Raw genomic sequence first — 55736 nt, 5'->3', positions numbered from 1 at the left:
CTCCTGGGACAGCTGTCGTCCGTTGGGGCGGACGTGAACGGCCCAGCGTGTTCCCGCACAGGCACCGATATGCGCCACTAGCGTGGCTGCCCGTGACCCCACACCGTTCCCCCGTCCCGGCCGGCAGACGTCCTCCTCCCACAGCTCCTCAGGAAAACGGGGTGCATCGCCCATGGCGGACTTGGTATTCATCGGCCTCACCGTCCTCGTGTTCGTCGTCCTGAACCTGGCCGTCAAGGCGGTCGAGCGACTGTGAGCGCGGAAAACGTCGTGGGTCTGACCGTGGCCGTGCTCCTGGTGCTCTACCTGGTGTTCTGTCTCCTCTTCCCGGAGAGGTTCTGATGAACGGAACTCTCGCGGGCTGGCTGCAGATCCTCGCCCTGGTCGTCGCACTCGCCCTGTCCTACCGGCCGCTGGGCGACCACATCGCCCGCTGCCTGACCACCTCGCGGCACCAGCGCCTCGAGCGGCTCGTCCACCGGGCGGGCGGCGTGAGCGCGGACGCCGACCAGACCTGGGCCGCCTATCTGCGCAGCGTCCTGGCGTTCTCGCTGGTGTCGGTGCTGTTCCTCTACGGATTCCAGCGGGTGCAGAACCACCTGGTGCTGTCGCTGGGCATGCAGCCGGTCGCCCCGGACCAGGCGTTCAATACCGCGGCCTCCTTCGTCACCAACACCAACTGGCAGTCGTACTCGGGCGAGTCGACGATGGGTCACCTGGTGCAGATGGCGGGGCTGGCGGTGCAGAACTTCGTCTCCGCCGCGGTGGGGATCGCCGTGGTCGCGACCCTGATCCGGGGATTCACCAGGAAGCAGACCGACCGGGTCGGGAACTTCTGGGTCGACCTGACCCGCATCGTGCTGCGCGTCCTGCTGCCGCTCTCGTTCGTCTTCGCGATCGCGCTGGTGGCCGGCGGGGTGATCCAGAACTTCCATGGAGTGCAGTCCGTCACCACGATCGTCGGCGATCACCAGAGCGTCACCGGCGGACCGGTCGCCTCGCAGGAGGCCATCAAGGAACTCGGCACCAACGGCGGCGGGTTCTACAACGCCAACTCCGCCCACCCCTTCGAGAACCCCACCGCGCTCACCAATCTCCTGGAGATCTACCTCCTGCTGGTGATCTCGGTTGCCCTCCCCCGCGCCTTCGGCACGATGGTCGGCGACCGGCGGCAAGGGTACGCGGTCCTGGCCGTCATGGGCCTGATCTGGGCCGCCTCGGTGGCCGTGGTCACCGCCAACGAGCTGCACAGCGTGAGCAGTTCGGCGGGGCACGCCGCGGGCGGCATGATGGAGGGCAAGGAACAGCGGTTCGGCGTGTGGGCCTCCGCCCTGTTCGCGGTCTCCACCACGCTCACCTCGTGCGGCGCGGTGAACTCCTTCCACGATTCGTTCTCGCCGGGCGGCGGCGGTCTGCTGATCTTCAACATGATGCTGGGCGAGATCGCCCCCGGCGGCACCGGCTCCGGCCTGTACGGCCTCCTCGTCCTGGCGATCGTCGCCGTGTTCGTGGCCGGGCTGATGGTGGGCCGTACGCCCGAGTACCTCGGGAAGAAGCTCGGCAGCAAGGAGATGAAGTTCGCTTCCCTCTACATCCTCACCACACCAGCCGTCGTCCTGGCGGGCGCGGGCATCGCCATGGCGCTCCCCGGGGAGCGGGCGGCGATGACCAACGCCGGGCCGCACGGATTCTCCGAGGTGCTCTACGCCTTCACCTCGGCGGCGAACAACAACGGCTCGGCCTTCGCCGGGCTCCGGGCCGACACCGTCTGGTACAACGCCGCGCTCGGCCTGGTGATGCTCCTGGGGCGCTTCCTGCCGATGGTGTTCGTCCTGGCGCTGGCCGGGAGGCTGGCCGGGCAGCGCCGGGTGCCCGTGACGGCGGGCACGCTGCCCACCCACCGGCCGCTGTTCGTCGGCCTGCTGACCGGCGTGATCCTCGTCGTCGTCGGTCTCACCTACTTCCCGGCGCTCGCGCTGGGGCCGCTCGCGGAAGGGCTGCACTGATGTCGGCCACCACGACACCGCACCAGCCGCACCGCAACTCCGGCGGCCTGCTGGACCCCGCGCAACTCCTCACGTCCTTCCCCGGCGCCCTGCGCAAGCTCGACCCACGGCTGATGGTGCACAACCCGGTCATGTTCGTGGTCGAGGTCGGGGCGGCCCTGACCACCCTGTCGGCGATCAAGGACCCGGGCGTCTTCCCCTGGGTGATCACCGTCTGGCTGTGGCTGACCACGCTGTTCGCCAACCTCGCCGAAGCCGTGGCCGAGGGGCGGGGCAAGGCGCAGGCGGAGGCCCTGCGCCGGACGCGGACGCAGACCACGGCGCGCCGCCTCGCGGACTGGCGGCCCGGGGCGACCGCCCTCCGGGAGGAGGAGGTGCCGGCCGCCGGACTGCGGCTGAACGATCACGTCCTGGTCGAGGCCGGGCAGATCATCCCCGGTGACGGAGATGTCGTCGAGGGCGTGGCGAGCGTGGACGAATCCGCCATCACGGGCGAGTCCGCGCCGGTCATCCGCGAGTCCGGCGGCGACCGCTCGGCGGTGACGGGCGGTACGAAGGTGCTGTCCGACCGCATCGTCGTCAGGATCACGTCCAAGCCGGGCGAGACCTTCATCGACCGGATGATCGCCCTGGTGGAGGGTGCGGCCCGGCAGAAGACGCCGAACGAGATCGCGCTGAACATCCTGCTGGCCTCGCTCACCACCGTCTTCCTGATCGCGGTCGTCACCCTCCAGCCGTTCGCGATCTTCGCCGGGGCCGAGCAGAGCATCGTGATCCTCGTCGCGCTCGTGGTCGCCCTGATCCCGACGACCATCGGGGCGCTGCTGTCGGCGATCGGCATCGCCGGGATGGACCGGCTCGTCCAGCGCAACGTCCTGGCCATGTCGGGCCGGGCCGTGGAAGCCGCCGGCGACGTCAACACCCTTCTCCTCGACAAGACGGGCACCATCACCCTGGGCAACCGCCAGGCCGCCGAGTTCCTCCCCGTGGGACGGGTGGACGCCGGGGAACTCGCGGACGCGGCCCAGCTGTCCTCCCTCGCCGACGAGACGCCCGAGGGCCGCTCGGTCGTCGTCCTGGCCAAGCAGCAGTACGCCCTGCGGGCCCGTACGGAGGGCGAGCTGGCGCAGGCCGCGTTCGTGCCGTTCACCGCGCAGACCCGGATGAGCGGGGTCGACGTGGACGGCCGCCGCATCCGCAAGGGGGCGGCCGGCGCCGTCACGGCGTGGGTGACCGGCGCGGGCGGCGCGGTGGACGAGGAAGTGCACGAGACCGTCGACCGGATCTCGGGGAGCGGCGGCACGCCCCTCGTCGTGGCCGTCCACGACGCGGACGGCGCACGGGTGCTGGGCGTGATCCACCTGAAGGACGTCGTCAAGAAAGGGATCCGGGAGCGCTTCGACGAGCTGCGTGCCATGGGCATCAAGACCGTCATGATCACGGGTGACAACCCGCTGACGGCCAGGGCGATCGCGGAGGAGGCGGGTGTCGACGACTTCCTCGCCGAGGCCACTCCCGAGGACAAGATGGCGCTCATCAAGCGCGAGCAGGCCGGCGGCAAGCTCGTCGCGATGACGGGCGACGGCACCAACGACGCCCCGGCGCTGGCCCAGGCGGACGTGGGCGTGGCCATGAACACCGGCACCTCGGCCGCCAAGGAGGCCGGGAACATGGTGGACCTGGACTCCAACCCCACCAAGCTCATCGAGATCGTCGAGATCGGCAAGCAGCTGCTCATCACCCGCGGCGCGCTCACCACCTTCTCGATCGCCAACGACGTCGCCAAGTACTTCGCGATCATCCCCGCGATGTTCGCGACCGCCTACCCCGGCCTCGGCAGGCTCAACATCATGAGCCTGCACAGCCCGACCTCGGCGATCTCCTCGGCGATCGTCTTCAACGCACTGATCATCATCGCCCTGATCCCGCTCGCGCTGCGCGGAGTGCGCTACCGGCCCGCGTCCGCTGCCGCGCTGCTCAGCCGGAACATCCGGGTGTACGGGCTCGGCGGGCTCGTGCTGCCGTTCCTCGGCATCAAACTCATCGACCTGGCCGTCCAGTTCGTCCCCGGCCTCCACTGACGTCGGAAGGTGACCCCGTGATCGTCCACCTGCCACCCGTGGTGCGGCAGCACCTGTCGGCCCTGCGCATGCTCCTGGTGTTCACCGTCGTCACGGGCATCGTCTATCCCCTGGCGGTCACCGGTGTGGCCCGGGCCTTCTTCGCGCACCGGGCCGACGGCTCCCTGGTCGAGGACCACGGGAAGCCCGTGGGGTCCGCCCTGCTGGGCCAGGCGTTCGCCCTGCCGAGGAAGAACCCCGGCGATCTCTCGGAACAGCCCCGCCCGGACCCCAGGTGGTTCCAGCCCCGCCCGTCCGCGGCCGACGGCGGCAAGGGCGCGGGCCCCTACGACCCGGCCTACTCCGGGGCCTCCAACCTCGGGCCCGACAACCCGGCACTCATCACGACGGTCGCCGAACGGCGGGCGGCCGTGGCCGCGTTCGACGGCGTCGACCCGGCGAGCGTGCCCGTGGACGCCCTGACGGCCAGTGGGTCGGGGCTCGATCCGGACATCTCGCCGCGCTCTGCGTACGAGCAGGCCGCGCGGGTGGCGAAGGCGCGCGGGCTGTCCGCGGGAGAGGTCCGGAAGCTGGTCGCCGCGCACGTACGGGGCAGGGAGCTGGGCTTCCTCGGGGAGGAGCGGGTCCACGTCGTCGAGCTGAACCGGGACCTGGCGCGGCTGGGGTGACGCGGGGGCCGGTGCCCGTCCGCGGCGACCGCTGCGACGGCCACGGCCAGGACGCTCGCCGGGCGCCCGCGCGGGTCACCTGCGGGCGACCGTCGGAAGGGTGAGCGTCACCGAGAAGCCCGGTCCGTCGGCGGTCGCGGGCTCCAGGGTGCCGCCCATGACCTCGGCGAGGTCCCGGGACAGCCGCAGGGCGAGGCTCCCGGCGCGGGCACCGCCTCCCCCGGCGGGGCCGTCCCCGCCGTCCGTCCCGTCGGCGATGCGGACGGCCAGCCGGCCGGGCAGCACCTCGGCGGTGAGAGTGGGCGAGTGGCCCGGCGGGCTGCTGCGCAGGGCGTCGGCTGCGACGGCGGTGAGGGCGCGGGTGAGGAGGGCCGCGTCGGCGATGACGTCGGGCAGGTCCTCGGGCAGGGACAGCAGGATGGTGTGCCCGCCGGGTCCGAGGTCGTCCAGGGCGGTGGTCAGCACCTCGCCGATGTCGACCGGGCGCAGGTAGAGGTCGAGGGCTCCGGCGTGCAGCCGGCCGAGGTCGTCGAGATCGGTGACCAGTTGCTCCGCCCGGCGCACCGACGCGTGGGCGGTGTCCAGGAGGCGGGTGAGGTCCCGGGGCAGCAGGTCCCCGGGCCGGTCACGCAGCCGGGCGAGCGCCCCGGCGGCGGTGCCGAGGACGGCCCGCAGGTCGCGGCCCGCCGTGACGAGCAGTGAGGCCCGGGTGCGTTCGGCCGCGGCGAGGGTGCCCGTCTCCGCGGCCTGCAGGGCGAGCCTGCCGTGGAGGTGGGCGATGCCCAGCTGCGCGGCGCAGGCGGCGAGGATGCCGCGGTCGTCCGCGCTCAGGCCGCGGCCGCGTGCGGCCAGGGTCAGATTGTCGTCGACGGGGCTCTCGACGTCGGCCTCGTAGGGGCGCTCGGGCGGCCGCTCCCCGGCGCTGGCGACGACGAACCAGCGTGGCCGGGTGCCGGAGTCCGGATCCCGTTCGAGGAGGCTGACGGCGACGAGGCCGAAGTTCTCGCGGATCTGCTCGACGAGCGCCGGGAGGCTCTCGCCGTGCATCATGGCCGTCGCCAGCCGGCTCAGCGCCCGCGCCTCCGAAGTGGCGCGGGCGGCCTGGTACGTGCGCCGGGCCACCGTGCCCGCGGCCGTGCCCACGAGGGCGGCCACGGCGACGAAGACCGCCAGGTCGAGGATGTCGTTGCCGTGTGCGATGTCGAAGGAGTGCCGGGGCGCGGTGAAGTAGTAGTCGGCGAGCAGCCCGGCGGCCACCGCGGCGGCCAGGGCGGGCCACAGTCCGCCGACCAGGGCGACCACCACCACGGCGAGGAGGTAGAGCACCAGGTCGCTGGCGAGGTCGAGGCGCCCGCGCAGCGCCGTGAGGACGAGCGTGAGGGCGGGCAGCAGCACAGCCGCGCCGGCTGCGGCCAGCCAGGAGCGCTTGCGGCCCGGTCCCCGGCCGGGGTGCGGCAGCCGGGCCAGGACCGCCGAGCCCGCCGCCGCCTCGTGCGTGACGATGTGCACGTCGACCGGGCCCGAGCCCTGGATCGTCCGCCGCCCCACGCCCGCCCGCAGCAGGGAGGAGACCCTGCCGCGCCGGCTCGCACCCAGGACGATCTGGGTGACGTTCTCGGCCCGGGCGAACTCCAGCAGTGCCTGGACGACGTCGTCGCCGGTGGTCTGGTGGTAGCTGCCGCCCAGCGACTCGACGAGCGAGCGCTGTCCGGCCAGGGCGGCGGGGTCGGCCCCGGCGAGGCCGTCCGCGGAGGCGACGTGGAGGGCGAGCAGCTCGCTGCCCGGGGTCCGCGCGGTGATGCGCGCGGCGCGGCGGACGAGGGTCTCGCCCTCCTTGCCGCCGGTCAGGCCGACGAGGATGCGTTCCCTCGTCTCCCAGGGGGCGGCGATGCCGTGCTCCAGCCGGTAGCGCTGGAGTCCCTCCTCCACCCGGTCGGCGAGCCAGAGGAGCGCCAGCTCCCGGAGGGCGGTGAGGTTGCCGACGCGGAAGTAGTGGGTCAGGGCGGCCTCGATGCGGTCCGCGGGGTAGATGTCGCCGTGCACCATGCGGCGGCGCAGGACCTCGGGCGGCAGATCGACCAGCTCGATCTGGTCGGCGCGCCGGGCCACTTCGTCCGGCAGCCTCTCGCGCTGCCTGACGCCCGTGATCTGCTCGACCACGTCGTTGAGGGACTCCAGGTGCTGGATGTTGAGGGTGGTGACGACGTCGGTTCCGGCATCCAGCAGCTCCTCCACGTCCTGCCAGCGCTTGGTGTTGCGGGAGCCGGGCACGTTGGTGTGCGCCAGCTCGTCCACCAGGGCGACCTGGGGGGCGCGGGCCAGGATCGCGTCCAGGTCCATCTCGGTGAAGGCCACGTCCCGGTGGACGAGCGGGCGCCGGGGCACGGTCTCCAGTCCCTCGGCCATGGCCGCGGTGGGCCGCCGACCGTGCGGCTCGGCGAAGCCGACGACCACGTCGGCGCCCTGGGCGCGCAGGCGCTGCCCCTCGCCGAGCATGGCGTAGGTCTTTCCCACCCCGGGCGCGGCCCCGAGGTAGATCCGCAGCTTTCCGCGCGCTGCCATCGGCGGGCTCCTGCCGGCTCGTCGTGCCTGGCTCCTTCCCTCTCCATGGTGCGCTGCGCGGCACCTCGCCGCCTTGGTGGCAGGGTCCGTCTCAGCGGGGCGGGGCGGCCGCGGCGGTGAGCCGGCGCGTGTCGCCCGCCGGGGCGCCGACGGCGTAGTGCACATACTCGCGCACCAGCCGGAATCCGGTCCTCGACGCCAGTCGGCGGCTGGGGTGATTGTCGCGGGAGCAGGTCCAGCTGGGGATGCGGCCGCGGACCGTGCTCAAGCCGCACACCGCCACCCGGTCAGGGGCTGGTGGCCGTCAGCTCTGGCCGGCCTTCTTGCCGTGGTTGGCCTTCTTCTTGCGGCGGGCCTTCTTCTTGCGGGCGCGCTTGGACACGTAGGTCCTTCTTTCGTTCTGTGGTAAGGGAGTTCGGGGTTTCAGGCGGACTTGCCGACCAGCTGGTCGGCGAGCTTGCACAGGCGGCGGACCGTGCGGTCCTCCATCGCGACCGGGGCGGCCGGGGCGAGGGCGGTGCGGTCGTAGTAGCCGCCCGGCTCCACCTCGGTCGCCGGGTCGCACAGGCGCACCACGCGGCGGGCGCCCTCGACGGCGGAGTCGCCCTCGTGGGCGTACAGCGGCAGCAGGGTGGTGTCGCAGATGCCGGGGTGCACGCTGACGGCGGTCCACTGCGCCCCGGCGGGGGCGGCGGCCCGGGCGAAGATCGTCAGGGCGAGCTGGGACTGGGCGTAGGCGGCCAGGCGGGAGTAACGGCGGGCGCGCTGGGGGTCGTTCCAGGAGATGGAGGCGGTGCGGTGGGTGGAGGAGGACACGTTCACCACGCGGCTGCCGGGGCGGGCGCCCAGCGGTCCGGCCAGCTCGTGGGTGAGGAGGTACGCGGCCAGGAAGTTGACCTGGAGCGAGAGCTCGTTGCCGTCCTCGGTCATGGTGCGGCGCTCGGGTGCGAGCACGGCCGCGTTGTTGACCAGGACGTCCAGCACGGGGTGCTCGTCGGCGACGCGCGCGGCCATGGCCCGTACCTCGTCGAGCCGGGAGAAGTCGGCGGCGGCGGCCTTGAGCCGTGCGCCGTCGATGCCGGCGGCCACCAACCGGGCGACGGCGTCCTCGGCGGACGCCCGGTCCGGGGCGTGCACGACGACCGTGTCGCCCCGCTCGGCGAGCAGCCGGGCGGTCTCCCAGCCGATGCCGGAGGTGGCGCCGGTGACCAGCACGGTCCTGGGGGTGGGCGGGACGACAGAAGACATGGTGATCCACTCCGGGAATCGGGAAAGGCGGCAGCGCACCTGCCCTCGGGCGGGGCTGCCGTGCGAACGAAAAGCCGCGCCGACGCCTCAACGGGCGTCGGCCGGCGGCTGTTTGGGCAGGGCGCGCCGCAATCGGGATGCGGTCGCGACCGAGGTTCCGGTGTGCTTACAGCACCGGAAGCGAACAGCGCGCAGGACTCGGCGACGCCGTATGAGGCGGCCGGTCGTCATGGCGCAGGGGGCTGTTCACGGGGTCCATGGAAGCCTGCGGCGAGCCGTCGTTCAAGCGACACGCCAGGTTCCTGACGGCGCCTTGACGACGGGCGCCGGAGACCGGGCGGGGACGGCGACCCGCCCGGTGTGCGCGGGGCGGCGGAGCCGTCAACCCCCGTACGTGGCCTCGGACTCGACGAGGACGGCCGCGAAGTCGGCGGCCAGCCGTTCCGCCTCGGCCGGGAGCAGGCCGGCGACGGTGATCCGTACGCCCGGGGCGCTGCCGATCCGGAAGCGCGCTCCGGCGGCGACCCACCAGCCGTGCGTCCGCAGCCCGTTGACCACGGCCGACTCGTCCCGCACCGGCACCCAGACGTTCATGCCGCTCACGCCGTGGGCGGTGATCCCGTGCCGCTCGAGCCCGGCGACCAGGGCCCGCCGCCGCTCCTCGTACACACCCAGGGCCCGCTCCACCAGGGCTGGCGTGCCGGGGTCGGCCATCAGTCCGAGGACGGTCTCCTGGAGCAGGTGGCTCACCCAGCCCGAGGTGAGCAGCAGCCGGCCGTCGTGCCGGGCCAGGGTGGTCGCGTCGCAGGCGGCGGCCGCCCAGCGCAGGTCGGTGCCCAGGTACTTCGTCACGGTCCGCACGTGTGCCCAGCGGGCGAGGCCGCCGTCACCGAGGGCGTGGAGGGGGGTGCCGGCGATGCCGGCGGCGTAGTCGTTCTCGACGACGAGCACGTCGGGTGCCCCGCGCAGGACTTCCGCGAGTGCGTCACGGCGGGCGGCCGAGAAGGATCCGGTGCGGGGGTTCTGGGCCCGGGGGCTGCACACGACGGCCCGCACCCCCGCGCGCAGCGCGGTGCGCAGGGCCTCGGGGCGCATGCCCTCGTCGTCCACGGCGACCGGGACGGTGCGGAGGCCCAGGGCGGTGACCAGGTCGAGCAGGTGGTGGTAGCCCGGGTCCTCCATGGCCACGGCGTCGCCCGGCCGCAGTTCGACGGAGAGCAGCCGCCCGATCATGTCCAGGGCGCCGTGGGCGAACGTCACGTGCTCCACCGCGACGCCGTCGGCGCCCAGCCACTGCCGGACGGCCTCCTCCAGGCGGAGCAGCCGGGGGGCGGAGCGGTGCGAGCGGGCGCCGGGCGAGAGGCGGGCGGGGGGCACGAGGTCGGGCAGCAGCGCCGGGTCGGGGTGCCCGCCGGAGAGGTCGCGCATCCCCTCGGGCACCTTGGGCGGCCGCCGGGACGCCTCGGCGGGGGCGTGCGCGACGACGGTGCCGCCGCGGCCGCGGGTGACCACGATGCCGCGGCGCCGCAGCTCCTTGTAGGCGGTCGCGACCGTGCCGGGGCTGACCCCGAGGTCCTCCGCGAGCCTGCGCACGGGCGGCAGCGCCGCACCGGGGAGCAGGGCACCTTCCGTCACGGCCCGTTCGACTGAAGCGGCGACGGCCTTGGCCGTCGCACCGGCGATCCCATATTGTATTGCCACGTACTCAACTATGTATCAATACATAGCTCGATGACAAGGCGTCAGGGGGAAACCGTGAGTCCGAGCCGCCGCTGGGCCACCGCGATCGAGGCGCGCATACCGGGGGGCCGGGACGGGCGCCGCATGCTCTGGGTGTCGCTGGTCGACAAGGTCGGCAGCGGCCTGTGCGCGGCCGTCTCGGTCCTCTACTTCACCTACGTCGCCCGGCTCTCCGTGGCCCAGGTCGGCATGCTGGCCGCGGCCGCCGGGATCGCGGGCATCGCCGGAGCGCCGATCGGCGGCCGCCTGGCCGACCGCCTGCCGCTCACCCGGGTGCTCGTCGCGTCCCAGCTGCTGCGCGCGGCGGCCGCACTGGGCATCCTCATGACGCGCGATCCCGTGCTGCTGCTGGCCTGTTCGGCGGCCGGCGGCTTCGGTGACCGGGCGGCCAACGTGCTCACCAAGCTGTACGCGTCCCGGGTCGCGGGCGCCGAGCGCGTGCGCTACCAGGCGGTCAGCCGCACGGTCTCCAACGCGGGCTGGGCCCTCGGCGGCCTCGGGGCGGCCGCGGCGCTCGCCGTCGGCACGACCGCCGTCTACCGGTGGCTGCTCCTGGGCGACGCGCTGTCGTTCGTCGCCGCCGCGCTCATCACGCTGCGCTGCGCCGAGCTGTCCGCCCCCGCCCGCGTCGTCGCCGACGGCTCGCGTTCCCCGGAACCGGCGGTGCGGCCCGCGAACCCCTGGCGCGACCGGACGTATCTGGCGTACGTGGCCACGGAGGCGGTGCTCTTCCTCGACGACGCCGTCTTCAAGACGGGGCTGCCGCTCTGGGCGGTCCACGCCACCGACGCCCCGCACGGCGTCGTCCCGCTCCTGCTGGTGCTCAACAACGTGCTGGTGGTGGGCTTCCAGGTGCCGCTCGCCCGGTTCGGTGCGACGACGGGCGCGGCGCGGAACCTCCTCGTCCCGCTCGCCCTCGTCTTCGCCGCGGCCGGGGCGGCCATGGCGGCCTCCGCGGCGGGCGGGCCCGTTGTCGCGGCCGTGTGCCTCATCGCCGCGGCGAGCGCCTTCACCCTCGCCGAGATGCTGCACGCCACCGTCTCGTGGGAACTCTCCGTCGCCCTCGCCCCCGCCGACTCCCAGGGCGCCTACCTGGGCGTGCACGGGCTGGCCCAGGCATCCCAGCGTGCGATCGGCCCCCTGGCCGTCACCGCCGCGATCGCGGCGGGCCCGGTCGGCTGGACCGCCTTCGGGGCGGTGATCGCCGGAACGTGCCTGGTGCAGCACCGTCTGGTGCGCGACCGGATCGCGGGCGGGGCACCGCGTCAGGAGCCCGTTCCGGTCCCGTCCCCGGCGGCTGGCCTGCCGACTGGGACGAACGGGTGACGGGTCGGAACCTCCGCCGTCCGGCCGAGTTGGTCAGGTCACTTCGTCGCTGGGCGACTCGTACCGATCGAAAGGCTGGGAACGTGTTCAAGAAGGTGCTCACGGCGGTGGCCCTCACGGCGACGGCAGTCGTCACCGCCACGCCCGCGATGGCGCTGGAGAGTGACAGGAGGGACGTCCTCAACGGCAACGGATCCGCTACCGAGCACGGGAGGACCGAGACCGGAGGGGAGATGAGCCCCCAGATGACCGTGGTCCAGGGCAGCCTCGACAAGCTGTGCATCGGGGTCGGCAAGGTCAACCTCCAATCGGTCGTGACGGGGCTCAACATCGGGGTGCAGGACGTGCCCGTGCTCACCTCGCAGCAACAGCAGCAGTGCACGGAGAACTCCACGATCCTCGACGGGGACGACCCGCTGGCGCACCTGCTGGACAACATCCCGGTGATCTCCGGAAACGGCTCCGGCGGCCTCTGAGCATCGCCCGGCCCTCCCTCCCCAGCCCGCAGCAGATCGCTTCGGATACGCCTCGGATACCGAATAGTTCGGTATCCGAGGTAAACTGGGGGCAGGAGGGAGGTCCGATGCCCACCGACCTGGCCCGGCCGCCGGAAGCGCCGCACATACGCGGGCTCCGGACGCGCATCCCCAGGGCCCTGACCCGGGAACGGCCGCGGCCGGAGCGCATACGCGCCCACCCCCACGCGTGGCGCGCGGCCGTCGCGACGGTCTGCTTCGGCGCCTTCATGGGCCAGCTCGACGCCAGCACCGTCACCCTCGCCTACGGCAGCCTCCGCGCGGAGTTCCACGCCTCGCTCGCGGCCGTCACCTGGGTCTCGCTGGCCTATCTGCTCACTCTCGCCGCCGCGCTGCTGCCCATGGGCAGGCTCTCGGACGCCCACGGCCGCAAGCTCTTCTACCTCCACGGCTTCGCCGTCTTCACGGCCGCCTCGGGTGCCTGCGCCCTGGCCCCCTCCCTGCCCGTGCTGATCGGTCTGCGCGTCGCGCAGGCCATGGGCGCGGCGATGATGCAGGCCAACAGCGTCGCCCTCGTCGCCACCAGCGCTCCGCGCGAGCGCCTGCGCCCCGCGCTGGGCGTCCAGGCCGCCGCCCAGGCACTCGGGCTCGCGCTGGGTCCCGTGCTCGGCGGCGTGCTGGTCGGCACCGTCGGCTGGCGCTGGATCTTCGCCCTCAACCTGCCCATAGGGCTCGTCTCCCTGGTCGCCGGGCACTATCTGCTGCCGCGTACGCGCACACGCCACCATGCCCGGCTCGACCGGACCGGGCTCGCGCTGCTGGCCGTCACCACGACCGGTGTCCTGCTGGCCCTCTCCGCCCTGTCCGGGCCGGGCCCGTCCCCCTGGTGGCCGGTCGCCCTGCTGGTCCTGGCGGCCGCCGCGGGCCGGGCCTTCGCCGTCCGGCAGCGCAGGGCCGCGCACCCCCTTCTCGCTCCGGCGCTGCTGCGGGCCCGGGCGGTGCCGTTGGGGCTGGTGGGGGCCCTGTGCGGCTATCTGGTCCTTTTCGGCCCGCTGGTGCTCGTCCCCCTCGTGCTCACTGCGCATGGTTCCTCGGCCCTGCATGCCGGTCTTGTGCTCACCACGCTTCCGGCCGGCTTCGCACTCGCCGCCGCCACCGCCGAGCGGGTGCTGCCGTCCGCGTGGAGCGAGCGGGCACGGTGCGGCCTCGGGGCGGCGGTGTGCTGCGGCGCGCTGACCGCGCTGCTGTTCCTGCCCCTGCACGGCCCGCTGCTGCCCGCGGCCCTCGCGCTGCTCGGCCTGGGGCTGGGCGTTTTCGTGCCCGCCAACAACGCGCTCGTCATGGCGGCCGTCCCGGCACGCTTCTCGGGCACCGGCGGTGCGCTGATCGGCATGGCCCGGGGGCTGGGCACCGCCCTGGGCGTGGCCCTGGTCGCCCTCGCCCTCCGGCTCCCCACCGGTCCGGGTCTGCCGGACGGTCCCCGGTGCGCAGTGCTGATGCTGCTCGCGGCCTCCGTGGCCGCCCTGGGCTCGGTGTGGCGGCACGCACCCCGCGGCACTGGCCCGTCGGGCACCCCCTAGAGTGATCCGCATGTCCGCGCAGTCGCCCGAGCCCCCGACGGAGCGCCCGGGCGCCGCAGGCAGCGCGGACGCCCGGCTCCTCACCGATGCCGTCACCAGGCTGCGCCGGGCCCTGCGCACCTCGATCCGCACCGAGTACCCGTGGGAAGCGCTGCCCATGGCCCAGATCGAGCTGCTCCAGGTGCTGGCCGAGCACTCGCCGGCCAGAGTCGGCGACATCGCCGCCCGGCAGCGCCTGGCCGTCAGCACCGTCAGCGGCCTCATCGGCCAGATGATCGACGCCGGACTGGTCGCCCGCGCGGTGGACCCCCACGACCGGCGCGCCTCCGTCGTCACCCTCACCGCGGCGGGCGAGGCGCAGCTCACGGCCTGGACCGGGGCCCACGAGCGCCGGCTGGGCGACGCGCTCGCGGCCCTGCCCGAGAACGACCGGAAAGCCGTCCGCGCGGCCCTTCCCGCCCTGCTGCGCATCGCCGACACTCTTGACGGGAACGCGCGTTCGTGAGGGAGCGGTGAACGCCTCGGGAGGCATACGAGCCGGGAAGGGAGCGGGTCCCGTGTGCTGCGTCGGACCGGTCGTCGACCGCCGCCGGGACGGGGAGGGCCCGCCGCCGCGGGACCGGCACGGCTCTGCGGGACGCCTCGCGTGAGCGGACTCGTACTCGCCCTGCTGGCAGGGGCGGTGGTCGGGCTGGCGCTCGGCGGGCTCGGCGGCGGCGGAAGCGTCCTGGCGGTGCCCGCGCTGATCTACCTGCTCGGCTTCGCGCCCGCCGCGGCCACCACCGCCAGTCTGGTGATAGTGGTCGTCACCTCGCTCACCGCCCTGCTCGTCCACGCCCGGGCCGGGAACGTCCGCTGGCGCACCGGCGGGCTGTTCGCTGCTGCGGGCGTCCTCCCGGCGGCGACCGCCGGGGCGCTGTCCGCCCGCATCCCCGGCCCGGTCCTCACCGGCGCGTTCGCCGTCCTGGCGGCCGTCGCCGCGGTGCGGATGCTGCGCACCGCGCGGAAGCCCCCGGACGGTACGCGGACGGTGCGGGCGGACCGGGCGGCGGCGACCGGTGCGGGGCTGGGGGCGGTGACCGGATTCCTGGGCGTCGGCGGCGGTTTCCTGGCGGTGCCCGCCCTGGTGACCGTGCTGGCGGTGCCCATGACCGCGGCCGTGGGCACCAGCCTGCTGGTCATCACCGTCAACTCCACCGCCGCCCTGGTCGTGCGGCTCGGCACGGCGACGTCCGTCAACTGGGCGGCGATCGCCCCCTTCGCGGGGGCCGCGGTGCTGGGCGCCTGGGACGGCAAGCGCCTCGCGGCGAAGGCCTCCGGGCCCGTCCTCCAGCGGGTGTTCGCCGTCGTGCTGCTGGCCGTGGCGGCGTTCATGCTGGTCGACGCCCTGGTGTGAGGCGCCTCCCCCACGGGGAGGGCCGGGCTCGGCGGACCCGCCGGGTGGTACGTACCGCGCCCGGAGAACTCAGCCGCGTGGGTGAGAAATCGCCGCCGACGGGTGGTCAACGGAGGCGAACGGCACGGGTCGCGCGACGATACCGGGGCGGGGGCTCGTCTGCCCCCTCCGATCATCCCTGTGCGGAGGTACCGATGTACGCTGCCGAGCTGGCCGCCAAGATCGTTGAGCCCAGCGCCGAGGAGGAGCGCCTGGCCGAGGACTACGTGACGATCCTCGGCGCGGTGTCCGCCATGGAACAGGCATTGCGCGAGGGGGACTGGGGCCGGGCGCGGGATGAGGCCGACCAGCTCATGAGCGCCGCCGAGGAGATGTGGTCGGCCCTCTCCGGGCCGGAGGACGGCGACGGGGCGGAGTTCCCGGCCGTCGCCGCCGACCCCGCCAAGGTCCGCCAGCTGATCGCCGTCTACGCCAGGCCCCACGACGTGGGCCGCGCCCTGTACCCGGCGAGTCTGATCCCCGATCCGCAGCTGCGCGCCGCCGTGGAGACCGAGGGCCTGGCTCCCTGCTGAGGCAGGGCATCACCGGGGCGTCACGGACGTTCCCGCGCGGGGCGGGTCACCGCTAGGGCCTGTCGTCACATTCCCGCCTGCCCCGCGACGCCTGGCACGCACTCTCGCCACACCGGGCGAAAGCCCGAGTGCGCCCAGTACAAGGACTTCCGCCCGGCGCGCCGAGAGCACGCACCAGACGCCGCGGGGCCGCCCTTCGGGCGACGACGGGAATGTGACGACAGGCCCTAGGGGCACGCCCCCGCATCGCACTCGAACCGCGCCGACCGGGCGTGGTCCGCCGTGCCCCCGCCCCACGTGCCTCCGTCGGGGACGACTTCCGCGACCTTCTCCGTGCACGCGCGGTCCGCGTAGAGGGTCGCCTTCCTGCCCGTCAGATTCGTGCCGCTGTACGCCTCCGCGGCCAGGCGGAGGCACGTGCCCGGCCTGGGGTCCCGGACGACGTGGGCGTGGCCGTCGCGCGTCGCGTACAGGAAGTCGGCCGGTGGGGGTTCGTCCGCGTGGGCCGGGGCGGTCACGGCGGCGAGCAGGGCGACTGCGGGCAGCGCCGACAGAGCCGACAGGGCGCTCGTGCGGTTCATGGGCGTCGTCCCTTCCGTCGTCCCCTTCCCGGGGCGACGCCCAGCCTATGCGCCGGTCCGGCCGTCGTCCGGAAGGCCGTTGCCGTGCGCCCGCGCCGGTCGCGCACGCGCGCGGGCCGCCGCGCCCGCACGGTAACAGCCTTCCGGACCCGTGGCCGCCGCTTTTGTCAGATGCCGAGGAACCCTCGTTCGGCGCCTCCCCCGGGCGGCTAGCGTCGCCGGTCGTCAGCAGGACGAACCGAACAGGGAGGCGGCGCGATGCGTCCCGTGCGCCCGGCACACACCATCCGAGCGGGATTCCTGCGGTCCCTGGCCCGGCGGACCGGGCCGGACGGCCGGCGGGCGGGGGCGGGGCGAGCGCTCGGCACCTGGCTCGTGGTCGGTGCGCTGGCCGCGACGCTGCTGGCGCTGCTGGTGCCGGTGGCCCTCTTCGGCGGTGCCCGCAAGGCGGCGGCCGACACCCCCGTCTGGCAGGACGACGGGGAGGGCGTGCGGAACACCGCCGCCGGGCCGCTGACGGCCCTGGACCGCGACTTCGTGCGCAAGGTCCGCCTCGCCGGGCTCTGGGAGAAGCCCGCGGGCCGGCTGGCGCAGGAGCGCGGCACCACCGAGGCCGTGCGGGCCGCGGGGGAGCATCTCATCGACGGCCACACCGAGTTGGACCGCCGCTCCCTCGATGCGGGCCGGGCCCTGGGCATCACGCTGCCGGACCGGCCGACCGTGCAGCAGCAGGGCTGGCTGGACCGGATGGACGCCGCCCGGGGCGCCGACTTCGACCGGACGTTCGCCCAGCTCGTACGCGCCGCCCACGGGAAGGTCTTCGGCCTGGTCGCGCTCGTACGGGACCGGACCGGCAACTCCGTGGTCCGGGACCTGGCGACGCGCGCCAACACGGTCGTGCTCGACCACATCACCGTCCTGGAGGCCACGGGCCTGACCGGCGTCCCCGGCTCCGGCCCCGGCCCCGGGACGCCCTCTGCGGACCCCGACCGACCACCGATGCAGCACGGCAACGAGGAAATGAAGTGATCGCATGACCCCCACGACACGACAGGGGCACAAACGCCGCCTGCCGCTGAAGGCCCGCGCGCTGCTGGCGGCCTCGGCGCTGCTGCTGGGCGGCGGCGGAACGGCGGTGATCGCCGCCAACGCCCACGCGGGCGGCGCCCACCGCCCGGCCCCGCGCGACCAGGCAGCCCCGGCCGCGACGACGATCGCCTGCCCCGACGTCGGCGACCGCTTGCAGGACGTGCCGGACCGGGCGCGGCCGCGGGTCTCCCAGGGGCTCGCGGAACTCGACGCCCAGGTGGCGCAGGCGTACGGACGGGCTACGGTGCCGGGCGGCTCCGGCGGCGCCGTGCTCGGCGAGCTGAAGCAGCAGCGCTCGGCCACGATCGGGCGGATGGCCGACGCCATCGGCGAGGGGACCGCCCGGCCCTCCGGCCTGGCGGAGCTGAGCGGCTGTGCGGCGCGGCAGGTCCGCACGGATGCGGCGGGCAGCGGCAGCAGCACCGGCATCATGGCGCGCGCCCTGCCCGGCGGCCCCTCCCCCGCCGACTTCGCCGACATCAGGACCGCGCCGAAGCAGTCCCGGCCGGGTGCCCGGCAAGGCGGTTCGACCGGCACCTTCGCCTCGTCCTGCGGGCGCAACGAGAACGGCCACGCCAACTCCGACAACGTCATCGTCACCCCGGGCGTGAGCAACGGCGCCCACCACACCCACGACTACGTCGGCAACCTCTCCACCGACGCCTTCTCCACCGACGCGAGTCTCGCGGCCGCGGGCACCACGTGCACGAACGGCGACCTGTCCACGCACTACTGGCCGGTCCTGCGGCTGCTGGACGGCAAGGCGGCCCCGGACGCCCACGCCCCGGGCGGCGGGCACGACGGGAACCTGGGACAGGTGCTGCGGCCCAAGTCCGTGACGATCCGGTTCCGGGGCAGCCCGGTGTCACAGGTGACCGCGATGCCGCGCTTCCTGCGGGTGATCACCGGTGACGCGAAGGCGTTCACCAGCGGCCCGGGCAATGCCAACGCCTCGTGGAGCTGCACCGGTTTCGAGGACCGGCAGCTGAAGGACAAGTACCCCGTGTGCCCGGCCGGGGCGGACGTGGTGCGCACCCTGGCCTTCCAGAGCTGCTGGGACGGCCGGCACACGGACAGCGCCAACCACCGCACGCACATGGCCTTCGCCCGGCCGGACGGCTCCTGCCCGCGCGGCTTCCGGGCCGTGCCGCAGCTCGTCCAGCGCATCACCTACGCCGTGCCAGCCGGCACCCCGTTCGCCGTCGACAGCTTTCCCGAGCAGCTGCACAAGCCGGTCACGGACCACGGCGACTTCATCAACGTCATGCCGGACGCGCTGATGGCCAGGGCGGTGGCCTGCGTCAACGGCGGGCGCCGCTGCTAGGCGCTCCGCTGGAAGTGCCGCGACGGGTCGTCGATCGGCTGCGGTGCCGCCGTGGCTGGCCGCGCAGTTCCCCGCGACCCTTCGGGGCGCTGCCGAACCGCAGTGGACTCCGCCCGACCTGTTGAGGACACCCCCTGGCCCCCACGATCCCCCGGCGCCGGGTGCTCCCCACCGGCATCCTGCCGCCCGGCGCCGGGAAGGCGGCGGCCCCGGACCCGAAGGTCCGGGGCCGCCGCGCCGTGCCGCCGTGGTTCACAGCCCGTTGACGCGCGCCTGCCGGGCGAGCCCCAGCGGGTGGACGGTGGCCCCGGCGGCACGGGCGCGGGCGCGGTCCCGGGAGCGCAGCCGGCGCGACCGGTCCAGCAGGCGCCGGCTGCGCAGCGCCAGCTCCAGCTCGAAGCGGCTGCGCGGCTCGCGCAGCGCCGGGCCGAACAGCTTCTCTATCTGGCGCAGGCGGTAGCGCACCGTCTGCGGGTGCACCTTGAGCGTCCGGGCCGCCTCCGGGGCGCCGCCGCTCTCCAGCCATGCCAGCAGCGTCACTTCGAGGCGTTCGCTCTGGCGCGGGGTGAGCCCCTCCAGGGGGCCGAGCCAGCGGGCGGACAGGGCGCGGGCGAGCGACTCGTCCTGGAGCAGCAGCAGGTCGGAGAGGTGGTCGTCGACGAAGACGAGTCGTTCCTGCGGGCCGGGGCCGGCCGCGGCCAGGTCGAGCAGCCGCCGTGCCCAGCGCAGCGAGGAGGCCGTGTCGGCCAGGGGCACGGGGTGTCCCACGGCGGCGACGCGGCCGCCGAGCGCGGCCGTCAGCGCGGCGCGCGCCTCGGGGCCGGGGTCCGGGAGCAGCAGGCAGACGTCCGTGTCGACGGTGCCGAGCAGGCCCTGCCCGAGCGCCGCCGAGAGCTGGCCGGCCAGCCGGTACGCCTCTTTGGAGGAGGTTCCGGCGAGGACGACGGCGCGGGCCCGGCCGGGCAGCGGCCAGCCGGCCTGGCGGGCGAGTTCGGCCACCACCCGGTCGGGCGGGCAGCGGTCGTCGGCGAGTGCGGCGAACAGCGCCTGGCCGGCCCGGGCGGCCGGCATGGAGGTGACGACCCGTCCGTTCCGCGGTGCAGGCAGGGCCGTGGGCACGGATGCGGGGGCGCTGCCGGCCGTGGTGCGCAGGCCCAGGGAGAGCAGCAGGGCGTCCTCGACCGCCGACCGCACCGCGTCCTTCCCCATACGGTCCGTGATCTCCACGAATACCGGTGTACTGCGCAGCAATTCGTCGACCGCCCCGGCGGCGAGGGCGGGAAGTTCCCTTCTCAGTACGCGAGTCCATTCACCGCGTGGCCGTGACCAGATGCGGTTCAACATTTCGCACATCGTCTACCTCCGGACATCTGCACCGGACAAGGGGATCTGGACTGGCGTTCGGACCCTCTCGCCTGAGTGGGCATCATCAACAGCCGCCCGCCGTCGCGGGGACTGCCATGCGCGAATTTGTCACAGCGCGATAAAGCTTATGAAGGACTTGCGGAATTCCACGATCCTGATGTTCATCCGACCGCCCGGCGAATACCGCCGATGCGCGGGATTTCCGGACTTCTCAGGAACACGGGCGCCCGGCCCGAGTCGCCGTGAGCCGCCCGTGGGAGGCCCCCATGTCTGCGTTCCGCACGTATCGAGTGCCCTCGTCCCGTTCGCCCTTCGGGCTCGCCCGCCCGCGGGCCCGCTCCCGGCCGGCGCGCGGGCCGTCCGCCAGGCCCGCCCTGCCCGCGGCGATCCTGCTGCTGCTCGCCGTCGCCGCCCGGGCCGAAGTGGCCGACCGGGCCCAGGAGTTCCTCGACTTCGGCGCCGGGGTGCTCGCGCTCGTCTCCCTCACCGCGACCGTCATGTGGGGGCTGGCCGCCACCGACCGGATGCTGCTCGGCTCGCCCCACCGGCTGCTCGCCCAGGGCGTCCACCGCGGCCTGGCCGTGGCGGGCCTCGGCTTCCTCGCGCTGCACATCTGGGTGAAGGTGGCCGAGGGGCACACGGGCGGGGCCGCCGCGGCCGTCCCGTTCACCGACGGGGCCCGCCCGCTGCTCATCGGGCTCGGCACGCTCGCCGGCTACTTCTTCCTCACGGTCGCGGTGACCGGCGCCGTGCGCAGCGCCTTCGCCTCGGTGGGCCGGTCCCGCGCCTGGCGGGCCCTGCACATGGGCGCGTACCCCGCATGGGGCGCGGCGCTGGTGCACGGGCTGCACTCCGGCCGCCCGGCGGCCGGCTGGGTGACGGCGGCGTACGCGCTGTGCGTGGCGGCCGCCGGGGTCGCGCTGGCCCTGCGCGTGCTGCGGTCCGGGGAGACGCGCGGAGGGGGATCGTGACCGGGCCCGTGCCCTCGCTGTCCGCCGTCGGGCCGCCCCGGCTGCTGGCCGGGCTCGACCGGCAGCCCTGGCTGGACCGCTCCGCGCACCTGGCCCTGCACGGACCGGCTCCGGTACCGGTGCCGTCGGCCGGTGAACTGGCCGAGCTGGCGGAGCGCATCGACCTGCGCGGCCGGGGCGGGGCGGGCTTCCCCTTCGCCCGCAAGCTGCGCGCGGTCGCCGACTCCCTGCGCCGCACGGGCGGCGGGGCGGCCGTCGTGGTCAACGGCAGCGAGGGCGAGCCGGGTTGCCTCAAGGACACGGCGCTGCTGCTGCACGTACCGCACCTCGTCCTCGACGGGGCGCTGCTGGCCGCGGCGGCGCTCGGCGCAGACCGGGTGGCTGTGGGCGTGACCCGGGCGGACGTGGAGCTGTCGGTGCGGCGCGCGGCCGCCGAGCGGGATTCGCACGAGCCCGCGGTGCGGGTGGTGCGGCTGCCGGAGCGGTTCGTGACGGGCGAGGGCAGCGCTCTGGTGCGCGGGGTGGGGGGCGGGCCCGCGCTGCCGTCCGGGCGCCGGGTCCGCGCCAGCGAGAGCGGCCTGGGCGGGGTGCCGACGCTGCTGTCGAACACCGAGACCTTCGCCCAGCTGGCCGTGGCCGCACGGCTCGGTGCCGCGGGCTTCCGCGAGCTGGGGCTGCCCGAGGAGCCCGGCACCGTCCTGCTGACCGTCGCGGGCGCCCACGTCGTGGAGACCCCGAGCGGGCTGCCGCTGCCGTACGCCCTGGAGCTGTGCGGCACCGGGCCGGGCCAGGGGGTGCTGGTCGGCGGCTACCACGGCACCTGGCTGGCCGCGCCCGACGCCCGGGCAGCGACGGTCTCGCGCGGCTCCCTGGCCGCGGCCGGAGCCGTGTTCGGGGCGGGGGCGCTGCTGCCGCTGCCGGAGGCGACGTGTCCGGTCGGGGAGACCGCGCGGGTGGCCCGCTGGCTGGCGGCGGAATCGGCCGGGCAGTGCGGGCCGTGCTTCCAGGGGCTGCCCGCGCTCGCCGAGGCGATGTTCGCCGTGGCGCGCGGCGGGGGGCGGGGCGCCCTGGAGGGCGTACGGGCCGGGGTGCGGGCGGTGGAGCGGCGCGGCGCCTGCGGCCACCCGGACGGCACGGCCCGCTTCGTGACCTCCTCGCTCGCCGTGTTCGCCGGCGACTTCGAGGCGCACGCCCTGGGCGACGGGTGCGGCCGCCCGGTCCTCGGGGCGCTGCCGCTGCCCGAGGGCGTACGGGCCGACGCCCCGGCGGGCCCGCAGCCGGCCGCACGGCCGGCTCCGGCGGAGCGACTGCTGGTGGACTGGACGCTGTGCCGGGGGCACGGGCTGTGCGCGGACCTCCTGCCGGGGCTGCTGCGGCTGGGCCCGGACGGCTATCCGGAGCGGCCGGCCATCGCGGTGCCTGCGCGGATGCGGCAGCGGGCGCTGCGCGCGGTGCGGCGCTGTCCCGCGCTGGCGCTGCGCATCGAGGCCTCCGCGTGAGCTGCCTCCGCGTGAGTTTTTTGTCCCTGCGTGACAACTTCCCGGCCCCGCTGAGCAGTTGCGGAGCCCCCCTCGTATCCCCCTGCACCGGCGGCCCGCCGCCGGTCCCCTCACGGAAGGAACACACCGACATGACCCAGCGGCACACGGCCCCCCTCGCGGCGGCGGCACTGGCGATCACGATGCTCACGGCGGCGTGCGGCGGCAGCCCGTCGGCGCAGGACCGGTCCGGCGACGACGCCCGCCCGGCCGCCGACGGCGCGGCGGCGGGCAAGGGCTACGGCGGCTACGGCACCGGAGGCGACGGATACGGGGCGGTCGCGGGGAAGGCGCCGGGGGCCATGGGCGAGCCGGGCGGCAAACTGGCCGTCAAGGAGACGGCGGGCCTGGGCCAGGTCGTCACCGACGGCAAGGGCTTCACCCTCTACCGGTTCGACAAGGACACGGCGAAACCCCCGGCCTCCCACTGCGACGGCGACTGCGCCAAGGCGTGGCCGCCCGTGCCCGCCGGCGATGCCACGGCCGCCGCCGGGATGGACGCCTCGGCACTGGGCGAGGTCGTAAGGGCCGACGGCATGCGGCAGCTGACCCTGGCGGGCTGGCCCGTCTACCGCTATGCGAAGGACACGGCCCCCGGCGACACCAAGGGCCAGGGCGTGGGCGGCACCTGGAACGCCCTGGCCCCCGACGGCGGGAAGGCGGGCGCGCGGAAGGAGCAGCCCGCGCCGGACGGCGTGTCCGTCGCCGACAACGCCAGGCTCGGCAGGATCGTCGTGGACGGGCAGGGGCGCACGCTCTACCGCTTCGACAAGGACAGCGCCTGGCCGATGAAGTTCGCGTGCACGGGCTCGTGCCTGGACACCTGGAAGCCCGCGAAGCCCGTGGCGAAGGACCGCGTGAAGGACCTGCCCGGGAAGCTGGTGTCCACCGTGACCCGGCCCGACGGCACCGAGCAGCTCGCCGTCGACTGCTGGCCGGTGTACTGGTTCACGGGCGACGGCAAGCCCGGGGACGTCAACGGCCAGGGAAAGCAGGGCCTGTGGTTCGCGGTGGACGACAAGGGAAAGAAGAACACCTCCACTCCGGCGGGCTGAGCGGGAATTCCGGCGGTGCGCGTCTGCGGCCCGGCGTACGGCCGCGAAAACGCCCGTTCATTTGTGCGGTGAACTGCCGGGCGGGGTATCCGATTCCTCCTGTGGAATGGAAGGATTGGCCATCAGCGAAAGAGTCGTCGGCAGGCCGCCGCCGGGTGGCCGAGAGGAGGCCGATGATGGCCGACCGGACAACTCCCGCCCGGCTCTACGAAGCTGCAGAGCCGCCAGGACTGGAATTCGACCCCGTCTTCGCCGAACTCCTGCGCACCGAGCCGCCGACCCGGATCCGGCTCTCGCACGGCGAGGGCGAGTGCTGGCTGGTGACCCGCTACGAGGACGTCAAACTGGTCACCTCCGATCCGAGGTTCAGCCGGGCCGCCATTGTCGGCCGCCGCTTTCCCAAGATGACGCGGCACCACATTCCGATGGACCGCGCCGTCAGTTTCGTGGACCCGCCGGGGCACTCGCGGGTGCGCGGCGTCATCGCGGGCACCTTCTCCCAGCCGAGCATGGAGCGGCTGCGCCCGCGCGCCCAGGAGATCCTGGAGCAGCTCGTCGACGGGCTGCTCCGGGTCCCGGCGCCCGCCGACCTCGTCCAGCACGTCATCTCGCCCTTCCCGCTCACCCTCATCAGCGAGTTGATCGGCATTCCGGCGGCCGACCGGCCGCTCATGCGCGACTGGGCCCAGGTCATCCTCAGCCGGGCCTCCGACGAGGAGTCGGCGGCCCGCGCGAACCAGGTCAAGGCGGACGCCGACCGCTACTTCCGCGCACTGTCCGCGGAACGCCGCGCGCGCCCGCGCGACGACCTGATGAGCGTGCTGACGGCCGCGGTGGACCGGGAGCGGCTGGCCGAGGAGGAACTCGTCGCCCTCACGGGGCTGATGCAGTTCAACGGCTGGCACGCGGTGCGCAACAACGTCAGCAACATGCTGTACGTCCTGCTGACGCGCCGGGAGCTGCTGGACCAGCTGCGGTCGGACCCCCGTGTCCTGCGGCCGGCGGTCGAGGAGCTGCTCCGCTACATCCCGCACAAGCACGGGGTCGGGCAGCCCAGGATCGCCACCGAGGACGTCGAGGTGGGCGGCGTCGTCGTCAGGGAGGGCGAGGTCGTCTACGTCTCCTACGTCGCCGCCAACCGCGACCAGCGGGTGTACCCGGAACCGGACCGCATCGACTTCGCCCGCGAGCGCGTCCCGCACCTGGCCTTCGGCCACGGCCCGCACGTGTGCGTGGCGCCGCTGCTCGCGCGCATGGAGTCGGAGCTGCTGCTCGCCACGCTGCTCCGCCGGCTGCCCGGACTGCGCCTGGCGGTACCGCCGGACGGGATCCTGTGGCAGACGAATATCCTCATCCGCGGACCGGTCGGCCTGCCGGTCGCCTGGTGAGGGCACCACCGCCCGGCCGGGCCCGTCCGTGTCGCTCCTGTGGGAGCGCGAACCGCCGCAGCGGGAGGAATGATGAGCACCGGCCAGCCATGGACCATCGACAGCATCGGTCATGCCCTGCCCCATCCCGAGCTGCGCGCCACGTTCATGCGCGACGTGTCCTTCACCGACATCCGTGAGCTGGCCGCGACGCTCGACCGCTGGGTCGCCTTCATCCAGGCGTTCGAGGCCGAGCGTCCCCGCCTCGAGGAGCTGCGCGCGCTGGTCCGCGAGAACGGGCAGCCGCCGGCCGCCTACACGGCGGGCCTCATCGACGTGAGCGCGGACGAGCTGCACGCCGCCCTCGAACAGGCCCGCCGGGGTGCCGCGTGACCTACCGGCTCCGCATCGACCCGGGCCTCCACGACACGTACAAGGGACTGCCGGACGACGCCCGCCGGGACCTGTCGGTCTGCCTGCTCGACACCCTGACGGACCCCATCGCCCATTCCAGCCCCTACGGAATCGACGACGGCGTCATACGCACCATCGCCCGCGGCCGGGTGGCGGGTGTCATCCTCATCGGCAGGGAGACCATCACCCTGCTCCAGCTCGCGTCCGCCGACTGAGGTCAGCCAGCTGCTCCCCCGCCCCGGGGCGCCGCCGGTCCGGGGTAGACGCGCTCCAGGGCCGCCCAGCCGGTGTCGTGGGCGCGTTCGGCCGCCTCGGCCCGGCCGCCGCCGCGCACGCCGAACAGCCGCTTGGCGAAGAGGAGGTAGAGCACGACGGCCCCGTTGACGATCAGCGTGAGGACCTTCGTCGCGCTGATGTGCCCGGTCAGCTCGTAGACCTCGGGCACGAGCAGCACCGAGGTCGCCACGAAGGTGAGGTACTCGGCCCAGCGCTTGGCGAACCAGAGGCCGATCGCCTCCACTCCTTCGAGCACGGCGTAGGCCGCGAGGACGAGGCCGATCACCCAGAGCGTCGAGGTGTGCGCGGCGAACGCCTTCTCCAGGTCGTGCAGCAGGCCGTGGCCGGAGCGCCCGCTGGGGCCTCCGACGCCGTTCTGGACGGCGTCCACGATCCGGTAGAACGGGCCCCGGAGTCGGCCGCGCTCACGGGCGAACGCGAAGACGGCGACGGCCAGCACGCCGAGGACCAGGAAGTGCAGCAGGCGGTCGAGGGCGATCAGCCGCAGGACGTAGCGGTCCCGCAGCGGCCGCCCGCGCGCGGGCAGGGCGATCCCGTCGCGGTCGGGCGGGAAGTCCCGCCCGGGCCGGTCGGGCGGCGGCAGCGGGAGCCAGGCGTCGCAGCGCAGGCAGCGGTGCCAGCGCGGCCCGTCGCCGGGCTCCCGCACGAAGACCGCGTCCTCGGGGCGGACCTGCGCCGCGTCGGTGCCGACCAGGTGGTGCCCGTGCAGTCCGCAGCCGATCAGTTCGTAGACCGGCGTGCGCCGCTTCCGTCGCACGCCCGCCGCCAGTACCGGGCCCGGCTCGTCCGCCACCGCTTCTCCTCCCCGCGTGCCGACGTACCGCCTACCGCCTACGACTCCCTATGGTCCACCGTGAGCGGCAGCGCCGCGCGGAAACCCACCGGGCGCACCGGGGCTCAGTTCAGCGCGCTGCGCTTCTGCCACTGCTCCCAGTTCTCCTGCCAGTCCTCGAGACCGTTGCCCACGTCGGTCTTCTTGGTGCTGGTGGTGCCCTTGACCTCGACCGTGGCGCCGACGGGCAGGAAGTCGTAGACCTTCTTGGCGTCGCCGGTGGTCATGCCGAAGCAGCCGTGGCTGTTGTTCACAAGGCCGACCGACTTGTTCCAGGGCGCGGAGTGCAGGAAGGTCCCGGAGGCCGTCAGGTGGACCACCCACTGGGAGTCCAGCAGCCACTCGCGGCCGTGGCCGATGGTGGCGGAGTCCAGGGTCTCCGCGGCGCTCTTGCTGCGGACGGTGTGGATTCCGCCGCGGGTCGCGTCCTGGGGGGAGCCGGCCGAGCCCTTGACGTCGCCGACGCGCTTGCCGTTCTCGTACATCGTGAGGGTGTGGGCGGGGACGTCGACGACCGCCCGGCGGTCCGCGCCGACGATGAAGCGGAGGCCGAGGTCGCGGGCGATCGGGCCGCCCGCGCCGGAGTCGGTCCCGGCCAGGGCGCCGTGCACGGCCACCTCGGTGCCGCCGGGCCAGAAGTCCTTGGGCCGCCAGTCGAGGCGGTCCTTGCCGGAGTAGTCCGTCACCCAGCCCCAGGCGCCCTCCACCTTCCGGCTGGTGGTCACGTGGAGTGTCCTCTCGATCACGGCGCGCTTGTTCTTGTCGACCTTGCGGTCGAAGAGGATCGACACGGGCATGCCCGTACCCACGGTCGCACCGTCGGCCGGGGTGACCGTGAACGTGTTGGTCCTGACCTTCTGCACGGCCGCCGCCGGGGCCGCGGGAACCGACCGGGTCGCACCGGAGGCCGCACCCGCCGAGCAGACGAACAGGGCCACGGAGCCCATGAGGGCGGATGTGATCAGGGCTGCGCGGCAGCCCGTTCCGATGCGCACGTGGATGGCCTCCAGAACCGTGGGGGATGCGTCCGGGGAATCGCAGGTCCGCCGCTGCGGAAGCAGCAGAAATGGCGGAAACAATGGATTTCTTGCGATTCGACCGATTCAGTCTGTGTCGGTCTCCCGGACGGCGCCATGACCTGGGTCACGCGCCCGGCGCGGGCCGCCGGGGTCTCAGCCCGTGGGCGCGACGGCCGTGGACGGCTCCCGGCCGCCGGGGTGACGGTGGCGCCACACCCAGAAGACGGTGCTCGCGACCGCCGCCCATGCCACCAGCACGGCGAACGGGAAGAGGTGCTGGTGCCCGCGGAAGTAGACGGCCGTGTGCTGCGCGTTCACCGAGGCCCCGGGCGGCAGCCAGCGGCCGACCGTGCCCAGCAGCGAGGGCAGCAGCGGCCAGGAGACGGCGCCGCCGGAGGACGGGTTGCCGAGCAGCACCATCAGCCCCCAGGTCGGCAGCATCGCCCAGCGGCCGAACAGGGTGTTGAACATGGAGAAGACCATGCCCGAGGTGAACATCGTCAGGGCGAGAATCAGCCAGGACTCGGCGAACGGCAGCCGCAGGGCGCCCAGCACCCAGTCCACGACCGCGGCGATGGCGAAGCCGCCGAGCAGGGAGGAGGCGGCGGTGAAGGCGATGCGCTCCCCAGGGTTCAGCGCCCCGGCGTGCACGCTCAGCTGGATCGCACCGACGAAGCCGACGATCACGGCGGCGAGCGTGATGTAGAACAGGGCGAGGCCGCGCGGATCGCCCTTCTGCAGCGGGTTGACGTCCCTGACGGTCACCGGTACGCCGAGCCGTGCGCCCACCCGCGGCGCGGTCTCGGCCAGCAGCTGTGCCACGGTGGCGCCGGACGCCCCGGAGACGTCGAGTTCGGCGCTGCCGGAGCGCTGCTGGAGGATGGCGTAGACGCGCTGCTCGGCGACCGCGTTCCGGGCGGCTTCGAGCGTCCCGTAGTGGTGCAGCCGGAGCGTGGCGCCCAGTGCCTGCTCCATGCCCTGGACGAATTCCGCCCCTTTGACCTGGGAGGCCGGCAGGCCGGTGACGGCGGTGGGGATGCTGCGCGGGGTGGGGTTCGCCATGGCGTAGGTGTACGAGCCGGCGAAGAGCCCGGCAGCGGCGGCGACGATGAGGACGAGGACGGCCGCCGGACAGAACGGCGAATCGCGGAACGCCCGCACCGCCCCGCTGCCGCCCTCCTTGCCCTCGCTCACGCGATCACCATAGAGGCGCATGAGCGGCATACCGGGCAGGCCGTCCGCGATGTCGGCGGCGGGCCCCCGGCGGGGTCAGTCGTCCTCGTCGATCAGCGTGACGGCCCGCACCGCGGCCGCCAGCGCCCGGTTGTCGCCGTCCTCGGCCACCGCCGCCACGTCCAGGGCGGTGTCCGCGAACTTGATGACGTGCTCGTTGCCGTTGGCGACCGCCCGCTCGAAGACCTCCTCGGGTGCGAGGGTGTCCGGGGAGGGGTCCTCCGGGGCCGGTCGTGCGGTGGGCGCGGCGTAGACGGAGGTGATCGCCGCGGTGGCCGCCCAGGCCACCGCGCAGGAGTCGGCCCAGAGTTCCTCGGGGAGCGCGGGCAGGACGCGCAGCACGGCGTTGGGGGCGGTGGCGGCGTGGACGAGCATGACGGGGTTGCCGTGGCCGTGGCCGGCGTAGTGGTGGGTGGCGGCCCGTACGAGGGCGGCGAGGCGGTCGCGGACGGCCCCGGGGGTGTCGGGGACGTGCAGGGAGTCGGCCGTCTCCGACCAGCCGGGAGTGCCGGCGAGCTGCGCGAACCCCTTCCGCGGGGTCACCCGCTGATCGGCGACGCGGGGCAGCACGGCCAGGGCGGTGCCGGGGTCGGCGGTGCCGGAGGGGCGCACCGCGATCGGCAGGAGCCTGTGCCGGGCGGCCCAGTAGCCCAGCGCGTGGGCCAGTTCGGAGACGCGCGGTGCGGTGTCGCCGCCGCCCGCTTCGGCGTCGCCGAGGGAGCGGACGGCGTGCCCCACGCGGATGACGGGGTGCGCCGCTGCTCCGGCGATGCCGGGCAGCAGCCGGGGCCACCACTCGGCCAGCACGTCGCGCCAGGGGCGTTCGGCGGTCAAGTGGGTGAAGTAATCGGTCCAGTCGGTGACGCGCTTCGGGTCGCCCAGCGCCGTGTGCCAGTCGGCGTCGGTGATGCGGGCCTGCGAGGCAGGGACCTCCTCCAGTCTCGTCCGGTACGCGTCCAGCCAGCGGTGCACGGTGCCGGACCGGCCGCGGTGGGCCAGGGCCTCCACGGCCATCGGGCCGTGATTGCTCAGGAATCCGCGGAATTCGGGGCCCGACGCGTGGAGGCGGGTCAGGGCTTCGTCGAGTGTGCCGCTCGTCGTGTCCATGCGCCCGAGGCTAGATCGCCGATCGCCGGACGGTAACGGTCCTGTGCCCTACGCCCTTGGTCGTACGGCCGGTCCCGGGCGCGGTCGTCGCGGGCGAAACCGACCGGAAAGACGTGTCGGACAGCCACCCCGCACGCCCGGAAATGTAAGCAGGGATCATGCGCCTTCAGCATCGGCCGTCGAACCCCGAGAAGCCGCGGCGCCCCAGCCGCGCGCTCGTCGCGATGCCCCTGGGGCTCATCGTGCTGATCGTGGTGGTCGACCTGCTGACCGCCCCGAACATCCATCTGGGGCCGCTCCTGGTCGTGGCCCCGGCGATCACCGCGGCGTTCGGCGGTCCCAAGCTCACCGCCGCCATCGGGGCGCTGGCCGTCGCCGCGCAGATCCTCATCGGCATCTTCCACGGCGGCCTGTTCACCTCGAACCACGAGGCCCAGATCGTCGCCCTCCTTGTGATCTCCCTGTTCGTGGTGGGATTCCGGGCCGTGCACGAGCGGCACGAGGAGCAGCTCAGCCAGGCCCGGTGGGTGGCCGACGTGGCCCAGAAGATCCTGCTCCGGCCGCTGCCGCCGCGGATCGGGCCGCTGCGGATCGCCTCGGTGTACGTGGCGGCGGAGGAGGCGGCCGAGATCGGCGGCGACCTCTACGCGGCCGTGCGCACCACGGGGGGCACCCGGGTCATGATCGGCGACGTCCGCGGCAAGGGGCTGACGGCGGTCGGGGACGCCGCCCTGGTGCTCGGCGCCTTCCGTGCGGCCGCCCACCGCAACCCCCCGCTGCCCAGGCTCGTCGCGCACCTGCAGAACACCCTGTTCTACGACACGCGGCTGGAGAACCGTGAGGACGCGGAGGCCGACGAGGCCGAGGAGAGCTTCGTCACCGCCGTGGTGCTGGAGATCCCGGACGAGGAGCCGCAGGTCCGGCTGATCAGCTGCGGCCACCCGCCGCCGCTGCTGCTGCGCGGAGGCGAGGTCATCCCGTTGATGGTGCGTGACCCCGATCTCCCGCTGGGTCTGGGGGGCGCCCTGACGGAGGACGACTACGAGGCCGAGACGTTCGCCTACCGCCCCGGCGACCTCCTGCTGCTCTACACGGACGGCGTCATCGAGGCCCGGGACTCCCAGGGCGTCTTCTACCCCCTCCTGGAACGGCTCGCGGACTGGCGGGAGGCCGATCCCCAGCGGCTCGTGCAGCGCATCCACGGCGACCTGCTCGCCCACGCGGGCGGGGCCCTGGGCGACGACGTCGCACTGATCGCCCTGGAGCGCGGCTCCTGACGGATGTCCGGCGCGTGGCGCCGCCGGACGCCGCGCCTGCCGGGGCGGGCGGCCGCCCGGCCCCATACTGCGATCACCGGCCGGGTCCGGAACCGGTGGTCAGGAGGGCCTGAGTGTCATGATCAGCAGATCACCCGCCACGGGTACCACCCGCCGCGGGCTGTTGTACGCGCTCGCGGCCGCGGGCGGTCTCGCCCTCGGCGGCAGGCCGGTTACCGCGGCCGCGGGGACCGTGCTCCCGGACCCGGCCAAGGCGCTGGAGATCCGCTCCGAGTTCCTGCACGCCTGGCAGGGCTACAAGCGGTTCGCGTGGGGGCACGACGAGGTGCTGCCCGTCTCCGGCGGCCACCGCGAGTTCTTCTCCGCCCGGCACCCGGTGGGCCTGTCGATCGTCGAGGCGCTCGACACCCACTACCTCATGGGGCTCGACGCCGAAGTCGCCCTCTGCCTCGACTGGATCGACGACCGCCTGGACTTCGACGTCGACGCGGACTTCCAGGTCTTCGAGGCGACCATCCGCCTGGTGGGCGGCCTGCTCGCGGGCTATCTCGCCACCCGGCGCAGCAGCCTGCTGGACCTCTGCGCGGACCTGACGGACCGGCTGCTGCCCGCCTTCACCAAGTCGCCCACCGGCATGCCGTACCGGTTCGTCAATCTGCGGACCGGCCGGGTCTCCGGCAGGACGCTGCCGCTGGCGGAGATCGGCACGCACATCCTGGAGTTCGGCGTCCTCTCCCGCCTCACCGGCGATCCGCGGTACGAGCGGGCCGCCAAGCGCGCGCTGCGCGCCGTGGTGCAGCGGCGCTCCCGGCTCGGCCTGCTCGCCACGGCCCTGAACGTGGAGACCGGCGCCTGGGCCGACCGGGAGGCCATCGCCGTCAATCCCCCGGTGGACTCCTTCTACGAGTACCTGTGGGGCGCGTGGGAGATGTTCGGCGACACGGAGTGCAGGGACTGGTTCCGGACGTTCGCCGCCGCCCTGATGAAGCACCAGGCCGAGCGGGTGGACGGCCGGCTCTGGTTCAAGCACGTCGACTTCCGCACCGGGGCGCTCCTCAACCGCCGGCAGTCCTCGCTGGCCGTCGCGGTCCTCCCGGTGGGCGGCGACAACGCCGCGGCGGCGGACTACTACCGGTCCTGGACCGCGGTCCTCGACAAGTACGCCGTCATCCCGGAGGAGATCGACTACCGGCGGCTGGACGTGCTCGACGCCCGGAACGAGCTGCGCCCCGAGTACGCCAACTGCGCCTTCGAGCTGTACTGGCAGACCGGTGACCCGTACTACCGGACCACGGCGTGGCGCTACTTCCAGCACCTGAAACAGCACCACCGCGTGCCGGGCGGCTACACGGTCGTCGCCGACGTCACCAAGCGGCCCATGCCCCGGGGCGACCACTGCCCCGCGTATGTGTTCGCCGAGAACTTCAAGTGGCTCTACCTGCTGTTCTCCGGCACCCGGCGGTTCGACTACCAGGACGGCTGGCTCAGCACGGAAGGCAAGGTGCTGCGCGGCATGCGGCGGCCGTAGGCTGACTGCATGAAAGCTACGGGGGCACTGATCGGACTGGCCGTCGGCGACGCATTGGGGTACCCCACCGAATTCTCCGGCGTGCCGGCCATCCTGGCGAAGCACGGGCCCTGGCGGGGGATGGAGCTGCCCCGGCCGGCGCTGGTCACCGACGACACTCAGATGACCATCGCGGTGGGGCGCGCGCTGCGCGGCGCGCTGGACCGGGGCCCGCTGGAGGCGGGGCGGCTGGTCCCGCCGCTGCGGGCCGAGTTCGTCGCCTGGCTGCGCTCCCCGGACAACAACCGGGCTCCCGGGCGGACGTGCCTGGCCGCCTGCGAGCGGCTCGCCGAGGGCGGCCTGCCCTGGCAGCAGGCGTCCGACACCGGGTCGAAGGGGTGCGGCGCCAACATGCGCGTCGCACCGGTCGGGCTCGTGCCGGGCCTGTCCCCCGAGCAGCGGGCCGGCGCCGCCCAGCTGCAGTCCGGTCTCACCCACGGGCACCCGACGGCGCTGGCGGCGAGCGATCTGACGGCCCGTGCGGTCTTCCTGCTGGCCGGGGGCTGCAAGCCGGCGGAGCTGCCCGGGCTGCTGCGCGCGTACGCGGTGGAGAACCGCGCCCGCTACCACGAGCGGTGGCTGGGCGACCTGTGGCGGCATGCCCACAGCCACTCGCCGGAGGCCTTCATCGCGCGGGGCTGGGACGAGTGCCTGACGGTGCTGGACCGGCTGGATGCGGCGCTGGCCTCGCCCGACCGCGAGGGCGACCCCTGCGCGGTGACGGGTGCAGGCTGGATCGCCGAGGAGGCGCTGGCCACCGGCCTGCTGTGCTTCCTGCTGTACCCCGAGGAGCCCCTCACCGCCGTCCGCAGAGCCGCGTGCAGCTCCGGCGACTCCGACTCGATCGCCTGCCTGACCGGGGCGTTCGCGGGTGCGCACCTGGGTGCGCGGGCGTGGCCGGCCGCGTGGGCCGGGCGGATCGAGTACCGGGACGAGCTGCTGGCCCTCGGCGCCGCCTGGGACCGCTGACACACACCCCACGCCGCCGACGGCCTTCGCCATCCCGTAGCGCGCGCGGCCGCGGAGTTCACCCTCCGGTGCGGCCGGGCCGGTGCCGCCGCGGGGTAGCCATGGGGTACCCGAGCGGAGCGAGCGACTGGAGGCGGGCGGAACCGTGGCCGACGCACACCCCGTGGACCGGCGGCGGGTGCTCGCCTCGGCGGCTGCCGCCGCCGGGACGGCGCTCGGCTGGATCCCGGCCTTCCGGATCGACGCGGACGCCACGGGACTCCCGGCGCCCTCGGGGTTCCCGCCGGGGATCCGGCTGGTGCGCCAGGCGTTCCGCAACTGGTCCGGGGAGATCGTCCTGGAGGCGGCGTGGACCGCGCTGCCCGACTCCCCGGACCGGCTCCCGGCCCTGGCCGACTGGGCACGGGCGACCGGCCGGCGGCTGCGCGCCAAGGGCATGGGCCACAACTGGTCGCCCCTGCTGGCCCGGTCGGGCGAGCCCACCGACCGGACGGTGCTGGTCGACACCACCGCGCACCTCACCGCCGTACGGGTGCGGCCCGGCTCCCCCGCGACCGTCACGGCGCAGGCGGGCGCGAGCATGAACGCGGTGCACACCGCCCTGGAGCACGCGGGGTACGGGCTGACGGGCGTCCCCGCGATCGGCGACCTGACCCTCGGCGGCGCCCTGGCCGTCGGCGCGCACGGCACGGGCGTCCCGGTGCCCGGCCGGGCGGCGGGCGGGGAGGCGGGCTTCGGCACCCTGTCCGACGCCGTCGAATCGCTCACCGCCGTGGTCTGGGACGCCTCCGCCGGGCGTCATGTGCTCAGGACCTTCCGGCGCTCGCACCCCGCTGCCCAGGCGCTCCTGGTGCACCTCGGCCGCGCCTTCGTCACCGAGGCCACCCTCCGGGTCCCGCCCAACGTCCGCCTGCGCTGCCGCAGCACGCTCGACGTACCCGCAGCGGAGCTGTTCGGCCCGCCGGGCGGCCCGGGCCGGACGCTGGACGGCTACCTGGCCCGGACCGGGCGGGTGGAGATCCTCTGGCTGCCGTACACCGAGCGGCCCTGGCTGAAGGTGTGGAGCGTGGAGCCGGTCCGGCCGGCCGCGTCCCGCCGCATCGGCGCGCCCTATCCGTACGCCTTCTACGACCACGTGCCCGAGCCGGTGTCGGCGCTGGCCCGGGAGGTCCTGCGGGGAGTCGCCACGGCCACTCCCCTGTTCGCACAGGCCGTTCAGCAGGCCATCGCGCTGGGCCTGACGGCGACGGCGACCTGGGATCTGTGGGGCTGGTCGAAGAACACCCTGCTGTACGTCCGGCCCAGCACGCTGCGCTACACCTTCGGGGGCTGGGCGGTGCTGTGCGCGCGGGCGGACGTGCAGCGGGTGCTGCACGGCTTCTGGACGCGGTTCCAGTGGGGCCTCGCCGAGCACCGGGCCCGTGGCGAGTACCCGGTCAACGGCCCGGTGGAGGTGCGGGTCACCGCGCCGGACACGGCGCCCCTCCTCTCCCCCGCCCGCGCACGCCCCGACCGGCCCGGGTGGGACACGGTGGTGTGGCTGAACTCGACCACGTTCCCCGGCACCCGGGGCGCCGCCGCGTTCCACCGGTCCCTGGAGCAGTGGATGGCCGGTCACTTCACGGGGTGGGCGACGCTGCGCCCCGAGTGGTCCAAGGGATGGTCGTACGGGCCGGACGGCCCGTGGACCGACCGGCCGACGCTCACCAGGACCTGGCCGGACGCCTTCCGCGCGGGGCAGCCCGCGGGCTCCCGCTGGGAGGACGCCGCGGCCGTCCTGGACCGGCTCGACCCGGCGGGGGTCTTCACCGGTCCGTTCCTGGACACGCTGTGGGCGTCCGGCAGGAGCTGACGTGCTGTCAGCCCGCCAGGCACTCCCGTACGGCCGCGATCAGGCCGCGGGACCTCGGGTCCTCGTAGCCGACCATCCGGTTGGGGACGTAGGCGAATCCGACGCCGAACTCGTCGTCGCCGAAGGCCGCCGAGCCGCCCGAGCCCTCGTGGCCGAAGCTGCGCGGGCCGAGCAGCGGCAGGAAGCGCGAGTCCAGCTGGAAGCCGCTGCCCCAGCGCACGCCGACGTCGGGCATGCCGCCCCACGTGGCTCCGGCCCACTGCTCCGCGACGGCGTCGGAGACGGTCTCCGGCGACAGCAGCCGGGGCGCGCCGTCGACTCCGTGCGCGGCGGCGGCGTACATCGTGGCCAGGCCGCGCGCCGTCGAGACCGCGCCGGTGGCCGGGATCTCGGCCGTCAGGAATGCGGGCGAGTTCCAGCCGTGCGGGTCGTCGATGCCGGGGAAGACGAACTCGCCGTTCATCGTGAGGATCCGGTGGAAGAGCGAGCCGGGCTCGGGGCCGCCCGGGCGGCCCTCGGCCTCGACGAGCCGGGCCAGCCGCGGCAGTTCCTCCTGCGGGACGCCGATCCAGGTGCCCAGGCCCAGCTCGTCGCCGAGGGCCTTGCGGAAAAAGGCGCCGGGGGTGAGCCCGGTGACGCGCCGGATCACCTCGCCGACGAGCCAGCCGAGGGTGTGCCCGTGGTACTCGTGCGCCGTGCCGGGCTCCCAGTACGGCTCCTGCTCCTCCAGGGCGCACACGACCGGGGCCCAGTCGGTGATCTCGTCGAAGGCCGGGGTGCGGTCCAGCACGGGGATCCCGGCGCGGTGGGAGAGCAGCATGCGCAGCGTGATCCCCTCCTTGCCGCGCTGCGCGAACTCCGGCCAGTACCGGGCCACCGGGGCGTCCAGCTCCAGCTTCCCCTGCTCCACGAGCAGGTGGGCGCAGAGGCTCAGGATGCCCTTGCCGGTGGAGAAGACCGGGACGGCGGTGTCCGCCTCCCAGGGGCGGCCGGTCCGGTCGTCGGCGATGCCGCCCCACAGGTCCACGACCTTGCGGCCGCCCGCGAACACGGTGACGGCGGCGCCGAGTTCACCGTGTTCGTCGAAATTCCGCCAGAACCGGTCGGCGACGGGTCCGAACCCCTCGTCGGCCCATCCGTTGCGCTCCACCTGGAGGCTCCTTCTTCGTTTCCCTGCCCGTGCACGCCGGACGTCCTTGATCATCCGGCTCGGTCAGCCTACGGGCTGCGGCCGTCCGGCTCGAACGATATTCCGGGGTGGGCGGAGGATCCCGAACGATCCGCATATGCGAGGCTTGAGGTGACCCGGGAGGGGCCCACGGCCGTACGCCTTCTTCTGGTGTTCCCCCGGTGTTATCCCGGTGCAGGCGAAGGGACTGGACATGTTGCAGCACAGAACCGTCGGCGATCTGATGACCCACTCGGTCGTCCGGGTCCAGCGCGGGACTCTGTTCACGGAGATCGTGCACGTGCTTCAGGAGCACGACATCACGGCGGTCCCCGTGGTGGATGCGGAGGACCGCCCGGTGGGCGTCGTCTCCGAGGCGGACCTCCTCGCGAAGGCCTCGGGGCCGTCCGGGCCGCCGCTCCCCGGGGCCGCCGCGTCGCCCGCCAAGCAGGCGGCGACGACCGCCGAGGGCCTGATGACCAGCCCCGCCGTGTGCGCCCGGCCGGAGTGGAGCGTCGTGGAGGCCGCGCGCACGATGGAGGAGCACCGCGTCAAGCGGCTGCCCGTGGTGGACGACACGGGGCGGCTGGTGGGGCTTGTCAGCCGCGGCGACCTGCTGCGCGTCTTCCTGCGCACGGACCGCGCCATCCGCGAGGAGATCATCGAGGACGTGCTGGTGCGCACCCTGCACGAGCCCCCCTCGGCCGTGGGCGTCGAGGTGGCCAACGGCCAGGTGCGGCTGAGCGGCTCGGTGCGGCGCAGGAGCCTGGTGCCCGTGCTGGTGCAGCTGTGCCAGAGCGTGGACGGGGTGGTCAGCGTGGACCACCACCTGACGGCGGAGGTCGACGACAACGACGCCGAACCGCTGCCGCACGCCTGACCCGTGACGGAACCCCACCGCCCCTGCCCGCCGCTACCGCGCGGCGGGCAGCGGGTCGTGGTGGACGCGCGCGGCGGGCAGGCCCAGCTCCGCCAGCCGCGTCAGCGTGGCGCGGACCATGCCGGGCGGGCCGCTCACATAGGCCGCGCGGCGCGACCAGTCGCGCCCCGGCCGGCTGCCGTACCGCCGCACCGCGTCGGCCACCGTGCCCCGCTCCCCCGTCCCGGACTCCCCGAGCACGGGCACCAGGATCAGCCACGGACGCCGCCGCTCGGCCTCGGCCAGCCAGTCCCAGTCGTAGAGGTCGGCCCGCCGGCGGGCGCCGACGAAGACGTGGACGCGCCGGTGCGCCGGGCGGCGGGTGCCCAGCTCGTCGAGCAGGGCCTTGACGGGGGCGAGCCCGGTGCCGCCCGCCACCATCAGGAAGTCGTCCGGCAGTTCCGCCCCGAGCGTCATCGTCCCCGTGGCCGGTCCCAGCCGCAGGGTGTCCCCGGCCCGGGTGTGGTTCACCAGCGCCTCGCTCACCCCGCCCGGGCGGGTCTGCCGCACATGGAACTCGAGCACGTTGTCGGCCCGGGGCGCACAGGCCATCGAGTACTGCCGCCAGGCGTGCGGCAGCAGCGGCGACTCGACGGCGCAGTACTGGCCCGCACGGTAGGGGTACGGCTCGTGCGTCCTGACGCGTAACACCGCGAGGTCCGGGCTGCGCAGCTCGTGGCCGGTCACCTCGGCGTGCCAGCACGGGGGTTCGGTGAGCGCGGCCTCGGCCCCGGCGACCATGGCGCCGACGGCGAAGCGCAGCATGCGCAGCCAGGCGTCCTCCAGCCCGGCGGTCCAGGCCCGGCCCGCCCGCGCCCGCAGCGCCTCGCACAGGGCCGACTCGAACGCCTCGTAGTGCACGGGCCGGACGCCGAGCTTGCGGTGGTCGCGGCCCAGCCGGGTGAAGGTCTCCGTCACCTCGTGCGGCCGGTCCAGGTGGTCGATCAGATAGCCGAAGATCCGTGCCAGGTGCTCCTGCTGAAAGGTCATCGAGTCGGGGAACAGCGAGCGCAGATAGGGATGCTGCCCGAAGAGGGCCTTGTACAGGTGGGTGATGAGATCGTCGAAGGGGGCGACCAGATGGAGGTGATCGGTGATCAACTGCCGGTCGCCCGTGTCGCAGTACGACGCTTCCGGCTGCTCCGGGACGGCTTCGCCCGAGGCCGCGGCCGTGCCGGGTGAGAGCATCCGACGGCGCAGCCGCATCGCGTCGTGCCGCGCCAGCAGTGCGTAGTAGTCGTTGCCCTTGGTGCTGTTCACGTGCTGTTTCTCCTTGTGCCGGGCGCGGGGCGCAAGGAGTATGGCACCGCCCGGACGTGCCCGTTCGGCCCGGGGCGACAGGGCCGTTCGGCCCCTTCCGCCGGTGGCCGTCCGCGGGTTCCACTGGTGGGTCCGGCCTCGTGACGGGCGCCCTCCGCGGGTCCGGGCGGGGTACGGGAGGCAACCGGCGGTCCGCCGGATCGTTGGCCGTCCATGAGGCTCTTCCGTCTGCTTGCCGCCGCTCTCGCCGCGGCCTGCGCCTTCGTCCCGCCCGTGGCGGAGGGCGCTTCCGGGCCGCCCGGCGTCCGGGAGGTGCGGCCGGCCCGGGCGCTGGACGCGGCGTGGGCGGCGTATGCGAACCGCGCGGGCGCGCCGGGCCATTGGACCGGCGGGGACAGTACGTACTCCGTGCCGACGGCCGCCGGCACGCTGTGGGTCTTCTCCGACACCTTCCTCGGCACCGTGCGGCCCGACGGCTCCCGGCCGCCCGTCACCGGGGACGGCGGACCGACCCCTTTCGTGCACAACAGCTTCGTGCTGTGGGGCGCCGCCGGTCCGCGCACCGTCACCGGCCGGGACGGCTCCGGCCGCCCCGCGTCCCTGGTCGGCTCCTCCGGCGACCAGTGGTACTGGGCCCGGGCCGGTGTGCCCGACGGCCACGGCGCGGCGGTCGTCTACGCGCGCTACGCGCGCACCGGACCCGGCCCGCTGGACATCGCCTGGCGCGGCAGCGTGCTGGCCCGGTTCCGGCCCGGCCGGCTCGACCGGCCCGGGCCGCTCACTGCCCTGCCTTCCTCGGCGGGCGTCTCCTGGGGCGCGTGGCTGGAGCGCCGGGGGCGGCAGACGTATGTCTACGGGACCGAACAGGCGCCCTCGGGAGCCCACTTCCTCCATCTGGCCCGCGTCTTGGGGCCGGGTCTGCGCGGCCGCTGGGAGTACTGGGCGGGCGGCGGCGCCTGGTCCTCCGACGAGTCCCGGGCGGTCCGGCTGACGGATGCCGGCGGGGCCGCGCTGCGCACGTCGGACGAGCTGAGCGTGGTCCGGCACGGCCGCTGGTACGCCCTGGTCACCCAGCGGGCGGACCGGCCGTTCAGCGCGGAGGTGCAGCTGGCCTGGTCGCGTACCCCGCACGGCCCCTTCACCCGGCCGCGGACGGTGTACACGGCCCCGGAGGCCGGGCCGCACGGCCGTTACCGGAACCGGAACGTCTTCGCCTACAACCCCCACGAGCACCCGGAGCTGGAACGCCGGGGCGAGCTGGTCGTCTCCTACAACGTCAACAGCCTCGACCCGCGGGACGTCATCCGGCGCGCGGACATCTACCGGCCCCGTTTCCTCAGGATCGGCCTCGCACCACCACCGGGCGACGGCAACATCATTCGGGCTGGACCGAAGGACGGGCTATCGTAATGATCGGGCCCTGCAAGCCCGTTGAGCCGGGGAACCGGGGCATTCGGGAACCGACAAGCGGAGGGACAGGGGCGGGACATGGTCTACCGGATCCACTTCACTGCCGAGGACCTGGCACGCACCCGGCTGGCGGACGCCCCGAGACCGCTGCTGGAGCTGAGCATCGCCGTGCGCATACTCCAGCTCCGCAACCCTCCCCCGGGATTCGGCGCCTGGCGCCGCCGGGTGCTGGGCGGCGGTCTCGAGCCGTCGGCGCGGATGGTCTTCGATCTGATACCCGCGACGGGCCGGTCGCCCGCCTTCCTGTCCCTGACCCAGGGCGGCAGCGCCGAGGAGCACCTGGAGCTGGTGCGCGCGACCCCGCGGACCCGCATCCGCGACGAGCTGGCGGTCCTCTCGCAAAGGCAGCCGAAGCTGCCGGGCTGGGCCCGGCACCTCGGCGAGGACCCCCGGCTGCTGCAACAGCTGCACGGCGCTCTGGACCACGTGCACGAGCGGGCCCTGGCACCGTACTGGCACCGCGTGGAGAAGCTGGCGGCGGCGGACCGGGCCCTGCGCATGCGGGAGTTGAGCGACGGAGGAGTCCACTCCGTGCTCAGCGGCCTGAACTCGAGCCGCATCCGCTGGAAGCCGCCCGTCCTGGAAGTGTCCATCGTGCCCGGCTTCGAGGGCGACCTCCATCTCGAAGGCCGCGGGCTGTTGTTGATCCCCTCCTTGTTCGCGCCCGTTCCCTTCGTGGACCCCAAGGCCGTCCCGCAGCCCTATCTCGCCTATGCCGTCCACCACAACGACCCCGACCCGCTGGCCCTGACGCCGGACGCCGGCGCCACCCTGCGCCCCCCGAACCCGCTGGCCGCGCTGCTCGGCAGGACCCGGGCGGCCGTGCTCTCCTCGATCGCCCAGCACCCGGGCCGCTCCACCACCGAACTCGCCGCGTCCGCGGGCATCTCACCGGCCAGCGCCAGCGAGCACGCCACGGTCCTGCGCGCTGCCGGGCTCATCTCGACGGCGCGGCACCGCAACACCGCCCTGCACACGGTGACCCCGGCCGGCTACGCCCTCCTCAATGCGCCGTCGGCCGTCCACTGAGCCCGCCCGGGCACGCGGAGTCCGGGAGGAGAACCGACCGGCCGCTGCACACGTCTCCACTGCTGTCCGATCGGATCGACCTGGGAACATGCAGTGAACGACATAGGCAGGACGACCGCGGCAGCGGCGTCGGTGACGCGCCCCCGCGGCCTGGTGGACCTGCGCGGACGGCAGGACCCCCTCGTCCTGTGCTACCCGGCCGGTGCCGTCGTGGTCGTCTCGGGTCTGCCCGGCAGCGGCAAGAGCACCCTGATGCGCCGCTGGTCCGCCTTCGCGCCCGCGGTCGATCCCCGGGTCACCCACGAGGCGTGCGCGGCGGTGATGCCGGCCTGGCTGCCCTATGCGGTCTACCGCCCCTGGTCGCGCCTGAGGCACTTCCGCCGGATGCGCGCCGCGGTGCGCGGCGGAGGGCCGATCCTGGTGCACGACTGCGGCAGCCGTCCGTGGCTGCGCCGGTGGCTGGCCCGGTCCGCCGGGCGGCAGGGGCGTGAACTGCACGTGGTCCTGCTGGACCTGACGGCGGCCGAGGCCCTCGCCGGTCAGACGGCCCGGGGCCGGTGGGCCCCCGAGCGGACGTTCGCCAGGCACCGGCAGGGGCTGGACCTGCTGCTGCGCACCCTGCCGTCCGTCACGGAGGCGGCCTCGGTGGTCCTGCTCGACCGGGTGTCGCGCGAGAGCGTGGCGGAGGTCGGGTTCGGCCCGGGGCCCCGGGTGTCCGGTCAGCGCCCGGCGAGCGGCGACCGGAGGTAGATCTGGCCGGTCGCCTCCTTGGGGATCTCCTTCTTGACGAGCGAGGCGGCCTTGCCGAGGGGGCCGCTCTCGGGCGAGGCCAGTCCGGCGACACGGCCGGTGAGGGAGGGCGCGCCCGGACCGGCGTCGTCGGCCCGGGCGGTGCCCACGGCGGCGGCCAGTCCGCCGACGGCCAGGAGGACGGATCCGGCGGCGAGGCGGGTCGAGCGAGTCACGAAATAGTTCTTCATGTCCCGTTAACGACCGCCATGGCCGCCCGACACGTGGTGCTCCGGTGCTCCCCCCCCCGTGCCGGAGCACCGGCCGCCCGCTGTCCGGTCCCGTAGGCCCGGTCCCGCCGGCTCAGTACCGCAGGACGGCCGCGAGCCGGTCCTCCTCGGCGAGGGTGTCGTCCGGCACGAACTCGATGTCGGCGCCGTTCTGGAGCGCGGTCTCCACGATCTCGTCCACGACGTCCTCGCGGACGGACGGGTCCGCCAGGAGGGGCTCGGTGGGCGTCTCCATCCGGAGCGGGTGGCCGGTGTGGCCGTCGACCCGCGCGGTGACCTGGTAGTGGTCCTCGACCGCGAGCAGGGCCACCCGGCCCTGGCGCACGGTCTGCCAGATCTCGTCCAGCCCCGAGGTGAAGCGCTTGCTGCCGCGCGCGTCGCTCAGCCGCCGCAGCACCTCGCCGCGGCGGGAGGCGCGGCGCTCCTCGAACGCGGGCCGGAGGATGCCGAGGACCTCGTGCGCGGACTTGGTCACGGCCCCGCCGTTCTCCACCTTCGCGGCGATCGCGCCCGGGTTCGGCAGAAGCTTCTCGAACAGGGCGCTGCGCTCGCGCAGTCCGATCACGTACAGCGGTCGCGGAGCGCGCTCCAGGACCGGCGCCAGGGCGGCGACGACCGCGCGCATGTACTGGCGCTCGCGCTCGACGTGCGCCTCCTCGCGCGAGGTCATCTGGTGGTTGCCGACCTTGTCGAAGTTGGCGCCGGGCAGCGCGTCCTCGTGGTCGGGGATGGCGGGCCGTACCGGGAACCCGTAGCCCGTGGCCTCCTCGAGGCTCTCCCCGGCGCCGTCCCACAGCCGGGTCTCGCTCTCGGACAGGGCGAGCGCCCAGTACGGCTCCTCCAGCAGCCGGGCTGCGACCAGGTTGCGGGTGAGGAAGGTGTCGGAGACCACCACGCGCTGGGGCACGGTGCGCGGCAGGTACCAGACCTGGTGCTCGCCGGGGGCGGCCAGGACCAGCAGGCCGTCGGAACCGTGGAGGGCGAGGTCGATCTCCCCGACCGCCGCGTCCAGCCGGCTCTCGACGTCGATGCGCGCGGCCCGGCTCACCTGCGGATCCGCCGCGAGCCGGCGCTTCGCCTCGGCGACGGTGTTGCGCAGCCGGACTGCGTCCTCGGCGTTGTACCGCGCGCGCCTGGTCGTCGGCAGCTGAAGCGACACGGCCGGGTACTCGCGCTTGCGGCGCAGGTCACTGAGTGTCTCATCGGTCAGTGCGCCGATGTCCATCGTCGTCCTCCTCCGGGCCCGGGGCTGTCTTCCAGCTCACCAGAGTCGCGGCGGCCCGGCCATTCGTGCTCGGCCGCTCGGTGCAGTGCCCAGGCGCGGGGCGGCCGCCGACGGGCGGGCACCGGCGGCGGGTGTCAGGCTGGCCGCAGGAATGACGAAGGGACGGCGACCCCCGAAGGGAACGGCCATGATCACCACCGACTGCCTGCCCGGCTCCCCCTGCTGGCTCGACCTCGGCGCCCGTGACGTTCCCGCGGCGGCGGACTTCTACGGCTCCGTTTTCGGCTGGCAGTTCGAAACGTTCAGTCCGGAATCGGGCGGCTACGGAATCTTCAAGCTGAACGGCAGGACCATCGGCGGGCTGGGGCGGCTCACCGAGGCGGGGGCACGCCCGGCCTGGATGATCTACTTCGGCACGGCGGACGCCGATGCCACGGCCCAGGCCGTGGAACGGGCGGGCGGCAGGGTCCGGGTGGCGCCCGTGGATGCCAACGGCGAGGGCCGGATGGCGCAGCTCACGGACCCGCTGGGCGGCCAGTTCGCGATCTGGCAGCCCGGCACGAGCAACGGCCTGGAGGCGGTCGACGAGCCGGGCACCCTGACCTGGACCGAGCTGTACACCACCGATGTGGCGCTGGCGAAGGAGTTCTACGGCGGGCTCTTCGGCTGGGAGACCACGGACATCCCGCTGCCGGGCGGCGGCGGTACGTACTCGCTGATCGCTTCCGCGGGCGGCGGCCAGGAGCGGATGCAGGGCGGCATGATGCAGCTCCCCGCAGAGCGCCTGGCCCTGAACGGCGGACGGCCGTACTGGCACCCGGTGTTCGCGGTGGCCGACTGCGACGCCACCGTCGCCAAGGTGACGACCGGGAACGGCAGCGTGCAGATGGGACCGGAGGACGCGGAAGGAGTGGGACGGCTGGCGGTCTGCCTCGACCCCTCCGGCGCGGACTTCGTGGTGCTCGCCCCTGCCCCGCCTGAGGCCCGCCCCGCCTAGGCCCTGTCGTCAAAATAGCGCCGTCCGCCCGGAGGGCGGGCCCCGCGGCGTCTGGTGCGTGCGATCGCAAGGCGGAGGGAGGAGAGCGCAGCGGGCTGCGCCGACGACCGACAACGCGGCGTGGGGGCACCTCCCAGCGGTAGCTGGGGGAGTGCGTGCCAGACGCCGCGGGGCAGGCGGGATTTTGACGACAGGGCCTAGGCCGCCGTCCACGAGGGGGCGCGGCCGGTGAGGCCGAGGAGGCGGTCGAGCACACGGTAGGCGCCCGCACCACCGGGTGGCACCGGCGGCACAGGGCCGTGCCCCGGACGGCGGGCCGCGGCGGGAGCGGACCGCAGACCCTGGCGGTGGGGTGAAGATCACAGCACGGGGCGGGAAACGGCCGCGGGGGCGCTGAGTACGGTGAGTGGATGCCGAACCGGAACCTGTTCTCGTCCCTCGCCGCCTGGCGGCGCCGGGCCGCCTCGCGGGCCGTGCACCGCGGCGTGCGCTGGGTGCGGGAGACCGGCGCGGTGACGGCCGAGCGGCCCGGACCGTACCGCTTCCGCCGGATCGGTTCCGGGACCCGGCTCGCCTTCCCGCAGGGCACAATCTTCGGCGAGCCGTGGATCGAGCTGGGCGAGCACTGCATCATCGCCCAGGACGTGACGCTCACCGCCGGGATGATGCCCGGCCTCGACCTCGGCCCGGACCCGATCGTCCGGCTGGGCAACGGCGTGGTCCTCGGGCGCGGCAGCCACGTGGTCGCGGACGTGCGGCTGACGATAGGCGACGACTGCTTCTTCGGGCCGGGCGTGTACGTGACGACCACCAACCACAGCTACGACGATCCCGACGTGCCCGTCGGCAAGCAGTGGCCACGCAGCGAGCCGGTCGAGATCGGGCCGGGCAGCTGGATCGGCACGGGCGCGGTGATCCTGCCGGGCGCCCGGCTGGGCCGGAACGTGGTGGCCGCCGCGGGCGCGGTCGTCCGGGGCGAGGTGCCCGACCACGCGGTGGTCGCGGGCGCGCCCGCCAGGGTCGTACGGACCTGGGACCCGGAGGCGGGCTGGCGGCCGCCGCTGCGCACCCCGCCGCCGGTGCCGGTGCCCGAGGGCGTCACGGCCGAACAGCTCGTGGCCCTCGCGGAGCCGGCTCCGCCGGGGCCACCGGCGGTGGCCGAAGGGAAGTGACCCGGCCCGGGAGACCACTCCCGGCCTCCGGGAAGTCCTCGAGCGCAACGGGCGAGGACAGCACGCAGCGCGCCCGTCGCCCGTCGCCCTCGTGCCGCCCCAGCAGGGCGGGCCACGTGCCCTCGTTGCGGCAGGCCCCCGCCGCCTCCCGCAGACCGGGTGGCGGATCGGCGAGCGAGACGAAGGCGGCTCCCTCGGTGCAGCGCAGGACGGTGTGGGTGGACACGAAGGCGTGCCCGGCGAGCGCTTCGCGGACGGCGTCCCCGCCCGCGGGCGCCGGGCAGGGGGTGTGGTGCACGGGGGTGGTGTTCACGATCGTGACGGACACCCGGAGGAGGCCGTCCGGCAGCCGTTCGGAGGCCAGTTCGACCGCCCCGGAGAGCCGCTGCCAGCGGCGGACCAGCAGTCCGGCCCGCCGCCCGGACACGTCGCGCAGCGGCTCGTCCGCGGTGCCGCCGGGCACCCCGACGGCGGAGGTGCGGCGTCCGGCGGCGGGGTTCCAGGGCGGCAGGGTCCAGGCGCGCTCGATGGTCTCGTGCCAGGCGAGGTACCGGCGGCCCGCGACGGTGAGGGCGGCCACGGGCTCGGCGCCGTCCGGGCCGCAGCGGTGCACCTGCCCCTCGACGACGTGGAGGAAGCGCACCCGGACGAACACCTCGGTCCCGGCGCCGGGTTCGAGCAGCACCTCGGTGCGCATGCGGGACGGCTCGCCGGACTCCGCCGCCCGTCCCTCCGGGTAGACGCCGCCGGAGGCGCGGGGCCGCTCCTCCCCGGCCGCGGGGCGGGGACGGGGCCCCGGCCGGCCGCGCTCGTACAGACACGTGCGCTCGATGCGCTCGACGGCCGCCTCTACCGCGTCCATGCCGCTCCTGCCGGGTCGTCGGCCGGTGAGCGCGCCGGGCGGGAAGCGTCCCGACGGCCGCGGACGGCCGGTGGGCTCCGGTACTCCGTCGCTGGGGGTCCCTTAAATCTGGCACACCGGTTTTTCCTCGGCAATCTCTGCGTACCTGGCCAGGGCGGACAGCTCCGCGAAGCGGGCGGCCGCGTTGTCCGGGGGCTGCCGGTGCAGGAACGCCGTGCGCAGCGCGTGGTAGGGCGTGCCCGGGTCGGAGAACGTGCACCGCATGCGCTCCAGTTCGTGGGCGCGGTGGACCGCGAGCGGCCTGTCGGCCTCGTCGCGCTCCCGCGCGGACCGCTTGGCCGCGATCCGCGCCCGCACGCCCCCTCCGTCGGCGAGGTCCGCGGCCATCCGGGCGACCTCCGGGGCGAACTCCCCCGGCGGGACGGCCACGAGCCGGTCCACCAGGCCCAGTTCCCGGGCCCGGGCCGCGCTCACCGGCGCGGCCTCCGCCATCAGTGTCCGGGCCGCCTCCCCGCCCGCGCGCCGGGGCAGTGTGTAGGTCCAGTACGCGGAGCCGTAGAGGCCCATGAGCCGGAAGTGGGGGTTGAGGACGGCCCCGGCCCGGCACCACACCTCGTCCGCGGCCAGGGCGAGCATCGCGCCGCCGGCCGCGGCGTTGCCGGGCACGGCGGCCACGACGAGCCGGTCGGTGGTGGTCAGCACGGCCTCCACCAGGTCGTCCAGGGCGTTGACGTTCGCCCAGGACTCCGCGGCCGGGTCGGCGGCCGCCTCGATGACGTTCAGGTGCATGCCGTTGGCGAAGAAGTCCCGCTCCCCGCCCAGGACGAGCACGGAGGTGGGCCGCGAGCGGGCGAAGCGCCACGCGGCGAGCAGCCGGCGGCAGTGCACCGTGCTCATCGCGCCACCGGGGAAGCGGAACCGCACGAAGCCCACCGGTCCCCGCTCGGCGTAACGGATGTCGCTGTAGGTCTGCCGGTGCGCGGGCAGCTCCAGCGGCACGGGCACCTCCGGCACGTCCGGCAGCCGGTCCCCGAGCGCCACCGCGGCGGGCAGCCGGATCGCGGGCGGGCCGAACGGGACGTGGGCCCGCCGCAGCTGGGGGATCCACACCGCGCCGTCGGCCGTGGCGCGGCAGATCGCGCCCGCCCGGGTCGCCAGCACCCGGCCCGGCCTGCCGCGCAGCCGGTCCTCGGGGTGGCCGCCGTGCAGGAACCACTCGCCGCCCAGCAGCTCGTCCCGCACGCCCGGCCGGGAGTCGGCGGCCCGCAGCCTGCACAGCACGGAAGCGGTGTCCTGCGTCTCCCAGTCGATCCGGCGCTCGCTCTGCGAGAGGTACGGGCGAACCCGCACCGGCAGCCCGCTCCGGGGCCGGGGCGACCAGCCGCCCGAGGCGAACCGCGCCACGGCGGCCAGCAGGGCGGCCACGGCGGCGTCCGCGAACTCCCCCCGGTACACCTCGCCCCGGCCGACCCCCGGCGGGATCGCGAACCCCTCGGCCGCCCAGACGGGCCCGGCGTCCGGCTCGTCCGTCGCCTGAAGCACCGTCACGCCCCAGTGCGGCACCCCGTCCTGTACGGCCCGGTCCAGCGAGGACGGGCCACGGTCGCCGGGCGGGCCGGGATGGACGACCAGGCAGGTGTGGCCCGCCAGGACGTCGCGGGGCACCGCCGTGCCGGGCACGGGCACGACGATCAGCTCGGGGCGGTGGCGGTGCACCGCTTCGTGCAGTGTCCCGTCCGCGTCCGCCATGGCGACGGCGGGGGCGTGCCCGCGATCGCCCAGCTCCGTGAAGACGCGCTGTGCAAGGCTGTTGAATGCGCCGACGACGATCAGAATGCGCACGGACGACCTCCTGACGCTCGTGGGTACACACTCGGAGGAACACAGAGGGTCACGACGGCCCGCCGGACCGATCGTCACACCGGCCGGCCCGCCGGACGCGTGTCCGGGCCGGAGTACCCCGCGGGATTGGGCTGCGCGAGCGAATGCGTCCACCGCCCCGGTGGACCGGACGGACGGCCGCGGGCGGCCGCAGGCGGCCGTCCCGGGGTGTGCGCCGGGCGGGCCGGTGGCAGGCTGGAGCCATGGCCCGGCCCAACGAGGAGGTCGAGGCGCTGCTGCAGGAGTACGCCGACCTCGTCGCCATCTCCGGTGGCGACGCCTTCAAGGCACGCGCCTACGAGAAAGCTGCCCGCGCGATCGGCGGCTACCCCACCGATGTCTCCAAGCTCGACGTCAAGGGGCTGCAGGAGATCCCCAACGTGGGGAAGTCGATCGCCGAGAAGGTCGTGGAATTCCTCGCCTCCGGCCATGTCTCGGCCGTCGAGGAGGCGCGGGCGTCCGTTCCGGCCGGGGTCCGGGAACTCCTCACCATTCCCACGCTCGGCCCCAGGAAGGCCATGGCCCTCTACGAGGAGCTGCGGGTCTCCTCCGTGGAGGAGCTGCTGGACGCCGTCCACGAGAAGCGGCTGCGCGACCTCAAGGGGTTCGGCGAGAAGACCGAGGAGAACATCCTGCACGGCATCTCGCTCATGCAGAAGGCGGGCGGCCGGATCCTGCTCAGCGCCGCCATGGACGTGGCGGAGCAGGTCGTCTCCGAGCTGTCCCGGGTGACCGGGTGCGAGAGGTGCACGTACGCCGGGTCGCTGCGCCGCATGCGGGAGACCATCGGCGACATCGACGTTCTCGTGGCCGCCGAGCGGTCGGGGCCGTTGATGGAGGCCTTCGCGGGTCTCCCGTACACCGCCGAGGTCATCGCGCAGGGCGAGAAGAAGACCTCCATCCGCACCACCAAGGGCCTCCAGGTGGACCTGCGGGTGCTGCCGCCCGACTCATGGGGGGCGGGGCTCCAGTACTTCACCGGCTCCAAGGCGCACAACATCCGCGTGCGCGAACTGGCCGTGCGGCACAGGTTCAAGCTCTCCGAATACGGCCTCTTCCACGCCAAGAGCGGGAAGAAGATCGTCTCGGAGACCGAGGAGGAGGTCTACGCCCGGCTGGGCCTGCCGTGGATCCCGCCCGCCCTGCGTGAGGACCGCGGCGAGGTCGCCGCCGGGCTGCGGGACGAGCTTCCCGAGCTGCTCGAGGACGGCGACATCCGCGGTGACCTGCACACCCACACCGACCTCACGGACGGGCTCGCCTCCCTCGAGGACATGGTCACGGCCGCCGCCGCCCGCGGCTACGCCTATTACGCCGTCACCGACCACGCGCCCAACCTGTACATGCAGCGGATGACCGACGCCAAGATCCTGGCACAGCGGGAGCAGGTGCGGGAGCTGGACGGGAAGCACCGCAGGATGCGGGTGCTGCACGGCACGGAGCTGAACATCGGTCCAGATGGTGAGGTGGACTGGCCGGAAGAGTTCCTGGCGGGGTTCGATCTTTGCGTCGCCTCGGTGCACGACCATTTCAAGCAGAGCCGCGCAGAGCAGACTCGCCGGCTCGTCCGGGCCTGCGAGAACCCGGCCGTGAGCATCATCGGACACCCCACTACCCGGCTTCTGGGCAAGCGCCCGGGGATTGACGCTGATTTCGACGAGGTGTTCGCCGCTTGCGCGCGGACGGGCACCGCACTGGAGATCAACGCGCACCCGGAACGGCTGGACCTAGGTGACGAGGACATCTTGCGGGCCCGGCGTCACGGGGTGAAGTTCGCGATCAACACTGACGCCCACTCGGTGGTTCACCTGCCGTACATGCGGTACGGGATCGGGACGGCACAGCGCGGATGGCTGACCAAAGACGATGTGATCAACACGTGGCCATTGCAGAAACTGCGCCGATTCCTCCGCACCAGCCGCTGACCTTGTCAGAGTGGGCCCGGCTCGTCACCGGGGCGGAACGGGCGGTGGCGGCGGGTTACAGGGTGAGGTTGACCGGCACGCATTGGATGGGAACTGCCCCGGTCAACTCGCCGTTTCCGCAGAGAACGATGCCTGTGTCGGTGTTGGCCGACGGGGCGAGGATTCCGAGGAACGCGAGCGTCCCGAGGAGGACGGCAGCAATGCCCGCACCTGGCTCGCCATGCACTGGCACCGCTGGCGCACTGGCCACCAGACCCGAGCCCGCGCCAGCCACTACCGCACCCGCACCGCCCGCGCTCACTCACCGTGAAACAACTGGCTGCAGTACTAGCTGAGCGCTGCCGCGATGGCGTCCGCCCAGGCGGTGGTGGTGCGGCGGGCCAGGTGGCTGGTGGGGGCGTAGGCCTCGAAGAGGTGGAAGGCGCCGGGGACCAGGTGGACTTCGGTGAGTACGCCCGCCGCTACGAGGCGGCGGGCGTACTCCAGCGCCTCGTCGCGGAGGGCGTCGGCCTGGCAGACCTCCACGTACGCGGGCGGGAGGCCGGTGAGGTCTTCCGCGCGGGCGGGAGCGGCGTAGCGGTCCGCGGGGGCAGAGCCCAGGTAGGGCTTCCACATGCCTCGCACGACCCGGCCGTCGACGATCCGGTCGTCGACGCACTGGTCCACGGACGGCAGTTCGCCGCGGTCGTCGAGTGCTGGAACGAGCAGGAGCTGGTACATCAGGGCTGGGCCGCCACGGTCGCGGGCCGCGAGGGCGACGGCTGCGGCGAGCGCGCCGCCGGCCGACCGGCCTGAGACTGCGAGACGGGCACGGTCGATCCCGAGATCCTCGGCGTGGTCGGCGGTCCAGACCAGCGCCGCGTAGCAGTCGTCGAACGCGGCCGGGTACGGGTGTTCGGGAGCGAGGCGGTAGTCGACGGAGACGACCGCCGCCCCGGCGGCCAGGCAGATGTCACGGCAGTTGCTGTCGCCAGTGTCGAGGTCGCCCGAGATGAAGGCGCCGCCGTGGAAGTAGAGGACTCCTGGGCGCGAATCCGGCCCGGCATCGGTGGACCGGTAGATCCGGACGGTGAGCTCGCCCGCCGGCCCCGGGATCACCTCGTGGCTGACGGCGATGCGCGGATCGTCCGCCGGTGGTTTTGCGGCCAGCAGCGAGCGCAGGAGCGTCCTGGTGGCGGCCGGGTCCGCCAGTGGGTCGAAGGGCGGAACGTGGTCCAGGGCGTCGGCTATCTCGGGGTGCAGGCGCATCACGTCTCCATGGTCTCACTGATACGGTCTCAATGCGATGACGCTATGGTCTCAGTGATACGGTGTCAATTCATCACCGAGGAGGGCGCCGCGCCATGGCGAAAGAACTGACGCCGTCCCAGCTGGTCGTCCTCGGCCTGATCGCTCGACACGGTCCGATGACCCCCTACGACCTGAAGGCCAAGGTCGAGGGATCGGTAAGCCACTACTGGCCGATCCCGCACGCCCAGCTCTACCGCGATCCGCCCCGGCTGGCCGAGCTGGGCCTGCTGCGCGAGGAAGCGGAGGAGCACGGGCGCCGGCGCCGGGTGTTCCACCTCACCGGCGCCGGCCGTGCGGCCCTGCAGGACTGGCTCGCCGACCCCGCCACACCCGAGCCGGAGACCCGAAACCCCGCCCTGCTCAAACTGACCTTCGCCGACCTGGGCGCGCCGGGCCAGATCGCGGAGCTGGCCGCGACCCAGGCGGCGCAGCATCGGCGGTGGCGAGACACCTACCGGGACCTCCGCGCCGCGCTGGACCCGGCCGCCCCGGACACGCCGGCCCGGACCAGGCTGATCACGCTCGGCATCGCGCACGAGCAGAGCTATGTCGCGTTCTGGGAGACTCTGGCGGCCGATCCGGACGGGACCGGCGAACCGAACGCGCCGGAATCACCCGGGTATTGACCGATACACCTTGCGGTCACGCTCCTGAATACCCATCGGTCCATGTTCTACCGGGGGTCAGCAACCCCCGGCCCGCACTTTTCCTCCACCTCCACGTGATCGGCCGGACAGCTCCTCATACCCCGTCGGCCTCCGGCGCCCGACCGCCGACCGTGAACGAGCTCCGCCGCCTGTGCGACCGGCTCGTCCTCGCCCCGGCTCGAACCGCCCGGACCAGGCTGGTCATGCACTGGCACCGCTGCGCACACGCCACCAGGCCCGGGCCAGAGCCTTGAATCTCCCCACCCCCTGCTCGGTGACAGGCCGGAGTTGCTCGCCGAACTTCCCCACCCTGCTGGCGCGGACGGCGGCGGGACACCGCGGTGACCGGCCCTTTTGAGGAGGTCATCGTCCACACAGGACATCAGCGAGCAGCCGCCGACGCGCCACCCGCGCGTCGACGCCGCCAGTACGCCACTGTCAGCACCGCCAACAGCGGCCCCCACAGCACCAACGGCGCATAGCAGGAGTAGAACCACACGCTCGCGATCCCGGTGCCCTGCCCAGGCCAGTCGGGCGGGAGTTCGTCGCCGCGGATGGTCTTCCCCATGACCGTCGTGATGGGGGTCAACAGCGAGAACATCATGGTCAGCACCGTCGCCCCCACCGCCGCGGGCACGACCGCAAGCCGCACCGGCACCCGGCGGCCACGCAGCCCGGGCAGCCACCCCGGGAACACCTCACCCCACCGAGCGACCAGCCCGATCCCCGTGAACGCCAGCAGTTCGGACACCACCGACAGCATCGGAACGTACAACCGCTCGCCCACGCTCAACCCGCCGTCGAACACCGCCGGCAACCGCCAGATGCTGGACGGCAGCACGACCAGCGGAACGGCGTACGCGAGCCGCCGCGTCCACACCGACACCCTGGGCACCGGCTCGTGCGCGGCCTTCCACGCGGTACGGAGCCGTCCGACACCCGTCGGCGCGCCCGTGACGCTGCGGGACATGTGTACCACCTCGATCCGGCGGGCCCGGCGGCCCGTTCGGCATCGAAGATCGCAGCTCACGGACCGCGGGCGGATCGCTCCACGGACGTAACTCTCCTCCGTCTCCAGACGGAGCGCCGCCAACCCAGCCAACCTACTTAAGTCTTACGGGTGTTCGCACACGGCCGCCCGAAATATGACGACCGGCCAGGCCGCCGTCCTCCACGGTCGTCGGGCCGATATGCCTCGGTCGCGCGTCCACACGAACCTACCTGGCTCGACGGGCCCTACCTCCATTGCTCCCGCCAACCAAATGGGGAACGTCAGTATGCGTGGGGAATTTCACGAGTTCTCATCAACTTTCCGTCATACGTGCGCTTCCAAGTCGAATTGGAGAGTGACTGATGGCCGATGGAGTAGTTCTCGACGGAGTGCTGACCCGTCTCATCCCGACGACCGAGGATGATTTGGACCTGCTGGGCCGATGGTTCGCTTCCCCAGACTTCGTCGAGCACTGGGGTGGCGTACCGATATCGCGTGACGAGGTGGCCGAGAAGTATGTCGGGCGGCGCCGGCCGCGTGTGGAGTCTTTCCTTGTACTGGCACAGGGCACACCGGTGGGCTACGCACAGTACTGGCACGCTGGCGTGGCTGAAGGTGGTATCGACATGGTGTTGGCACCGGAGGCGCGGGGCCGGGGCTTGGGGCCGGATGCCGCTCGCGCGCTTCTTGCGCACTTGGGCGGGACTCTTGGATGGCGGCGCGTGACAGTCGATCCCGTGAGAGGGAACGTGCGGGCAGTGCGCGCCTGGGAGAAGGCCGGCTTCCGGCAGGTGTCGAGCGAAGCTGAGAGCCTCCTCATGGAGTTCAGCTTTTCCGAGGACCGCCAGGGCTGACCGTTGTGCGTCATGGTCGACCGTCACTGCTGGTTATGACAGCAGGACTCGTTTCCTGAGGAGTTGGAAGCCAGCCCGGCCGAACATTTGGCGCTTGAGCATCTTGATCCGGTTGACGTGCCCCTCGACCACACCTGAGTTCCAGGGCAGCGTCAGACCGGCGATTACAGCGTCGCGGTCACGGTCGATGCCCGTTGCGAGGGTGTGAAGGCTCGGTAGGTCGTCCTGACGGACGGCGTCGAGCCATTCCAGGAGTCGTTCGCCCTGGCGCTCGGTGAGCATCACCGGGGCCTACGCACATGGCACGCGGCTCGCGGGGCCGAGCCCCGCGTTCGCGTACTGATACCTGTCGTCCGTGGGCACGTGGGCAGCCGTCTACGGCCCCGCCGAGCCGTTCGGGCCGGCCAGTGTGCGGCTCGCGCGTACCGTACGTGAGGAGCGCGCTCCCGCGGCGCCATTGGTGACCGGGCCGCCCGCCAGGCTGCTCGATGTGCGGGATGTCGTGGGCTCGCATCTGCCCGCGGCCGTCGGGGTCGTGATGGCCGCCACCTTTGTCGTGTTGCTGCTCTTCACCGGCGGGCTCTTCCTGGCGGTCAAGGCGCTGGTGATGAACGTGCTCAGCATGACCGCCGCATTCGGCGCCATGGTGTGGGTCTTCCAGGACGGACACCTCCGTCCGCTGCTCGGGGACTTCACCGTCACCGGCGGTACCGATCTCTTCACGCCGGTCGTCGTGTTCTGTATCGCGTTCGGGCTCTCCATGGACTACGAGGTGCTGTTGCTCGCCCGGGTTGTCGAGGCCCACCGACGCACCGGCGAGACGACGTCGGCCGTGGCCACCGGTCTCGCCGCGGCCGCCCCGCTCTTCACCACCTCGGCCGTCGTGGTGGGCGCGGTCCTGCTCAGCCTGGCCGGGTGCGGCATGGCGACCATCAAGATCGTCGGTGTCACCGTGGCGCTGTCGGTGGTGGTGGACGCGCTGATCGTCCGTCCGCTGCTGGTGCCCGCGGTGCTGTCCATCGCGGGCACCGCAAATTGGTGGTCGCCGCTGTCCGGCATCGTCCGCCGGACCGGGCCCAGCCCCATCAGACCCGACTGAGACCAGAACTGAGACCAGGCGACGACGAAGCCCCCGACCGGATTCCGGTCGGGGGCCTCATCTGCCCAGGTGGGCGGCTGCGGAGGATACGAGATTCGAACTCGTGAGGGGTTGCCCCCAACACGCTTTCCAAAAGTGTGTGCCGTCCGCGCCGGTGGCGCCCGGCAGCTGGGCCAGGGCCAGGCCGGGTGACCTCGATGTGGTCGGCTGCCGTGTTCGAGCTTGCGTTGACCGGCCACAGCAGGATTGCGACCAGTTCACTACTCCAGCCCGGGCCGTGGTCGACGAAGACCATCAGGGGTGATGGCCGTAGGTCGTCTTCCAGGTCGGAGCGGCGTCCTGCTTGTCGGAGTGGGCGGTGACCAGCACACCGTCGATGTTCGGTTACCGCGCCGCCCACGTCCGGAGGCACTTTT

The 55736-nt window shown here is 73.7% G+C and carries 51 protein-coding genes, 1 tRNA gene and 1 pseudogene; 32 read left to right on the top strand and 21 right to left on the bottom strand.

What is annotated here, in order from left to right:
- Positions 1-252 precede the first annotated feature (252 nt).
- From kdpF to kdpC, 4 genes are read left to right on the top strand one after another with little or no spacing between them, the layout of a single operon-like run.
- Positions 253-342, top strand: coding sequence for a K(+)-transporting ATPase subunit F (kdpF, locus tag AC1Z4A_RS30560; protein ID WP_483683119.1), 90 nt, complete (start codon positions 253-255; stop codon positions 340-342).
- Positions 342-2006, top strand: coding sequence for a potassium-transporting ATPase subunit KdpA (gene kdpA / locus AC1Z4A_RS30555; protein ID WP_483683117.1), 1665 nt, complete (start codon positions 342-344; stop codon positions 2004-2006). Before kdpF ends, kdpA begins: the two co-directional genes overlap by 1 nt.
- Positions 2006-4087, top strand: a complete 2082-nt coding sequence (kdpB, locus tag AC1Z4A_RS30550) for a potassium-transporting ATPase subunit KdpB (protein WP_483683116.1) — start codon at positions 2006-2008, stop codon at positions 4085-4087. The genes kdpA and kdpB overlap by 1 nt, the downstream gene beginning before the upstream one ends.
- Positions 4088-4104: 17 nt before the next feature.
- Positions 4105-4755: a potassium-transporting ATPase subunit KdpC gene (gene kdpC / locus AC1Z4A_RS30545; RefSeq protein ID WP_483683115.1), complete on the top strand. Its 651-nt coding sequence runs from the start codon at positions 4105-4107 to the stop codon at positions 4753-4755.
- 75 nt (positions 4756-4830) lie between these two features.
- On the opposite strand, the gene AC1Z4A_RS30540 is transcribed toward kdpC, so the two are convergent.
- The 5 genes from AC1Z4A_RS30540 to AC1Z4A_RS30520 form a co-directional block, all read right to left on the bottom strand.
- Positions 4831-7317 carry a DUF4118 domain-containing protein gene (locus AC1Z4A_RS30540; protein ID WP_483683114.1) on the bottom strand — a complete coding sequence of 829 codons (2487 nt, stop codon included), beginning with the start codon at positions 7315-7317 and terminating at the stop codon, positions 4831-4833.
- Positions 7318-7408: 91 nt separating this feature from the next.
- Complete coding sequence (locus tag AC1Z4A_RS30535; protein WP_483683113.1) at positions 7409-7585, bottom strand: hypothetical protein; 177 nt, start codon at positions 7583-7585, stop codon at positions 7409-7411.
- 36 nt (positions 7586-7621) lie between these two features.
- Entirely contained in the window at positions 7622-7699 is a 78-nt protein-coding gene (locus AC1Z4A_RS30530; RefSeq protein ID WP_483683780.1) for a 50S ribosomal protein bL37, read from the bottom strand.
- Positions 7700-7740: 41 nt separating this feature from the next.
- A complete protein-coding gene (locus AC1Z4A_RS30525) occupies positions 7741-8565 on the bottom strand; it encodes an SDR family NAD(P)-dependent oxidoreductase (RefSeq protein WP_483683112.1) in 825 nt (274 codons plus the stop codon).
- A gap of 381 nt (positions 8566-8946) precedes the next feature.
- Complete coding sequence (locus AC1Z4A_RS30520; protein ID WP_483683111.1) at positions 8947-10266, bottom strand: aminotransferase class I/II-fold pyridoxal phosphate-dependent enzyme; 1320 nt, start codon at positions 10264-10266, stop codon at positions 8947-8949.
- A gap of 54 nt (positions 10267-10320) precedes the next feature.
- Between AC1Z4A_RS30520 and AC1Z4A_RS30515 the strand changes: the two genes are divergently transcribed.
- The 6 genes from AC1Z4A_RS30515 (at position 10321) to AC1Z4A_RS30490 (ending at position 15655) form a co-directional block, all read left to right on the top strand.
- Positions 10321-11631 carry an MFS transporter gene (locus AC1Z4A_RS30515; protein WP_483683110.1) on the top strand — a complete coding sequence of 437 codons (1311 nt, stop codon included), beginning with the start codon at positions 10321-10323 and terminating at the stop codon, positions 11629-11631.
- A gap of 83 nt (positions 11632-11714) precedes the next feature.
- On the top strand, positions 11715-12107 hold the full coding sequence (locus tag AC1Z4A_RS30510; protein ID WP_483683109.1) for a rodlin: 393 nt from the start codon (positions 11715-11717) through the stop codon (positions 12105-12107).
- A 107-nt stretch (positions 12108-12214) separates the two neighbouring features.
- The gene (locus tag AC1Z4A_RS30505; RefSeq protein ID WP_483683108.1) at positions 12215-13687 is read left to right on the top strand and encodes an MFS transporter; all 1473 of its coding nucleotides are present in this window, start codon (positions 12215-12217) and stop codon (positions 13685-13687) included.
- Between the two features lie 10 nt (positions 13688-13697).
- Entirely contained in the window at positions 13698-14192 is a 495-nt protein-coding gene (locus AC1Z4A_RS30500) for a MarR family winged helix-turn-helix transcriptional regulator (RefSeq protein WP_483683107.1), read from the top strand.
- 141 nt (positions 14193-14333) lie between these two features.
- Positions 14334-15083, top strand: coding sequence for a sulfite exporter TauE/SafE family protein (locus AC1Z4A_RS30495; RefSeq protein ID WP_483683106.1), 750 nt, complete (start codon positions 14334-14336; stop codon positions 15081-15083).
- 194 nt (positions 15084-15277) lie between these two features.
- On the top strand, positions 15278-15655 hold the full coding sequence (locus tag AC1Z4A_RS30490) for a hypothetical protein (protein WP_483683105.1): 378 nt from the start codon (positions 15278-15280) through the stop codon (positions 15653-15655).
- A 227-nt stretch (positions 15656-15882) separates the two neighbouring features.
- Here AC1Z4A_RS30490 and AC1Z4A_RS30485 read toward each other — a convergent pair whose 3' ends face one another.
- The gene (locus AC1Z4A_RS30485; RefSeq protein WP_483683104.1) at positions 15883-16236 is read right to left on the bottom strand and encodes a hypothetical protein; all 354 of its coding nucleotides are present in this window, start codon (positions 16234-16236) and stop codon (positions 15883-15885) included.
- A gap of 258 nt (positions 16237-16494) precedes the next feature.
- Here AC1Z4A_RS30485 and AC1Z4A_RS30480 point away from each other — a divergent pair, with 258 nt between their 5' ends.
- Both AC1Z4A_RS30480 and AC1Z4A_RS30475 read left to right on the top strand, forming a co-directional pair.
- Positions 16495-17265 carry a DUF4142 domain-containing protein gene (locus AC1Z4A_RS30480; RefSeq protein WP_483683103.1) on the top strand — a complete coding sequence of 257 codons (771 nt, stop codon included), beginning with the start codon at positions 16495-16497 and terminating at the stop codon, positions 17263-17265.
- Between the two features lie 4 nt (positions 17266-17269).
- Positions 17270-18649 carry a DUF1996 domain-containing protein gene (locus AC1Z4A_RS30475; RefSeq protein ID WP_483683102.1) on the top strand — a complete coding sequence of 460 codons (1380 nt, stop codon included), beginning with the start codon at positions 17270-17272 and terminating at the stop codon, positions 18647-18649.
- Between the two features lie 252 nt (positions 18650-18901).
- On the opposite strand, the gene AC1Z4A_RS30470 is transcribed toward AC1Z4A_RS30475, so the two are convergent.
- Entirely contained in the window at positions 18902-19876 is a 975-nt protein-coding gene (locus AC1Z4A_RS30470; protein WP_483683101.1) for a PucR family transcriptional regulator, read from the bottom strand.
- A gap of 404 nt (positions 19877-20280) precedes the next feature.
- On the opposite strand from AC1Z4A_RS30470, the gene AC1Z4A_RS30465 reads away from it, so the two are divergent.
- From AC1Z4A_RS30465 to AC1Z4A_RS30440, 6 genes are all read left to right on the top strand, one after another.
- A complete protein-coding gene (locus AC1Z4A_RS30465; protein ID WP_483683100.1) occupies positions 20281-20985 on the top strand; it encodes a hypothetical protein in 705 nt (234 codons plus the stop codon).
- Entirely contained in the window at positions 20982-22484 is a 1503-nt protein-coding gene (locus AC1Z4A_RS30460) for an NADH-ubiquinone oxidoreductase-F iron-sulfur binding region domain-containing protein (RefSeq protein ID WP_483683099.1), read from the top strand. The genes AC1Z4A_RS30465 and AC1Z4A_RS30460 overlap by 4 nt, the downstream gene beginning before the upstream one ends.
- 131 nt (positions 22485-22615) lie before the next feature.
- The gene (locus tag AC1Z4A_RS30455) at positions 22616-23578 is read left to right on the top strand and encodes an SCO0930 family lipoprotein (protein WP_483683098.1); all 963 of its coding nucleotides are present in this window, start codon (positions 22616-22618) and stop codon (positions 23576-23578) included.
- A gap of 176 nt (positions 23579-23754) precedes the next feature.
- Complete coding sequence (locus AC1Z4A_RS30450; RefSeq protein WP_483683097.1) at positions 23755-24966, top strand: cytochrome P450; 1212 nt, start codon at positions 23755-23757, stop codon at positions 24964-24966.
- A 72-nt stretch (positions 24967-25038) separates the two neighbouring features.
- Positions 25039-25338, top strand: coding sequence for a hypothetical protein (locus tag AC1Z4A_RS30445; protein ID WP_483683096.1), 300 nt, complete (start codon positions 25039-25041; stop codon positions 25336-25338).
- Positions 25335-25574, top strand: a complete 240-nt coding sequence (locus tag AC1Z4A_RS30440; RefSeq protein ID WP_483683095.1) for a hypothetical protein — start codon at positions 25335-25337, stop codon at positions 25572-25574. Before AC1Z4A_RS30445 ends, AC1Z4A_RS30440 begins: the two co-directional genes overlap by 4 nt.
- Positions 25575-25576: 2 nt before the next feature.
- Here the strand turns inward: AC1Z4A_RS30440 and AC1Z4A_RS30435 are convergent, their stop codons facing one another.
- The 4 genes from AC1Z4A_RS30435 to AC1Z4A_RS30420 form a co-directional block, all read right to left on the bottom strand.
- Entirely contained in the window at positions 25577-26449 is an 873-nt protein-coding gene (locus tag AC1Z4A_RS30435) for a DUF2127 domain-containing protein (RefSeq protein WP_483683094.1), read from the bottom strand.
- A 104-nt stretch (positions 26450-26553) separates the two neighbouring features.
- Entirely contained in the window at positions 26554-27483 is a 930-nt protein-coding gene (locus AC1Z4A_RS30430; protein ID WP_483683093.1) for a L,D-transpeptidase, read from the bottom strand.
- Between the two features lie 177 nt (positions 27484-27660).
- Positions 27661-28722: an ABC-2 transporter permease gene (locus tag AC1Z4A_RS30425; RefSeq protein ID WP_483683092.1), complete on the bottom strand. Its 1062-nt coding sequence runs from the start codon at positions 28720-28722 to the stop codon at positions 27661-27663.
- Positions 28723-28776: 54 nt separating this feature from the next.
- Positions 28777-29847 carry a questin oxidase family protein gene (locus AC1Z4A_RS30420; RefSeq protein ID WP_483683091.1) on the bottom strand — a complete coding sequence of 357 codons (1071 nt, stop codon included), beginning with the start codon at positions 29845-29847 and terminating at the stop codon, positions 28777-28779.
- A 158-nt stretch (positions 29848-30005) separates the two neighbouring features.
- Here AC1Z4A_RS30420 and AC1Z4A_RS30415 point away from each other — a divergent pair, with 158 nt between their 5' ends.
- From AC1Z4A_RS30415 to AC1Z4A_RS30400, 4 genes are all read left to right on the top strand, one after another.
- Complete coding sequence (locus tag AC1Z4A_RS30415) at positions 30006-31124, top strand: PP2C family protein-serine/threonine phosphatase (protein ID WP_483683090.1); 1119 nt, start codon at positions 30006-30008, stop codon at positions 31122-31124.
- A gap of 118 nt (positions 31125-31242) precedes the next feature.
- The gene (locus tag AC1Z4A_RS30410; protein WP_483683089.1) at positions 31243-32652 is read left to right on the top strand and encodes a glycoside hydrolase family 47 protein; all 1410 of its coding nucleotides are present in this window, start codon (positions 31243-31245) and stop codon (positions 32650-32652) included.
- 9 nt (positions 32653-32661) lie between these two features.
- The gene (locus tag AC1Z4A_RS30405; protein ID WP_483683088.1) at positions 32662-33660 is read left to right on the top strand and encodes an ADP-ribosylglycohydrolase family protein; all 999 of its coding nucleotides are present in this window, start codon (positions 32662-32664) and stop codon (positions 33658-33660) included.
- A gap of 145 nt (positions 33661-33805) precedes the next feature.
- Positions 33806-35512 (top strand): cholesterol oxidase substrate-binding domain-containing protein, encoded by a 1707-nt coding sequence (locus AC1Z4A_RS30400; protein WP_483683087.1) that lies wholly within the window; start codon positions 33806-33808, stop codon positions 35510-35512.
- Between the two features lie 7 nt (positions 35513-35519).
- Here AC1Z4A_RS30400 and AC1Z4A_RS30395 read toward each other — a convergent pair whose 3' ends face one another.
- Positions 35520-36662: a serine hydrolase domain-containing protein gene (locus AC1Z4A_RS30395; RefSeq protein ID WP_483683086.1), complete on the bottom strand. Its 1143-nt coding sequence runs from the start codon at positions 36660-36662 to the stop codon at positions 35520-35522.
- Between the two features lie 235 nt (positions 36663-36897).
- On the opposite strand from AC1Z4A_RS30395, the gene AC1Z4A_RS30390 reads away from it, so the two are divergent.
- Positions 36898-37560 (top strand): CBS domain-containing protein, encoded by a 663-nt coding sequence (locus tag AC1Z4A_RS30390; RefSeq protein ID WP_483683779.1) that lies wholly within the window; start codon positions 36898-36900, stop codon positions 37558-37560.
- A gap of 33 nt (positions 37561-37593) precedes the next feature.
- Here AC1Z4A_RS30390 and AC1Z4A_RS30385 read toward each other — a convergent pair whose 3' ends face one another.
- A complete protein-coding gene (locus AC1Z4A_RS30385) occupies positions 37594-38859 on the bottom strand; it encodes a globin domain-containing protein (protein WP_483683085.1) in 1266 nt (421 codons plus the stop codon).
- 213 nt (positions 38860-39072) lie between these two features.
- Here AC1Z4A_RS30385 and AC1Z4A_RS30380 point away from each other — a divergent pair, with 213 nt between their 5' ends.
- The 3 genes from AC1Z4A_RS30380 to AC1Z4A_RS30370 all read left to right on the top strand — a co-directional run bounded on the left by AC1Z4A_RS30380 (position 39073) and on the right by AC1Z4A_RS30370 (position 42108).
- The gene (locus tag AC1Z4A_RS30380; RefSeq protein ID WP_483683084.1) at positions 39073-40269 is read left to right on the top strand and encodes a hypothetical protein; all 1197 of its coding nucleotides are present in this window, start codon (positions 39073-39075) and stop codon (positions 40267-40269) included.
- A gap of 78 nt (positions 40270-40347) precedes the next feature.
- On the top strand, positions 40348-41358 hold the full coding sequence (locus AC1Z4A_RS30375; protein WP_483683083.1) for a winged helix-turn-helix domain-containing protein: 1011 nt from the start codon (positions 40348-40350) through the stop codon (positions 41356-41358).
- A gap of 93 nt (positions 41359-41451) precedes the next feature.
- A complete protein-coding gene (locus tag AC1Z4A_RS30370) occupies positions 41452-42108 on the top strand; it encodes an AAA family ATPase (RefSeq protein WP_483683082.1) in 657 nt (218 codons plus the stop codon).
- On the opposite strand, the gene AC1Z4A_RS30365 is transcribed toward AC1Z4A_RS30370, so the two are convergent.
- Positions 42078-42323, bottom strand: coding sequence for a hypothetical protein (locus tag AC1Z4A_RS30365; protein ID WP_483683081.1), 246 nt, complete (start codon positions 42321-42323; stop codon positions 42078-42080). The genes AC1Z4A_RS30370 and AC1Z4A_RS30365 overlap by 31 nt on opposite strands.
- 127 nt (positions 42324-42450) lie before the next feature.
- Positions 42451-43602 carry a baeRF3 domain-containing protein gene (locus AC1Z4A_RS30360; RefSeq protein WP_483683080.1) on the bottom strand — a complete coding sequence of 384 codons (1152 nt, stop codon included), beginning with the start codon at positions 43600-43602 and terminating at the stop codon, positions 42451-42453.
- Between the two features lie 187 nt (positions 43603-43789).
- Here AC1Z4A_RS30360 and AC1Z4A_RS30355 point away from each other — a divergent pair, with 187 nt between their 5' ends.
- Together AC1Z4A_RS30355 and AC1Z4A_RS30350 are read left to right on the top strand one after the other, a co-directional pair.
- Positions 43790-44599: a VOC family protein gene (locus tag AC1Z4A_RS30355; protein WP_483683079.1), complete on the top strand. Its 810-nt coding sequence runs from the start codon at positions 43790-43792 to the stop codon at positions 44597-44599.
- 410 nt (positions 44600-45009) lie between these two features.
- A complete protein-coding gene (locus tag AC1Z4A_RS30350) occupies positions 45010-45771 on the top strand; it encodes an acyltransferase (RefSeq protein ID WP_483683078.1) in 762 nt (253 codons plus the stop codon).
- Here the strand turns inward: AC1Z4A_RS30350 and AC1Z4A_RS30345 are convergent.
- Positions 45698-46633 (bottom strand): hypothetical protein, encoded by a 936-nt coding sequence (locus AC1Z4A_RS30345; protein ID WP_483683077.1) that lies wholly within the window; start codon positions 46631-46633, stop codon positions 45698-45700. The genes AC1Z4A_RS30350 and AC1Z4A_RS30345 overlap by 74 nt on opposite strands.
- A gap of 102 nt (positions 46634-46735) precedes the next feature.
- Positions 46736-48475, bottom strand: a complete 1740-nt coding sequence (locus AC1Z4A_RS30340) for an enoyl-CoA hydratase-related protein (protein WP_483683076.1) — start codon at positions 48473-48475, stop codon at positions 46736-46738.
- A gap of 242 nt (positions 48476-48717) precedes the next feature.
- On the opposite strand from AC1Z4A_RS30340, the gene polX reads away from it, so the two are divergent.
- Positions 48718-50439, top strand: a complete 1722-nt coding sequence (gene polX / locus AC1Z4A_RS30335) for a DNA polymerase/3'-5' exonuclease PolX (protein WP_483683075.1) — start codon at positions 48718-48720, stop codon at positions 50437-50439.
- Between the two features lie 327 nt (positions 50440-50766).
- On the opposite strand, the gene AC1Z4A_RS30330 is transcribed toward polX, so the two are convergent.
- The gene (locus AC1Z4A_RS30330) at positions 50767-51687 is read right to left on the bottom strand and encodes an alpha/beta hydrolase (RefSeq protein WP_483683074.1); all 921 of its coding nucleotides are present in this window, start codon (positions 51685-51687) and stop codon (positions 50767-50769) included.
- Positions 51688-51782: 95 nt separating this feature from the next.
- On the opposite strand from AC1Z4A_RS30330, the gene AC1Z4A_RS30325 reads away from it, so the two are divergent.
- Positions 51783-52355 carry a PadR family transcriptional regulator gene (locus AC1Z4A_RS30325; protein WP_483683073.1) on the top strand — a complete coding sequence of 191 codons (573 nt, stop codon included), beginning with the start codon at positions 51783-51785 and terminating at the stop codon, positions 52353-52355.
- Positions 52356-52758: 403 nt separating this feature from the next.
- Here AC1Z4A_RS30325 and AC1Z4A_RS30320 read toward each other — a convergent pair whose 3' ends face one another.
- Positions 52759-53346 carry a hypothetical protein gene (locus tag AC1Z4A_RS30320; protein WP_483683072.1) on the bottom strand — a complete coding sequence of 196 codons (588 nt, stop codon included), beginning with the start codon at positions 53344-53346 and terminating at the stop codon, positions 52759-52761.
- Positions 53347-53729: 383 nt separating this feature from the next.
- Between AC1Z4A_RS30320 and AC1Z4A_RS30315 the strand changes: the two genes are divergently transcribed.
- A complete protein-coding gene (locus AC1Z4A_RS30315) occupies positions 53730-54221 on the top strand; it encodes a GNAT family N-acetyltransferase (protein WP_483683071.1) in 492 nt (163 codons plus the stop codon).
- Between the two features lie 33 nt (positions 54222-54254).
- On the opposite strand, the pseudogene AC1Z4A_RS30310 reads toward AC1Z4A_RS30315, so the two are convergent.
- Positions 54255-54503: pseudogene (locus AC1Z4A_RS30310) on the bottom strand (transposase); the annotation flags it as partial.
- Positions 54504-54576: 73 nt separating this feature from the next.
- Between AC1Z4A_RS30310 and AC1Z4A_RS30305 the strand changes: the two are divergent.
- Positions 54577-55320, top strand: coding sequence for an MMPL family transporter (locus tag AC1Z4A_RS30305; RefSeq protein WP_483683070.1), 744 nt, complete (start codon positions 54577-54579; stop codon positions 55318-55320).
- A gap of 80 nt (positions 55321-55400) precedes the next feature.
- Here the strand turns inward: AC1Z4A_RS30305 and AC1Z4A_RS30300 are convergent.
- Positions 55401-55483 (bottom strand) — tRNA-Pro (locus AC1Z4A_RS30300).
- Positions 55484-55736 lie beyond the last annotated feature (253 nt).

Source organism: Streptomyces sp. 17_S59, assembly GCF_056930295.1.
Note: the sequence above shows the minus strand (reverse complement) of the source record. Positions and strands in the feature narration are given on the sequence as shown.

What these genes read in the sequence shown, in the direction of transcription:
- kdpA (WP_483683117.1), top strand. Translation starts at nt 342, where the DNA reads ATGAACGGAACTCTCGCGGGCTGGCTGCAGATCCTCGCCCTGGTCGTC.
- kdpB (WP_483683116.1), top strand. Translation starts at nt 2,006, where the DNA reads ATGTCGGCCACCACGACACCGCACCAGCCGCACCGCAACTCCGGCGGC.
- AC1Z4A_RS30540 (WP_483683114.1), bottom strand. Translation starts at nt 7,317, where the DNA reads ATGGCAGCGCGCGGAAAGCTGCGGATCTACCTCGGGGCCGCGCCCGGG.
- AC1Z4A_RS30525 (WP_483683112.1), bottom strand. Translation starts at nt 8,565, where the DNA reads ATGTCTTCTGTCGTCCCGCCCACCCCCAGGACCGTGCTGGTCACCGGC.
- AC1Z4A_RS30505 (WP_483683108.1), top strand. Translation starts at nt 12,215, where the DNA reads ATGCCCACCGACCTGGCCCGGCCGCCGGAAGCGCCGCACATACGCGGG.
- AC1Z4A_RS30500 (WP_483683107.1), top strand. Translation starts at nt 13,698, where the DNA reads ATGTCCGCGCAGTCGCCCGAGCCCCCGACGGAGCGCCCGGGCGCCGCA.
- AC1Z4A_RS30490 (WP_483683105.1), top strand. Translation starts at nt 15,278, where the DNA reads ATGTACGCTGCCGAGCTGGCCGCCAAGATCGTTGAGCCCAGCGCCGAG.
- AC1Z4A_RS30485 (WP_483683104.1), bottom strand. Translation starts at nt 16,236, where the DNA reads ATGAACCGCACGAGCGCCCTGTCGGCTCTGTCGGCGCTGCCCGCAGTC.
- AC1Z4A_RS30480 (WP_483683103.1), top strand. Translation starts at nt 16,495, where the DNA reads ATGCGTCCCGTGCGCCCGGCACACACCATCCGAGCGGGATTCCTGCGG.
- AC1Z4A_RS30475 (WP_483683102.1), top strand. Translation starts at nt 17,270, where the DNA reads ATGACCCCCACGACACGACAGGGGCACAAACGCCGCCTGCCGCTGAAG.
- AC1Z4A_RS30465 (WP_483683100.1), top strand. Translation starts at nt 20,281, where the DNA reads ATGTCTGCGTTCCGCACGTATCGAGTGCCCTCGTCCCGTTCGCCCTTC.
- AC1Z4A_RS30455 (WP_483683098.1), top strand. Translation starts at nt 22,616, where the DNA reads ATGACCCAGCGGCACACGGCCCCCCTCGCGGCGGCGGCACTGGCGATC.
- AC1Z4A_RS30450 (WP_483683097.1), top strand. Translation starts at nt 23,755, where the DNA reads ATGGCCGACCGGACAACTCCCGCCCGGCTCTACGAAGCTGCAGAGCCG.
- AC1Z4A_RS30445 (WP_483683096.1), top strand. Translation starts at nt 25,039, where the DNA reads ATGAGCACCGGCCAGCCATGGACCATCGACAGCATCGGTCATGCCCTG.
- AC1Z4A_RS30425 (WP_483683092.1), bottom strand. Translation starts at nt 28,722, where the DNA reads ATGCGCCTCTATGGTGATCGCGTGAGCGAGGGCAAGGAGGGCGGCAGC.
- AC1Z4A_RS30420 (WP_483683091.1), bottom strand. Translation starts at nt 29,847, where the DNA reads ATGGACACGACGAGCGGCACACTCGACGAAGCCCTGACCCGCCTCCAC.
- AC1Z4A_RS30415 (WP_483683090.1), top strand. Translation starts at nt 30,006, where the DNA reads ATGCGCCTTCAGCATCGGCCGTCGAACCCCGAGAAGCCGCGGCGCCCC.
- AC1Z4A_RS30410 (WP_483683089.1), top strand. Translation starts at nt 31,243, where the DNA reads ATGATCAGCAGATCACCCGCCACGGGTACCACCCGCCGCGGGCTGTTG.
- AC1Z4A_RS30405 (WP_483683088.1), top strand. Translation starts at nt 32,662, where the DNA reads ATGAAAGCTACGGGGGCACTGATCGGACTGGCCGTCGGCGACGCATTG.
- AC1Z4A_RS30380 (WP_483683084.1), top strand. Translation starts at nt 39,073, where the DNA reads ATGAGGCTCTTCCGTCTGCTTGCCGCCGCTCTCGCCGCGGCCTGCGCC.
- AC1Z4A_RS30375 (WP_483683083.1), top strand. Translation starts at nt 40,348, where the DNA reads ATGGTCTACCGGATCCACTTCACTGCCGAGGACCTGGCACGCACCCGG.
- AC1Z4A_RS30360 (WP_483683080.1), bottom strand. Translation starts at nt 43,602, where the DNA reads ATGGACATCGGCGCACTGACCGATGAGACACTCAGTGACCTGCGCCGC.
- AC1Z4A_RS30355 (WP_483683079.1), top strand. Translation starts at nt 43,790, where the DNA reads ATGATCACCACCGACTGCCTGCCCGGCTCCCCCTGCTGGCTCGACCTC.
- AC1Z4A_RS30350 (WP_483683078.1), top strand. Translation starts at nt 45,010, where the DNA reads ATGCCGAACCGGAACCTGTTCTCGTCCCTCGCCGCCTGGCGGCGCCGG.
- AC1Z4A_RS30345 (WP_483683077.1), bottom strand. Translation starts at nt 46,633, where the DNA reads ATGGACGCGGTAGAGGCGGCCGTCGAGCGCATCGAGCGCACGTGTCTG.
- polX (WP_483683075.1), top strand. Translation starts at nt 48,718, where the DNA reads ATGGCCCGGCCCAACGAGGAGGTCGAGGCGCTGCTGCAGGAGTACGCC.
- AC1Z4A_RS30330 (WP_483683074.1), bottom strand. Translation starts at nt 51,687, where the DNA reads ATGCGCCTGCACCCCGAGATAGCCGACGCCCTGGACCACGTTCCGCCC.
- AC1Z4A_RS30325 (WP_483683073.1), top strand. Translation starts at nt 51,783, where the DNA reads ATGGCGAAAGAACTGACGCCGTCCCAGCTGGTCGTCCTCGGCCTGATC.
- AC1Z4A_RS30320 (WP_483683072.1), bottom strand. Translation starts at nt 53,346, where the DNA reads ATGTCCCGCAGCGTCACGGGCGCGCCGACGGGTGTCGGACGGCTCCGT.
- AC1Z4A_RS30315 (WP_483683071.1), top strand. Translation starts at nt 53,730, where the DNA reads ATGGCCGATGGAGTAGTTCTCGACGGAGTGCTGACCCGTCTCATCCCG.